The 40,407-nt window shown below is 58.5% G+C and carries 36 protein-coding genes and 1 pseudogene (1 of these 37 running past the window's edge); 3 read left to right on the forward strand and 34 right to left on the reverse strand.

Annotated features, from left to right (window positions below; all coding sequences use genetic code 11):
- Together GGD62_RS30245 and GGD62_RS30250 are read right to left on the reverse strand one after the other, a co-directional pair.
- A protein-coding gene (locus GGD62_RS30245; RefSeq protein WP_409333973.1) for a NifU family protein crosses the window boundary here: on the reverse strand, window positions 1–46 show its 5' portion. 305 nt of this gene lie to the left of the window's left edge; only the first 46 of its 351 coding nucleotides appear in the window; the start codon lies at window positions 44–46; the stop codon falls past the left edge of the window.
- The gene (locus GGD62_RS30250; protein ID WP_183711799.1) at window positions 22–345 is read right to left on the reverse strand and encodes an iron-sulfur cluster assembly accessory protein; all 324 of its coding nucleotides are present in this window, start codon (window positions 343–345) and stop codon (window positions 22–24) included. The genes GGD62_RS30245 and GGD62_RS30250 overlap by 25 nt, the downstream gene beginning before the upstream one ends.
- Before the next feature lie 272 nt (window positions 346–617).
- Here GGD62_RS30250 and GGD62_RS30255 point away from each other — a divergent pair, with 272 nt between their 5' ends.
- A complete protein-coding gene (locus GGD62_RS30255; RefSeq protein WP_183257933.1) occupies window positions 618–1,208 on the forward strand; it encodes a hypothetical protein in 591 nt (196 codons plus the stop codon).
- A gap of 9 nt (window positions 1,209–1,217) precedes the next feature.
- Here the strand turns inward: GGD62_RS30255 and GGD62_RS30260 are convergent, their stop codons facing one another.
- The 32 genes and pseudogenes from GGD62_RS30260 to GGD62_RS30415 form a co-directional block, all read right to left on the reverse strand.
- A complete protein-coding gene (locus tag GGD62_RS30260; protein WP_183711801.1) occupies window positions 1,218–1,613 on the reverse strand; it encodes a Rieske 2Fe-2S domain-containing protein in 396 nt (131 codons plus the stop codon).
- A gap of 495 nt (window positions 1,614–2,108) precedes the next feature.
- Window positions 2,109–2,732 (reverse strand): host specificity protein, encoded by a 624-nt coding sequence (locus tag GGD62_RS30265; protein WP_246800354.1) that lies wholly within the window; start codon window positions 2,730–2,732, stop codon window positions 2,109–2,111.
- A 1,086-nt stretch (window positions 2,733–3,818) separates the two neighbouring features.
- Window positions 3,819–4,118: a ferredoxin III, nif-specific gene (gene fdxB, locus GGD62_RS30270; RefSeq protein ID WP_183257935.1), complete on the reverse strand. Its 300-nt coding sequence runs from the start codon at window positions 4,116–4,118 to the stop codon at window positions 3,819–3,821.
- Between the two features lie 11 nt (window positions 4,119–4,129).
- The gene (locus GGD62_RS30275) at window positions 4,130–4,330 is read right to left on the reverse strand and encodes a CCE_0567 family metalloprotein (protein WP_179733173.1); all 201 of its coding nucleotides are present in this window, start codon (window positions 4,328–4,330) and stop codon (window positions 4,130–4,132) included.
- Window positions 4,327–4,803, reverse strand: coding sequence for a NifX-associated nitrogen fixation protein (locus tag GGD62_RS30280; RefSeq protein WP_183711803.1), 477 nt, complete (start codon window positions 4,801–4,803; stop codon window positions 4,327–4,329). The genes GGD62_RS30275 and GGD62_RS30280 overlap by 4 nt, the downstream gene beginning before the upstream one ends.
- Before the next feature lie 6 nt (window positions 4,804–4,809).
- Entirely contained in the window at window positions 4,810–5,205 is a 396-nt protein-coding gene (gene nifX / locus GGD62_RS30285) for a nitrogen fixation protein NifX (protein ID WP_183257937.1), read from the reverse strand.
- A complete protein-coding gene (gene nifN, locus GGD62_RS30290) occupies window positions 5,202–6,611 on the reverse strand; it encodes a nitrogenase iron-molybdenum cofactor biosynthesis protein NifN (protein ID WP_183257938.1) in 1,410 nt (469 codons plus the stop codon). The genes nifX and nifN overlap by 4 nt, the downstream gene beginning before the upstream one ends.
- A 9-nt stretch (window positions 6,612–6,620) precedes the next feature.
- Entirely contained in the window at window positions 6,621–8,267 is a 1,647-nt protein-coding gene (gene nifE / locus GGD62_RS30295; RefSeq protein ID WP_183257939.1) for a nitrogenase iron-molybdenum cofactor biosynthesis protein NifE, read from the reverse strand.
- A gap of 97 nt (window positions 8,268–8,364) precedes the next feature.
- A complete protein-coding gene (nifK, locus tag GGD62_RS30300; RefSeq protein ID WP_104461849.1) occupies window positions 8,365–9,921 on the reverse strand; it encodes a nitrogenase molybdenum-iron protein subunit beta in 1,557 nt (518 codons plus the stop codon).
- 66 nt (window positions 9,922–9,987) lie between these two features.
- Entirely contained in the window at window positions 9,988–11,490 is a 1,503-nt protein-coding gene (gene nifD / locus GGD62_RS30305; RefSeq protein WP_183711852.1) for a nitrogenase molybdenum-iron protein alpha chain, read from the reverse strand.
- Between the two features lie 447 nt (window positions 11,491–11,937).
- Window positions 11,938–13,185 carry a cysteine desulfurase gene (locus GGD62_RS30310; RefSeq protein ID WP_183711805.1) on the reverse strand — a complete coding sequence of 416 codons (1,248 nt, stop codon included), beginning with the start codon at window positions 13,183–13,185 and terminating at the stop codon, window positions 11,938–11,940.
- Entirely contained in the window at window positions 13,182–14,504 is a 1,323-nt protein-coding gene (gene sufD / locus GGD62_RS30315) for a Fe-S cluster assembly protein SufD (RefSeq protein WP_183711807.1), read from the reverse strand. The genes GGD62_RS30310 and sufD overlap by 4 nt, the downstream gene beginning before the upstream one ends.
- Before the next feature lie 19 nt (window positions 14,505–14,523).
- On the reverse strand, window positions 14,524–15,276 hold the full coding sequence (gene sufC / locus GGD62_RS30320; RefSeq protein ID WP_183711809.1) for a Fe-S cluster assembly ATPase SufC: 753 nt from the start codon (window positions 15,274–15,276) through the stop codon (window positions 14,524–14,526).
- 64 nt (window positions 15,277–15,340) lie between these two features.
- The gene (gene sufB / locus GGD62_RS30325; protein ID WP_183711811.1) at window positions 15,341–16,837 is read right to left on the reverse strand and encodes a Fe-S cluster assembly protein SufB; all 1,497 of its coding nucleotides are present in this window, start codon (window positions 16,835–16,837) and stop codon (window positions 15,341–15,343) included.
- Between the two features lie 194 nt (window positions 16,838–17,031).
- Complete coding sequence (locus GGD62_RS30330) at window positions 17,032–17,226, reverse strand: 4Fe-4S binding protein (protein ID WP_091956552.1); 195 nt, start codon at window positions 17,224–17,226, stop codon at window positions 17,032–17,034.
- Window positions 17,227–17,977: 751 nt separating this feature from the next.
- The gene (gene ald, locus GGD62_RS30335) at window positions 17,978–19,090 is read right to left on the reverse strand and encodes an alanine dehydrogenase (RefSeq protein ID WP_183711813.1); all 1,113 of its coding nucleotides are present in this window, start codon (window positions 19,088–19,090) and stop codon (window positions 17,978–17,980) included.
- 386 nt (window positions 19,091–19,476) lie between these two features.
- The gene (gene hypE, locus GGD62_RS30340) at window positions 19,477–20,523 is read right to left on the reverse strand and encodes a hydrogenase expression/formation protein HypE (protein WP_183711815.1); all 1,047 of its coding nucleotides are present in this window, start codon (window positions 20,521–20,523) and stop codon (window positions 19,477–19,479) included.
- Window positions 20,520–21,662 (reverse strand): hydrogenase formation protein HypD, encoded by a 1,143-nt coding sequence (gene hypD / locus GGD62_RS30345; RefSeq protein WP_183711817.1) that lies wholly within the window; start codon window positions 21,660–21,662, stop codon window positions 20,520–20,522. Before hypD ends, hypE begins: the two co-directional genes overlap by 4 nt.
- On the reverse strand, window positions 21,659–21,835 hold the full coding sequence (locus GGD62_RS30350; protein WP_312014118.1) for a HypC/HybG/HupF family hydrogenase formation chaperone: 177 nt from the start codon (window positions 21,833–21,835) through the stop codon (window positions 21,659–21,661). The genes hypD and GGD62_RS30350 overlap by 4 nt, the downstream gene beginning before the upstream one ends.
- Window positions 21,836–21,893: 58 nt before the next feature.
- Window positions 21,894–24,149, reverse strand: coding sequence for a carbamoyltransferase HypF (gene hypF, locus GGD62_RS30355; RefSeq protein WP_183711819.1), 2,256 nt, complete (start codon window positions 24,147–24,149; stop codon window positions 21,894–21,896).
- Window positions 24,146–25,105, reverse strand: coding sequence for a hydrogenase nickel incorporation protein HypB (gene hypB, locus GGD62_RS30360; RefSeq protein ID WP_246800355.1), 960 nt, complete (start codon window positions 25,103–25,105; stop codon window positions 24,146–24,148). The genes hypF and hypB overlap by 4 nt, the downstream gene beginning before the upstream one ends.
- Window positions 25,105–25,446, reverse strand: a complete 342-nt coding sequence (gene hypA, locus GGD62_RS30365; RefSeq protein ID WP_183257947.1) for a hydrogenase maturation nickel metallochaperone HypA — start codon at window positions 25,444–25,446, stop codon at window positions 25,105–25,107. Before hypA ends, hypB begins: the two co-directional genes overlap by 1 nt.
- The gene (locus GGD62_RS30370; RefSeq protein ID WP_183711821.1) at window positions 25,439–26,533 is read right to left on the reverse strand and encodes a nickel-dependent hydrogenase large subunit; all 1,095 of its coding nucleotides are present in this window, start codon (window positions 26,531–26,533) and stop codon (window positions 25,439–25,441) included. The genes hypA and GGD62_RS30370 overlap by 8 nt, the downstream gene beginning before the upstream one ends.
- Window positions 26,534–26,633: 100 nt before the next feature.
- Window positions 26,634–27,497 (reverse strand): hydrogenase expression/formation protein, encoded by an 864-nt coding sequence (locus GGD62_RS30375; RefSeq protein ID WP_183711823.1) that lies wholly within the window; start codon window positions 27,495–27,497, stop codon window positions 26,634–26,636.
- Window positions 27,494–27,940, reverse strand: coding sequence for a hypothetical protein (locus tag GGD62_RS30380; RefSeq protein WP_183711825.1), 447 nt, complete (start codon window positions 27,938–27,940; stop codon window positions 27,494–27,496). The genes GGD62_RS30375 and GGD62_RS30380 overlap by 4 nt, the downstream gene beginning before the upstream one ends.
- 189 nt (window positions 27,941–28,129) lie before the next feature.
- Window positions 28,130–28,420, reverse strand: coding sequence for a HypC/HybG/HupF family hydrogenase formation chaperone (locus tag GGD62_RS30385; protein ID WP_104461859.1), 291 nt, complete (start codon window positions 28,418–28,420; stop codon window positions 28,130–28,132).
- Window positions 28,421–28,436: 16 nt separating this feature from the next.
- Entirely contained in the window at window positions 28,437–29,015 is a 579-nt protein-coding gene (locus GGD62_RS30390; protein WP_183711827.1) for a HyaD/HybD family hydrogenase maturation endopeptidase, read from the reverse strand.
- Window positions 29,009–29,736 (reverse strand): annotated as a pseudogene (gene cybH, locus GGD62_RS30395) (Ni/Fe-hydrogenase, b-type cytochrome subunit). The gene GGD62_RS30390 and the pseudogene cybH overlap by 7 nt, the downstream one beginning before the upstream one ends.
- A gap of 4 nt (window positions 29,737–29,740) precedes the next feature.
- Entirely contained in the window at window positions 29,741–31,531 is a 1,791-nt protein-coding gene (locus GGD62_RS30400; RefSeq protein WP_183711831.1) for a nickel-dependent hydrogenase large subunit, read from the reverse strand.
- A gap of 12 nt (window positions 31,532–31,543) precedes the next feature.
- Entirely contained in the window at window positions 31,544–32,644 is a 1,101-nt protein-coding gene (locus GGD62_RS30405) for a hydrogenase small subunit (protein WP_179733133.1), read from the reverse strand.
- Window positions 32,645–33,475: 831 nt separating this feature from the next.
- Entirely contained in the window at window positions 33,476–34,747 is a 1,272-nt protein-coding gene (locus GGD62_RS30410) for a serine hydrolase (RefSeq protein WP_183711832.1), read from the reverse strand.
- Window positions 34,748–34,825: 78 nt separating this feature from the next.
- Complete coding sequence (locus GGD62_RS30415; protein WP_183711833.1) at window positions 34,826–35,515, reverse strand: molybdenum ABC transporter permease; 690 nt, start codon at window positions 35,513–35,515, stop codon at window positions 34,826–34,828.
- 1,164 nt (window positions 35,516–36,679) lie between these two features.
- Here GGD62_RS30415 and dctA point away from each other — a divergent pair.
- Window positions 36,680–37,990 carry a C4-dicarboxylate transporter DctA gene (gene dctA, locus GGD62_RS30420; RefSeq protein WP_104461864.1) on the forward strand — a complete coding sequence of 437 codons (1,311 nt, stop codon included), beginning with the start codon at window positions 36,680–36,682 and terminating at the stop codon, window positions 37,988–37,990.
- Between the two features lie 1,100 nt (window positions 37,991–39,090).
- On the forward strand, window positions 39,091–40,407 hold a 1,317-nt coding region (locus GGD62_RS30425; protein ID WP_183711854.1), incomplete at its 3' end, for a PAS domain S-box protein.

The raw sequence follows: 40,407 nt of genomic DNA on the forward strand, positions 1-40,407 counted from the left end.
TCAGCAGCTGAACGATTTGTCTCATGAGCTGAACGATTTTCCGCATGAGCAGTTCGCGGTGGCGTTCGGGTTGTGAAAGGTGAAGCCAGAACTCTCCAGCGCCATTACGAAATCGATGGTCGTTCCCATCAGATGCTCACAGCTCTTGTTATCGACGAACACCTTCAGCCCGTCGCATTCGATCACGGTGTCGTCAGGCTTCGGTTCTTCGACCAGACCCATCTTGTATTTGAATCCATTGCAGCCGCCTGCTTCGATCATGACGCGCAGACCGCCAGTCGGTTGCGTCGAGGATGAAATCGCGCTCTTGATTGCATTCACTGCGCTATCCGTCAGGTTGATCACGGCTTTCCCTCATCAGCTTGGATATAGCTGCTAAGGGCAAGCCACGTGCCAGCGCGCAGGCGCTTGATGATGCTCACTTTTTCGGATCGCGCCTATTTGCTTTGGAACCGGTGTCGCGTTCCCGACAAGGCTCCTTGATGCGATCGCAGCCACTGAGGCATTTTCTTTCTAAGCTACGGCGAAGGCCCCTACTCATGCGACGGCAAGCAATTTGCATCGCATCTGGGACCGGCAAAGGCGTCGGTGAAGAGCTTAGATCGAGGACGAATTTAATGACTGCAATCGAGAACACCGCACTCGGCAGACTTGAGAAGGAGGGCCGCCTGCTCAATGCCGTACTCAAAGGCGGGACTACCAAGCCGGGCAGGTTCGGCTTTCGCGGCGACGTCGCACTAAAATTCCAGACTCAGGTCGCGGACGAGAAACGGCCGCCAGAATATTCGATTGAGCAGGTGTTGACGATCGCGCAGGACGGCGAACGCACTATTCCGGTGCTGGCCGGCTACCTGCATTCCTTCGCCTATCTTGCTGACGTCGCGACCGTGCTTGACGGCGCCTTAAGCCCAACCGGCAGCTACTTCATGTTCTGCAACAACATTGACTTGCTGGCGAAGTACCGAGTGAAGTTAGGTGATATTATGTTCCATATTCTACCGTGCGATGAATCCACGGTTTGGAAGGAGATGATGGACCTGGTGGGGCTCAACAAGGACGAAATCAAGAAGCTCGATCCGGGCGGCAAGCTTGATTACCTCCTCGATGCCGCAAAGGATCTCGACCTGTCCTATGAGGAGATCTCGTACGACGACGGGCTAAAGAGGATGGAGCCCGTGAAAAACCGCAACGAGAACCGGCCCGTCTGAGCGCGGTCTTCAGGTGTGGGCCGATGCAACTTCTTCGACAAGATGCACACCAACGACGCAGATATCACCATCCAGAACTGCCAACGCGATCGGCGTGAGAGCTCTACCTTGACATGGACCTTCGACGCACCGGCCGGTGCCGAGTTCGAAGGTCGAACCGTGCTTGCCGCACATCAGCCGGATACCGTATGGGTCGAGGAATTCGTTCCGCTCCCAGTCCAAATTGACGCCGTTGTGTGGGCATTTATTGGCGTAGCCAAGCACCTTTTTGCCCCAGCGCACCACAATGATGGACCACGGCCGGTGATTGCCGTGATCATCGACGACCATGAGGTGGAATCCCATGGCCTGGCGGCTCGGAATGTCGTTAAAGCTGCAGATCGAGTAGATGGGATTTGGCTTCATTTATCGCCCATTTATTGCAAGACGCTTTTTATTGTCGCTTTGCAATCAACCTGCAAGAACCGTACAAGTGCCGGGCTGATAGTGTCTGTGGTGATCCAACGCGCAAGCCAGCCGTTGCTGGCTCACCCAATTACCCGACGCATAATTCAGACCAATCAGTTCGACAATTTTGGGCCTTGCTGCCGTTTCCATGAAGGCCGTGCCGCTGCAGCTTTCGGGTCCAAGCCCTCTGCACTATTTGCCGGATAGCTGCCTGCGGTGGCTGGTCATTGCTGCTCGTTGATGGCTACTCCGTAGGGAGCCCCCGTTACGCCCCCTCGGATCGCGCATCCCACCGCAGCTTCGTAAGCGCCTTCGGAGAAAGGTTGAACGGACGTTTCAGCCGGCGGGGGCGACGCAGCGAGCGTGCGCCCCCTTTAAAGCAAGACCGTTGAGCCCGGGATAGAACGGTCAAATGTCCGTCATTTCAGGCCCGCTGCTGCTATTGCAGCCAATTTACTCCATGTGCATCCCACTAAGAGCGCGCTCCAAGTAAAATGAAGGGTCATCGTCCGACGAATCCGTTTCGTAGCTTCTCTGAGGACCGACATCACTGCCCCCATCTTTGGAAAGATACTTCGTAGGCTTGCCTACCCGCTGCCACTCGTCGTTCTCGTTCTTCGCCCACACATCGGGGCGCTGGTGAGGATCAAGCACCCAGTGGTTACGACCCACCTGAACAAAACCCATGTCCGCTAGACGAGGTTCCATGCCCGCTAGGGCCGGCCGCGACAAGATCAGCGGATGGTCCCCGTCCTCTCGCAGTTGATGTTCTAGCAAGATATCGCCAGCGTTCTCGACAAGCGGATGAGTCACCCTAAGATCTACGACGGATGTGATATCGTTGCGCCCAAACTGCTGCTGAAAATGGTCTCCTTTAATCCGAGCCGGGCCTCCTGCCCTTAGAAGCCCGACAACTTCGTCGCCCAACCGGTAGCTGTAAAATCGTGCCGGCTTATTTGGATCGTCGTAGGTGTTGGCGTAACTTCCAGCAACCGTCGCTGCGCGCTCAGCCTTCTGGGAGACGAAGTCCGAGTACTCTTCTGGGTTCTCGGCAATGTGCCTGATATCACTGCGCAAGAATCTCTCAGCTCCGCGCAAGAAGGAATCTCGGTCGATCTCTCTAATGGGCGCTTTGGAAACGAGAGAGTATGACGCCGCTGGTTCGGATGACGACCCACCTCGCTCCATTCTTGCAACTGTTTCCGCAAACCGGGGACTATCTCCCGCTTCTGATGAATCGTCAGTTTGGTTACCGGTTGTGAACTGGCTGGATGAGCCAACGCTTCTGCCATACATGAGAGCGCTCTCCTATCGGCAAAGTTGCACGCAATTGAGCTCGTGCCGTGCAAGCTCTGCCGGCTAGGATAGAATTCCTAGCTGACCACAACCTGACCAAAGCAACTCGGCGCGCTTCGGCGCGACTACCCGACGCACTCTGCGCGTGAGTTACAGATAGTCGCTGCGACAAGCCGCGATCCTGTGGGTAGAATCGGACGTAAGATCGCCTGCTGCCGATCCGTCAAAAAGACCGACGTCTAATGATAATGACTCGCAGGTTCCTATCAGCAGATGGGTACGCGGCCCGACCAGGTACCCGCCAACGACAGTTAGAGACCTGCGTGCCAAGTGCTTCGTGTCCTGGTTTGCGATGTGCTATCGATGTCCACCTGCTCAATTGCAACCACCGTGTGCTGGGCAGCGAAATGTCCTCCGCAACCGGGCGTGCGCAAAAAGACCAACTAAGGTGTTCCCGGCACATCACGTTCTCTATAGAATCGATTATCTAGGCAGACATCATTATCCCCGATCGGCAGTGCGGCGGGCAAGTAAGCTTCTCCTGATCGCAAGCAGACATGCACAGCATCCCCTCCGATCAAATCGCCCCACGTGGTGGCCTGTGCTCTTCGGACTTCATCATGACGGGCACATCGATCTACTTAGCGCCGCGGGAGGCACGGCTCGCCTTTGACGAATAGGCGGACCTTGGAGACGAGCGGTTTGTGAGCAACGGCGATTGCATCGGCATAACCTAGCCGTCGCCCAACCACCACCGGGCAATGCTTGCGCCTTAGCTCGCGCGATCTAGCCATTCAATGTTTGATTGAGATCCTTCTGGCGCGCCGTCCCAACCATGAGTGCCGCGACAGGACGAGGTGTGCTCGCTCACGCCGCTTCAGAAACGGCCGAAGTGTGAGTCTGGCAGTTGGCCGGACAAACCCTGGCGCATGCACCACACCCGATGCAGGCGCCTTGATCATTCAGAACCATAGTCTTCTTCTCGATCTCATCGTCCTCGTCATCATCGAGCGCGACAAGTTCGCCCTCGTCGCTGATTCCTTTCAACGTCATGACATCTCGACCGCACACCTTGAAACAGCGACCACAGCCGATGCACTTCTTGGCATCGATCGAGCTCAGGTATTGTGGCGTCCAGTCGCGGCCGTCGCGCGTTGCAAATGACATGCATGGCTCCTTTAACTATTTTCGAGCGTCTTCAAGTCACGACTCTTGCGCTCGAATTCAGCATAGGCATCGTGCGCCTTTCGCGCCACCACCATGATCGATGTCCAATTGATGGGTAACTCTTCCGAAAGGTCGTGCAGATCCATCTTGGCCTGTATCGCCTTGGCGGATACTTTCTTTAGTTCGGCCTTCAGTGTTTCACGATCGCTCATGAGTATCCCCAATAGTTCGCCACGTCCGGAAATTTCCGAATGAGGTCGATTCCGTCACTGACATATTTGTCGCCCTCCTGCGCAAGCTTTACGAAATTATCGAATCCGAAGCGATGCACGTCGCGCAGCTGCTTGTTCACGGCGATCAGCCGGCCTGAGATGAGCACCATGCGGCCGAAGCCTTCATGATGCAGATCCAGAATCGGCTGGATCATCCCGCCGGTCTCCCTCTCGATCGAGAGCGCGACAGCATCGAAGAACAGCTTAAGCCGCCACAGTGTATCGGGATCGGGATCAGCGATAATCGGCAATGCGCGCCTTTTCTGCTTGTTCAGGATATACGGTCCGAGCAGTTCAAGATCGCTCTTCGCCTCCCAAGCTCCGTTGGTATCCTGAGCACGCCAAATCTTGATCAACTCCTTGAGGAACGGCGCGTCGACGGCGCTGTCCTGCTGCTCTATTTTTGCGGTCATATCACCTCATTCGTCGAACTCGAACGTACGCGCTCGGTCCTTTGCCATGGCCTTGCGTAGCCAGGGAGGTGGCGTGCCCTTCAGTACGCGCTCGAGTTTTTCGAGCAACACCAGAATGCTTTCTGGCTTGTTCACCTTGATAGGATGGATCTTGTTGGCCACCACTCGCGCAGCCCCGGCACCACCAATGGCGGCGACGTAAAGGATTGCGCAATCCTTGATCGCCTCGATCTTCGGCACCAACTTGTCGTCGTTGCCGTCTTCCTTAAGATCGCCCTCAAACTCAATCGCTTTGAGAAATACGTGCCCTCCAGGCGTGACATCGTAGATTGCGATATTCTTTGCCCAACCAAAATGGGCATCGACTCGACTCAAGTCCTGAGTGGCAAACGCGACCTTCATCCAATCGCCCCCCCAGCCGCGCCGGTGGAGCTGCGATAGCCTGAGCAACGTGGCGGTCCGGACGCAGTCCGCCATCTATCGGGCGTAGGCTGATCGTTTTCCTCACGGTGCGCGATCACAAGGTTGGCGATTTCGAAGATCAGATTCCGGGTACCACGATAGCCCACGGATAGTTGGTGTCCCGCACCAAGTCGATCGAACATAGGAAAACCCGTACGATAGAACGGCAATTTCAGCCGAGCCGCCGCTTGCCTGCCATGCGAATGCGTGATCAAGAGGTCGCAATGGTGTGTTTTGGCAAGCCCTTCCAGATCCTCGAGATCGCCAATGAGTACCTCCTTGGTCTTGATCCGCTCGATCACCTCCGACTGGGTGGTCGTCACGGCCGCTGTCACCTGCGCGCCCATGTCGTGCAGCATGCTGGACAGATCGAACAGAAGGTCTGGCTCAGCGCCGATAGCAACTTTGCGACCGCCAATATGGAAGTGCGCGTCCAGCATTGCATCGGCGAGCTGACCGCGCTGGCGCCGATATTTCAAAGGTATGGGGCGGCCGCTGATCTCGCTCAAGAACGTCAAGAATTCGTCGTTCGGACAGAGACCACACATCCGCTCGAAGACACGAAAAGGCACGCCGGTCTTGCCCTGCATGACCTCTGCCGCACGCTGCATCTGCGCCCCGATTGCAATCGTCCATCCGGCGCGGCCCATGCTCGCGATTTCGTCGACGCCGATGCCGCCGATGGTCGTGGGCGTAAACTCATCGGGGATATGCCCATCGAGCGATCCCGCCAGGTCAGGGAGGAAGGACGGGCACAAGCCGAAATCCTCCACTATGACACGGAGTTCATCAAGGTCGCCGGGCGTGAGGTGACATCCCGGCAGAACATTCACTTTCGACGGGTCCCGCAGGCCATTGGCGCTGGGCCCTTCCACCAGCACCTCCACAATGCGCGCCACAGCCTTCTCCCAGCCGTCCTGGAAGGCGCCCTTGAAATCAGGTGTCGAGACATACACCAGTGGCAACTTTGCGAGTTGCGGATGCTTGCTCCGGATTAGCTTGAGGTAGGCATCCACATCGTCGCCGTTGGTCTCGGTGACACCAGTTGAGCAGATCCCGATGATCTTTGGCTTGGTACGGTTGGAGATGTTCAGTATCGCCTGCTCGAGATTATCATAACCGCCAAGTACGGTCGCGACCTCGCTCATCGCGGTGGTCTGCAGCGGAACTGCCTCTTTGAAATGCCGGACGAAAAGCGTGAGCCCGAAGGACGTGCATCCCTGGGAGCCGTGCAGAAGCGGCATCGCCCCACGCAGCCCCATGAAGGCTAATGCGCCGCCGATCGGCTGACTCATCTTCAGCGGGTTGACAGCGCAGGCTTTCGTCGGCGCCGTGACGATGGCCATGACGCCTCCCTACTCTGCGGCCTGTCGCATGGCAGACGGCTCGGACACCAAGATTCCTTCGATGCGACTCTGGCAGCAGCCACCGACCGCATTGGTATGCTCTCTCACCGCTGCGACGCTCCTCAGGCCGTGCGCGTATATTGCATCCTCAATCGTGCCCAGATCGACCGTGTTACACACGCAGATCTTCCTCGCGCGGCGCGCGGTTTCGGCAAGCGCCGGATCGCAGGCGATCGCCGCCACCGGCGATTGCATCTGCTCCAGCGCCTTGGCCAATGCCTGCCATGGTGCCGGTCGACGTAGCTGCTCCCACATCGGACTGGAGAGCGACTTATCGATTTCCTCCACCAGCTTGACCATTCCGACATAGCCCATATAGGCGTGGCAACGCTCCTGGTTGATATCGAGCCAGGGCATCGCCGCTTTCAGCGCGACGAACTGCGACTTGCCGCCCGATAGCATGATGTCCGCTTTTGCGTCCTTCAACATCTTATACATTTCGCGCGGCGTCATGTCCTCAATCATGTGGGCATCCTGCCCCATCAGCTCCTTGATGCGCTCCTTGTCTTTCCTGGTTGATTTCTTGATGCTGGTTCCGACTAACTCAAGCCCGGCTTCCTGGAGTGCCGCAACGACCGACCATGACTTGACGCCGCCGGTAATCAACAAGGCCTTCTTGCCTTCAAATCGGGGCTTGTACGGCTTGATCGCAGCCCAGGCCCACGCTTCCTCGCGCGCGATCACCGCTTCGGTGCGTCCGAGCAGATCTGTCGGCGCGCCGCGTTCAACCAATAAGCGGGCAAGCTGACGCAGTGATTCGCTCGAATCTTGAATACCGTAGAACGACCCCTCGAAGAACGGGATCCCGTAGCGCTGCTCCATCTTGCGTGCGACGTTCATCATGGACTTTGAGCACACCAACATCGCCGCCCGCGCGCGATGAGATGAAGCGACTTCGCAATACTTGCCATCGCCGGAGATACAGGAAAGAATCCGTACTCCAAGCTCGTCCAGCAATGGCTTCACTTGCCAGAGCTCTCCCGAAAGGTTGTATTCCCCGATCAGGTTGATATCGTACGGGGTGGTGTGGTCCGGCTCTTGCGTCCCGATCACATAATCGAGCAACGCCTCGCCGGCGAGCTTGTTACCGAGGTTCTTCGAGCCGACGAAGCCCGGGGAATTGATCGGGATCACCGGCTTTGCGAACCTTTGAGATGCTGCCTTACAGACTGCGTGGATGTCGTCGCCGATCATCGCCGGGATGCAGGTTTGATAGACGAAGATGGCGGGCGGGTCGCACTTGTCGATGATCTCCTTGATCGCTTTGTAGAGCCGCTTCTCGCCTCCGAATACAATATCGGTTTCGCTCAAATCGGTTGTGAACGCGGTGCGCCACAGATTCGAGCCTGACGACGCCGCGCCGCGATTGTCCCAGGAATTACCTTCGCACGCGATCGGACCATGCACCAAGTGAGCGACATCGGTGAACGGCTGCAGCGCAACCTTCGCGCCATCGAAAGCACAGCCCCCGGCAGCGCTACCCGGCTGCAGTTGTTTTGTGCAGCCCCTCTTGCGTTCAGCCTCCGGCTTACTGCCGTTCTTGGCGCAGCCCGGCTCGTCGAAAACATTCTGGACCGTGGCCGCTAGTGAACTCATCCCTTTTTCCTCTCAGCGCAAATTAATTGCATGGTCAACCGTCGTGTGCTTGTGCCATCCTCGGGTGCTCGGGCGATGGCACGCGCACGGTCGCTCATCAACGAATGATGTCGAAGCTGTAATCAGTTTTGCCAAGAACGTTTGTCTTCTTGTCGATCTCATCGAAGATCTTGTCCAGGATCTTCACCAGCACATTCAGGCCACCCTGATAGCCCCATAGAGGGGAGCGGTGATGGTGATGCCGATCAAAAACCGGAAAGCCGATGCGGATCAGTGGCGTTCCTGTATCGCGCTCCAGATACTTGCCATAGGTGTTGCCAATCAGAAAATCGACTGGCTCGGTGAACAGGAGTGAGCGCATGTGCCAGAGGTCTCGGCCGGGATAGGCTTGGCACCCTTGCCCAAATGGCGAGCTTGCAAGCAGCACCTGCATTTTTTCGTGCCAGGCCTTGTTGCCGTTGGTGGACAGCACATGTGTCGGTTCGGCGCCGAGTTCGAGCAGAAACGCAGCCAACCCATAGCAAAGATCCGGATCGCCATAGATCGCGAACTTCTTGCCATGGATATGCGCACTGGAGTCAGCGATGGCGTCGACTAGGCGGCCACGTTCTCGCGCGAGTTGCTCGGGAATCTCCTTGCCGCTGATGCGTGACAGCGCCACGATAAAGTCATCCGTTGCGGATAAGCCCACCGGGTAGTTGAAGGAGACGACCTCCTGCCCATGCCCAGCCACGAATGGCAGCGTTTTTTCGGTGCACCACTGCTGCATGGAGATTGTCGCCTTGGCGTGAACCGCGTTGGCCGCATCTTCCAGCGTCGTGCCGCCGTCATACATCCGGAATTCGCCGTCGGTCGGAGTATCGAAGACTTCAGAATTATCCGCGAGAATCGTGTGCTGGATGCCCATCAACGCCAAGATGCGCTTGATCTCGCGAAGGTTTCCGACGGTATAGCCATCGAACCCACCGATGATGTTGATCGCCCCGTTCTGCTTGCGCTTCAGCTTCGGCGCTGTTCCGGCTTTACCGTCCCAAAAATGCTCCAGAATGCCCTTGAGCGCATTGTCATAACCGGTGACGTGGCTGCCGACGAACGCCGGGGTATGGGCGAATGGCACATCGAAGTTCGCCGGAACCGAGCCTTTTTCTTTCGACGTCTTGATGAAGGCGTTGAGGTCATCGCCGATCACCTCGGCCATGCAGGTCGTAGAGACCGCAATCATCTTGGGCTTGTACATGTTATAGCTGTTCGCGAGCCCGTCGATCATGTTGTTCAGCCCGCCGAATACGGCAGCGTCCTCCGTCATCGACGAAGAGACGCAGGAAGAAGGCTCCTTGAAGTGCCGCGACAGATGGCTGCGGTAATAAGCCACGCAGCCTTGCGAGCCGTGGACGAAGGGCAGCGTGCCCTCAAAGCCAACAGAGGCGAACACGGCGCCAAGCGGCTGGCAGGCCTTCGCCGGATTTACCGCTAGCGCCTCCCGCGCAAAGTTCTTTTCCCGATATTCGGCCGTTTTCGTCCATTCCTTGATACGTTCGACCTCGGCAGGATCGCGAGGATTCTCGAATATCTTCTTCTTGGCCAGCATCTGCTGGTATTCTGGACCGCGGAAAAGTTCGAGATGATCGAGCACGTGTTCGGCACTCTGCGCCATTGTTGAAATCCTTCACTATCGAGATTGGTATCGCCCCGGCTTTCCCAGAGAGCGAGATGAGTTGCTTTATTCTGCAGCCAGAAGTTTGGCCCTTGAAGCTTCCTTCCAGGGGGCCCTCGTTTTCTTCCAGATCGGCGAGTTGACGGCCATGTCCATGTCGCGCGCAAAGATCGCAAAGCCGTCATAGCCGTGATATGGACCCGAATAGTCCCAGGAGTGCATCTGCCGGAACGGCACACCCATCTTTTGGAAAACGTATTTTTCCTTGATGCCCGAGCCGACAAGGTCAGGCTGGAGCTGCTCGACGAAGCGCTCGAACTCATAGCCATTGACGTCATCGTAGATGAGCGTGCTGTCCTTTACGTAGTGCTGAGCTGTGCGCTGATAGTCGTCGTTGTGACCGAACTCGTATCCAGTGCCAATGACTTCCATCCCGAGGTCCTCGTATGCGCCAATCACATGACGGGGACGGAGCCCGCCGACGTACAGCATCACCGTCTTGCCCTCCAGGCGCGGGCGATATTTCGCAATCACGGCGTTCACCAGCGGTTTGTACTTTTCAATCACCCGCTCGGCGCCTTCCTTGATCTTGTCGTCGAAATAGCCCGCAATCTTGCGCAGCGACTCTGCGATCTTGGAAGGTCCGAAGAAGTTGTACTCGCACCAGGGGATACCGAACTTCTCTTCCATGTGGCGTGAGATGTAGTTCATGGAACGGTAGCAATGCAGAATGTTGAGCTTTGCTTTCGGCGTTGCCTCGAGCTCAGCCAGTGAACCGTCGCCGGACCACTGCGCGATCACCCGCAGGCCCATCTCCTCTAGTAGAATTCGTGATGACCAGGCGTCGCCGCCGATATTGTAGTCTCCGATGATCGCCACATCGTACGGCGTCGGCTCAAACTTCGGTTTACCATCGGACTCGAGCTGATCGAAAATCCAATCGCGCACCGCGTCGTTGGCAATGTGATGGCCTAGTGACTGCGACACGCCCCGAAAGCCCTCACAACGGACCGGCACGATGGTCTTGCCGCCATATTCCTTGGACTTCGCTCTCGACACGGCCTCGATGTCGTCACCGATCAATCCGATCGGGCATTCCGATTGAATCGTGATGCCGTTGTTGAGCGGAAACAGCTCCTGGATTTCGTCAAGAATTTTGACCAGCTTTTTGTCGCCACCGAATACGATATCCTTTTCCTGGAAGTCGGAGGTGAACTGCAGGGTCACGAAGCTATCGATGCCCGTCGTGCCAACGTAATAATTGCGTCGCGAGCCCCACGAATACTGACCGCAGCCTACCGGGCCATGGCTGATATGGACCATGTCCTTGATCGGTCCCCAGACCACCCCCTTTGACCCTGCATAAGCGCAGCCTCTGATCGTCATCACGCCAGGTATGGATTTGATGTTGGACTTCACCCCGCAATCTGACTTGCCGGCTTGGTGAACGTTGAGGTGCTTGGCACGCCGTTTCGCGGTTTTCTCCGGATAGACCTTCAGCACCTCCTCGATCAGCTCTTTGTTGCGAGCCCTGATTTCTGCGATGCTCTGGGTCGTGGCGAGACTCATCTGATGTCCTTCAAAGGTTAGCTGTTGCGAGGGCGGCGTCTTGAGCAAGACTTTTGCAACCAGCATGCCAGCGCCTCGCGAGCACCAAAAACACAGCAATCAAAATCGCTTAGCGCACCTGGTGCGGTGACAGGGGGTGTTGTTACGAACCCGACATCAGGCTTTGAGCAGAGAACGCTTGGTTTGGCCCTGTTCGAAATGGAACAAGGGCTGGCTACCTGTAAAATCGACCGCCCAATTCTCGAGGGCGTCCGATCGCAGTACTCTGCGCTCGCCGAAGGCGGCCGTACAGGAAGGCCGGCTCGCCGACAAAGGCTTGCCAATGCTATTTATGCTTGCTGAGATCTACAGGTGCTTACCTGCTGTGATGTCGATGAGGTGCATGACCTCATCCTCCAGACCTCAATTCGAGCTATCTCGCCACCTGGACGTCGTAGGCCCGCCGAATTACGAGAACAGCTGCCGCGCCTTGATAAGCGCCCGCACGAGCACATCAATTTCTTCATGTGTATTGTAAAGTCCAAGGGACGCACGGCACGTCGCCAGCATGCCAAATCGCTTGAGCAGCGGCATCGCACAGTGGGCCCCCGCCCGCATAGCTACACCGGCGCGGTCGACGACGGTGGCAATATCATGCGCATGCGCACCCTCCATATCAAAGGAAATGATCGGACCCTTCTCGGCCGGGCTTCCGATCAAGCGCACGAAGTTGATGTCCGCCAGCTTCTCCTGCGCGTAAGCGAGCAGTACGCTCTCGTGCCTGCGGATCTGCACCTTGCCTATCGAATTGATGTAATCGATAGCCGCCCCTAAACCGATGGCTTCGACGATCGGCGGCGTACCCGCTTCGAACCGGTGTGGCGGATCACCATAAATGACGCCGGAACGCGAGACCTCGCGGATCATCTCCCCGCCGCCATTGAAGGGCGGCATCGATCCTAGATGCTCAGACTTGCCGTAAAGCACACCGATGCCAGTCGGACCATAGAGTTTGTGGCCCGTCATGACGTAGAAATCGCAATCAATATCGCAGACGTCCGCGCCCAGATGGACGCAAGCTTGCGAGCCGTCGACCAGCACCGGGATACCACGAGCATGCGCGATCCTCACCACGTCTTTCGCCGGCAACACCGTGCCGAGCACGTTCGACATTTGTGTGATTGCAACCATCTTGGTGCGCGGGGTCAGCAGTCGCTCAAGATCATCGAGTAAGAAGTTTCCGTCATCATCCACTGGCGCCCATTTGATCACTGCACCGAATCGTTCCCTGAGAAGGTGCCATGGCACAATGTTGGAGTGGTGTTCCATAATCGAGAGAACGGTCTCATCACCCGGGGTAATGCGCTCCCGGCCAAAAGTCTGGGCGACCAGATTGATTGCCTCCGTGGCGCTCCGAGTGAAGATGATCTCTTCGTTTAAACGCGCGTTCACGAACCGCGCCACTTTGGTACGGGCACCTTCATACGCCTCGGTCGCCGCGTTAGCGAGGTAGTGCAAGCCGCGATGAACGTTGGCGTATTCGCTGGAGTAAACCTGCATCATACGGTCAAGCACCGCGTTGGGCTTTTGCGCGGATGCAGCGTTATCGAGGTAAACAAGCGGCTTGCCGTACACCGTCATGGCGAGCGCGGGAAAGTCCGTACGCAGACGGTTGACCTCGTAACTACCATTGCTCACGGCGGGATGTGCGCTCATCGCCCCGCCTGCAGCCAGTGTTCAGCTTGCCATGTCACAAAATCGCGCAGTTTCTCGGAAGTGATCTCCTCAATCGATTCGCCAAAAAACGCTTTGATCAGCAACATCTGCGCGTCCTTCTCGGATAGCCCCCGAGCGCGCAGATAGAATACGAGAGTGTCGTCCAGCGCGCCCGATGTCGCTCCGTGGCCGCAGGTCACGTCGTCAGCCAAGATTTCAAGTTCGGGCTTATTGTCGGCCTCGGCCTGGTCGGATAGAAGCAACGCTCGCGTCGTCAGGGTGGCGTTCGTCTTCCGGGCGGCGGGACGAATGACGATCCGGCCCTGAAACACCGAGCGGCCGCAATCGTCGACGACCGCGCGGAACTTCTCCCGACTGGTGCAATGTGGCACGGCGTGGTCGACCACGATCGTTGTGTCGGCGTGCAGCTTGTCCCTGATGAGATTAACCCCATTCGCCGAGACCTTGGTTCCTTCGCCGGCCAGCGTGATGAATCCCTGATAGCGGCTGATGGAGCCGCTGCAGGTCATGCTGAAGAGGTCGAGCTTAGCCCTGGCGCCCACTGCGATGATCGCCGACGAGATGTTTACGGCGTCAGAGGCATCGGCTGCCACGCGGATATGCGAAAGGCTCGCCTCGTCACCAACCAGGACGATTATCGCATCATTGGCTTGATAGCCGCTCGCGCCTTCAGCCGGGACGAAACTTTCCACGATGGCCGCATGCGCTCCTTTACCAAGCTGTAGATACGAGCGTGTAAAGGTGGACACCGACACTCCGGTTGCGACGTGAACGATTTGAATTGGACGCTTCACCGCCTTGCCGTCGGCGACCGTAATCACCAGGCCATCTGTCGCCATTGCGGCGTTGAGTGAGATAGCGGAGTCGCTCGTCGTGGACAGCACCAGACCTGCCATGTCGCCAGGCGTCGAATTCTCCAGAACCTCTCGCAGCGACCGCACAACAACTTCATTTTCCAACCTGCCGAGATCGGATAGCTCCGGCGCGAATATGCCATCCACCAAAACCAGTTTGACCGCCTGCTCGGCAGACACTTGCTCGGCCGACACCCTTGCACGCACCAGCGCCTCCGCATCCGGTTGCCGAGCGAGTGGCAGCACCTCGCCGATCAGGGCGCTCAGATCTGTGTATTTCCAGTCCTCCATGCCCCGATGCGGAAGGCCGGTACGCTCGTAGACCTCGAATGCGCTCGCCCGGATTTTGGGGACAAGGCCTGCACCAGGCAGCCGTCCACGCGCCGCAGCGAAAACATTGCCGATTGCGCGTTCGGCGTCGGCTTTGTGCAAAACCTGCTTCATCGGGGAATTCCTAGAGCCGTCAGGCCGCGTCTTCGAATTGTGCGTAGCCAGAAGCCTCGAGCTCCAGCGCGAGTTCCTTGCCGCCACTCTTCGTGATCCGCCCTTTCGACATCACGTGCACAACGTCTGGCACGATATGGTCGAGCAGCCGCCGATAGTGCGTGATTATGATCATCGCTCGTTCTAGCGAACGCAAGGCGTTGATGCCGCTGGCGACGATACGCAGCGCGTCGATGTCGAGGCCGGAATCGATCTCGTCAAGGATGCACAGACTCGGCTCGACCAACGCCATCTGCAAAATTTCGTTGCGCTTCTTCTCGCCGCCGGAGAAGCCGACATTGATGCCGCGCTTGAGCATGTCTTGGGGAATGTTGAGCGAACGGGCCACCTCGCGGACTCTTTTCAGAAATTCGGGGATAGAGAATTCCTGTTGGTCGCGCGCCTTGCGCTGGGCGTTCAGTGCCGCCCGGAGGAAGTTCATGGTGGTCACGCCGGGGATCTCGACCGGATACTGGAATGCCAGGAACACGCCCTTGGCGGCGCGTTCATTTGGCTCCATCCGCAACAGGTTCTCGCCCCTGAACAGGATTTGTCCGCCGGTAATCTCATAACCGGGCTTGCCGGCGATAACATGCGAGAGCGTCGACTTGCCGGACCCGTTCGGCCCCATGATCGCGTGCACCTCACCCGCATCGACATTAAGATCGAGGCCGCGAATAACTTCGCGGTCTTCGACACCAACATGCAAATCTCGGATTTCGAGTAGCGCCATTCTGATCTGATCCCTGAAATGTCATCTGGCGAGCTGCATTCGAGGGGGCTCGCGGGAGGTTTGGTTATCCGACAGATCCGTCGAGCGAGATCGAGATTAGCTTCTGCGCCTCCACTGTGAACTCCATCGGCAGTTTTTGCAGAACTTGCTTGACGAAGCCGTTGACGACGAGGCCGACTGCCTCCTCCTGCGAAAGACCGCGCTGGATGCAGTAGAACAGCACGTCCTCGGAGATCTTTGAGGTGGTCGCCTCGTGCTCGAACGTCGCGGACGAGTTCTTTGCCTCGATGTACGGCACGGTGTGCGCGCCGCATTTATCGCCGATCAACAGGGAATCGCAGGCGGTGAAGTTGCGCGCGCCGGTCGCTTTCCGGTGCGCGGTGACGAGACCGCGGTAGGTGTTCTGCGATTTGCCGGCGGCGATACCCTTCGAGATGATGCGGCTCGACGTGTTCTTGCCGAGATGGATCATCTTGGTGCCGCTATCGACCTGCTGGAAGCCGTTTGAGATCGCGATCGAGTAGAATTCGCCGCGCGAATTGTCGCCGCGGAGAATGCAGCTCGGATACTTCCAGGTGATCGCCGAACCCGTTTCGACCTGGGTCCAGGAGATCTTCGAACGGCTGCCGCGGCAGTCGCCACGCTTGGTGACGAAATTGTAGATGCCGCCCTTGCCTTCCGAATTGCCCGGATACCAGTTCTGTACCGTCGAATATTTGATCTCGGCGTCGTCATGCGCGACGAGCTCGACCACGGCGGCATGCAGCTGATTCTCGTCGCGCTGCGGCGCGGTGCAGCCTTCGAGATAGGAGACGTAGGAGCCCTTGTCGGCGATGATCAGCGTGCGCTCGAACTGGCCAGTGTTGCGCTCGTTGATGCGGAAATAGGTCGACAGCTCCATCGGGCAGCGCACGCCCGGCGGCACGTAGACGAACGAGCCGTCGGAGAACACCGCCGAGTTTAGCGTCGCATAGAAATTGTCCGAGGTCGGAACCACCGATCCCAGATATTTCTGCACCAGCTCGGGATGCTCGCGGATCGCTTCCGAGATCGGCATGAAGATCACGCCGGCCTTCTTCAGCTCCGCCTTGAAGGTGGTCGCAACCGAGACCGAGTCGAAGACAGCATCGACCGCGATCTTGCGGCGCGCGGGATCTTCCTCGCCCGGCTTGGGTTCCACACCTTCGAGCATGGCGACTTCCCGCAAGGGGATGCCGAGCTTCTCGTAGGTTTTCAGGATCTCCGGATCGATTTCGTCCAGCGAGGTGACCGTCTTCTTCGGCTTCGGCGCCGCATAGTAATAGAGGTCCTGGAAGTCAATCTTGGGATAATCGACGCGTGCCCAGGTCGGCTCGGTCATGGTCAACCAGCGCCGATAGGCCTCGAGCCGCCACTGGAGCATCCAGTCGGGTTCGTTCTTCTTCTGCGAAATGAATTTTACGATCTCTTCCGACAGACCCTTCGGGGCCTTCTCGGTGTCGATCAGGGTCTCAAACCCATAACGATACTGGTCGACGTCGATGCGCTTCACGCGCTCGACCGTCTCTTGTACGGCTACCATTGCCCGCTCCACTCGCGCAACGACAACTCCCGCTGGCGAGGATTCCGCCACAATCTATCTGAGCGGATCGCACAAATTGCCGCCGACTCGGGGTCAGCGAGTGAGAGAAATAGAAGACGGATCCAAAAGGCGGCGGCGGTCGATCGCGTTTTGATCATGTCTCGTGCCGGAGCCCCTCTCATCGGCTACTCCACCTACGCCGGCACGCAGGTATCGGGCACCGGACAAACGACGGCGCATTGCGGCGCGTCAAAGTGCCCCTCACATTGAGTACACTGGGTCGGATTGATCACATATATGTCGTTCTTCAGGTTGATCGCGGCATTTGGACATTCGAACTCGCATGCACCGCAGACGGTGCACTGGGATGCGATTATCTTGTAGGCCATCACTGCGATTCCATGAGCGAAAGTTGCGGGACAGTTTCTTGCTTTCAAGTCTTGTGCCAGACAGTTTAACTTGATTTTGTCTGGGCTATTTTCGAGAACGCAAGTCGCCGTCTCGACACGGTGTCGCAAATCCTACACCGCGCATGACAATAGCTTGAGCTCGATGCCGTGGTTTGCGCATGGTTGATCTCACGGCAGTCAGTGATCAGGTGAACCGCGTTCGCCAGCCTCAGGGAACGATCTCCGATCCTTGCTAAAGCCGCTGTGCCGCGGCGATGGATGCGCCGCGCGACTTCAAAAATTTCTCCGCCGGTGTGTCAGGTCGACCCCGAGCCGCATCTTGGTGGTTCCACTCACCGGGACAGCGGCGGCTTCGGCGACAGTACCACGGTAAACAACCCGCGCAGTCATCACCGGCCCGGTTGGCGTCTCCACAGCTAGTCAGAATCGCGGCGATCGGGCCAGACAAAGTCGCTTCGGTGGTCGCGGGTCCCCAGCGGACCCGCAGGACGCATTCCCGATTGCGTTGGATTACCTGGCAAAACCGGCATTCATATGCGCTGTATGGACCGAAAGTACATTGTCTCGCATCGTGCGGGGACTGAAGCCAGGCCTTCGTCTGGTGATCCTCCGCTTCGCTCCACGTTCGAAATAAATGCCGGCGCCGGTCAGCAGATCGATGGAGCCGAAAAAAAGCCACCCCGAAGGGTGGCTTAAGTCAGGGAGGAAACGCCCATGAGGGCCTCTGGGATCAGGCCGCAGCCTGTTCGATCGGTGAGAAGGGCAGCCCGAGGCTTTCGGCGACCGCTTCGTAAGTTAGCCGGCCCCGATGGACGTTGAGGCCTGCGCGCAAATGCGGATTGTCGAGCACGGCGGAAAAGCCCTTGTCGGCCAGAGCCAAACCAAACGGCAGCGTCGCGTTGTTCAGTGCCTGGCTCGAGGTCAGCGGCACGGCACCGGGCATATTGGCCACGCAATAATGAATGATGCCATCCACTTCGTAAGTAGGATCAGCGTGAGTGGTTGGGTGCGATGTCTCAAAGCAGCCGCCCTGATCGATAGCGACGTCGACGAGCACCGCCCTCTTGCGCATCGAGCTCAGCATGCTCCGGCGGACCAGCTTCGGCGCGCTCGCACCTGGAACGAGCACCGCACCAATCACCACATCCGCCGCAAATACCTCTTCCTCCACAGAGCCGATAGTCGAAAACCTGGTGCGAGCGCGTCCTTCGAATAGCTCGTCCAGCTCGCGGAGCCGGAGTATCGAACGGTCGATGATGGTCACCTCTGCGCCCAGACCAACCGCCATGCGTGCCGCGTGCGTACCAACGACGCCACCTCCGATCACCACGATTCTGGCAGGCTGAACACCGGGCACCCCACCGATCAACAGCCCTCGTCCGCCTGCACTCCGCTTCAGGGCGCCGCCCGCCGCTTCGATCGCAAGCCTACCCGCGACCTCGCTCATCGGCGCCAGCAGCGGAAGACCACCATGCGGATCAGTTACGGTCTCGTAGGCGATCGCAGTGCATCCAGATTTCAGGAGGCCCTTGGCCTGATCCGGGTCGGGGGCCAGATGCAGATAAGTGAACAGGATCTGATCTTCCCGCAGCTGACACCATTCGGACGGCTGAGGTTCCTTAACCTTTACGATCATCTCGCTCGATGCGAATACCTCGGCTGCGGAAGTTAGAATCGTTCCGCCAACATTGCGATAATCGTCATCGGTTGCACCAATACCAGCGCCGGCATTTGTCTCGATCATCACGCGGTGGCCCGCTACCACGTATTCGCGGACAGCTCCCGGGGTAAGGCCCACGCGATATTCGTGCGCCTTGATTTCCTTGGGGACTCCGACCTTCATTTTGAAAACTCCCTGCCTGGAGGGCCTTTCTAATCGGAAGCGAGCAGCGATATTGCGACGCAGCCGTCGAAATGGCGCAGAAATTCAACGATATTTGACAAGCTTCGCAGGATTTCAAACCCACGGGTGCCGAGCGATCGTGTGACCATGCTCGTTGAGCTTAACCGTCGGAACTGCGCGATGGCGATGAATTGTCTCGAATTGCGTTCTCGGTCCGTGGAAAAGCTAACAACCGAAATTCAGCACGCCTAAAGGGCGAAATCGCAGTCTGGCGGTTGGGCAGATTGCCCATAGAAGGGATCTCTTTTAGAGCTAATGGGTGATGGCTCATGACGATTGATCATAAACTTGGTTTGCAAAAACTGGATGATGCGCAGCGTGTTAAGTTAACAGATCCGAGGCAATTGTTCGCCCCACAACCAGTCGACGACTCGTCGACCGCCGAAACTGGTCGCCATCTGCACAAATTTCCGATTGTCAGCCACTGCTTCGCCGATATCAGCTGCGTCGGACCCGAGCGGGTGCGCCTTCATGGCTGCAAGCACGGCATCGGCCAAATCAGGCGCGATGATCGCAACGAGCTTGCCTTCGTTGGCGACATGGATCGGATCGAGTCCAAGGAGTTCGCAGGTAGCCGCAACCGCCGGCTTCACCGGAATGGATGCTTCCTGCAGACGGAACCCGAGCTCGGATTGATGCGCAATCTCGTTCAGGGTCGCGGCAAGCCCACCGCGCGTGGGGTCGCGCATCACCCGGATGCCGCTACCGCCGGCGGCAACCATGACCTCTACGAGGTTATGCAACGCTGCGGAATCCGAGACGACCTCGGTTTGAAAAACGACGTTCTGGCGTTTTGACATGATCGCCACCCCATGATCGCCGACGCTACCGGAGACCAGCACACGGTCCCCGACCCTAGCCTTGTCGGCGGAGAGATCGAGCCCATCGGCCACAATCCCGATCCCTGTCGTAGAGATGAACAGACCATCCGCCTTGCCGCGTTCGACGACCTTGGTGTCTCCGGCAATGATGTAAACGCCGGCACTGCGCGCTGCCGCGCCCATGGAATCCGAGATCGTCTTCAGATCAGAAAACGGGAAGCCCTCCTCGATGATAAAACTGGCCGACAGATAGAGGGGACGCGCGCCGGACATGGCGACATCATTGATCGTGCCGTGCACAGCCAGTGACCCGATATTGCCGCCGGGAAAGAACAGCGGCGAGACCACATAGCCGTCGGTCGTCATCACCATCCTGCCTGCCGCAACGTCAAAGGCCGACTGATCATTGCAGCGGGCGAGCCATTCATTACCAAAGGCTTGGTGAAAAAGGCCGGAGATCAGCTGTGCCATGGCACGGCCCCCGGATCCGTGGGAAAGATCAACGCGTCCGTTCTCGACGTCGAGCTTGCGTTGGTAACCCTTTACACTCATGACGTCCGCCTCAACGGTTCATCGCGAACTCGGCCATAGGTCCAATAGGCCGCACAAGCGCCTTCCGATGATACCATGCAGGACCCTATGGGAGTTTCTGGCGTGCAGACGGTTCCAAACAGCTTACACTCGACCGGCCGCTTGGCGCCACGCAGGATGGCGCAGCACTCGCACGCCGGATTGTCTGCGACACGCAGATCGTGGATCGCAAAACGCGACTCAGCGTCGAAGTGCGCGTAAGCCCGTTTCAGCTTCAGTCCGCTGTTGGGTACGAGTCCGAGCCCACGCCATTCAAACTGCTCGCGCAGGTCGAATATCTGCGATACCTCGTCCTTGGCGCGCCGATTGCCTTCACGCGTCACCGCCCGACTGTATTGGTTCTCCACCTCGTAGCGGTTTTCGTTCACCTGCCGCACCAGCATCAGAATCGCCTGCATCACATCGAGCGGTTCAAATCCCGCGATCACGATCGGCTTGCCAAATTGTTCTGCCAGGGGCTCGTAAGGCTGCGTACCGATAATGGTGCTAACATGTGCAGGCCCGATGAAGCCGTCAATTGGAACCCCGCCGGTGTCGCGAATTTTGGGGTTCTCGAGAATGCTCTGCATCGCAGAGGGTGTAAGCACGTGGTTGCAGAACACACTGAGGCCCTTCAGCCGGTTCTTCTCAGCAATTCGGATCATCACCGCGGTCGGGGGCGTCGTGGTCTCAAATCCGATGGCAAAGAAGACCACCTCGCGGCTCGGCGCCTGTTCGGCGAGCCGGATAGCGTCGAGGGTCGAGTAGACCATCCGAATGTCGGCGCCGAGCGCTTTAGCTCGCAACAGGGACTGTCCTTGCGACCCAGGCGCGCGCATCAGGTCACCGTAGACGCACAGAGTGACCTCCGGTCGATCGACAAGCCGGACCGCCATGTCGATTCGACTGGCGGGCAGAACGCAGACGGGACAACCGGGCCCATGGATCATGCGGACGTTCGCGGGCAGCAGATCCTCCAGGCCATAACGGGAGATCGCATGAGTGTGCCCGCCGCAGAATTCCATGAACCGATAAGCTCTTTGCGAACTAACCTCGGCGCCAATCGCACGCGCAATTCCCTGCGCGATGGCCTTGTCGCGAAACTCGTCGGCATATTTCATGATCGGCGTTCCCCTGCGCTGCCTAGCTCCTGCAGCAGCTCCAGCGTGCGCTTGGCTTCCATCGGATCGATCTTGGCCAGCGCATAGCCGACATGGACAAGGACGCAATCGCCGACCTCGAGCTCGTCGACGAGAGCGATCGATATCTCCAGGCTGATGCCATCGATGGACACTATGGCCACGTCGTTGGGAAGAATTTTCGCAATCTTTGCCGGAACTGAAAGACACATATCAGGCTGTTCCTACCCTGGCGGACGAGTGTTGAGCTATCTGCAGGGCGGCAATCCAGGCCTGGCCAAGGCTCAAACCGCCATCATTGGGCGGCACCCGCCGTGGCAGGAGCGGGGTAAGGCCGGCAGCGCTGCAACCGCGCGGGATTTCGTCCGCCAGCACCGCGTTCAGGAAGCAGCCGCCGCTCAGAACGACCGTATCAACGCCCGTTGTCCGCGCGGACCGCGTGACCCAGTCGACGCAGGCGGCGGCGAAGGTGCCCTGAAACAGCCCGGCTCCGCCCACCGCGTCAATGTCATTTGCAATCAAGCGCGCAAACAGAGGACGAAGCGAGAGCTCGCCGCCATCGATCGTCCAGCCGGCTTCGAGAATCGCGGTCCGCCGCGCTAGCGCCTCGAGCTTCATCGCCGCTTCGCCCTCATAGCTCTGCAAACTCGCAATCCCCAGCAGCGCCGCTGCCGCGTCGAACAACCGGCCCGCACTGGTCGTGGTGGCCCCGCCCGGCTGTTCGAGCAAGGCCGACACACATCCAGCCTGCCGTTGCGCCGCAAAGCGCGGCCCGATTTCGTTACCCCGGCCGAGCTCATGTAATACTGCGCTGGCCATGCGCCACGGCTCGCGGGCTGCACGATCTCCACCAGGCATTTGCAGGGGCGCTAAGTGCCCGATGCGTCGGCACCTCGTCCCTTCGCACAACAATAGCTCGCCACCCCAATTACCGCCCTCGGAGCCAAGGCCATGGCCATCGAGCACCAGGGCAAGCGCAGGTCCCGTATGGCCATGCTCGGCGATCACTGCGGCAGCGTGTGCGTGGTGATGCTGGACAGCGACCAGCGCGCGGCCATTTGCTTCCGCAAACCGGGTAGAAGCCATATCGGGATGCAGATCGTGGGCGATGGCGACAGGCTCCACATCGAGGCTCGATGTGAGGTGTCGGACCGTCTCCTCGAACGCACGGATGCCTTCGGCCGTATCCAGATCGCCAATATGCTGAGAGACGAACGCTTGGTTGTCCCGCGTGATGGTGACGGTCGATTTCAGTGCGCCGCCGACGGCGAGTACGGGCGGCACAGACATCACAAGCCTGATCGGTTCGGGAACATAGCCACGGGCACGACGAATGAATTGCGGCCGGCCAGCCACGACCGACACCACGGAGTCATCAGCACGCGTCACTATATCGCGATCATGGGTCACGATAAGGTCGGAGATCCCCTTGAGCCGCCCCAGCGCCTGCGCGTTGTCGATCAGGAGCGGTTCGCCGCAACGATTGGCACTGGTGGCGACGATAACCGGGCCGGTCCGCTCACATGCTACTGCCGAGCGAAGCGCATGAAGGATGAGGTGATGCAGCGGCGCTACTGGCAGCATAACACCCACGCGCGATAAGCCAGGAGCTATGGCGGGCGCTAAATTGTTGCGCGAAGGCAGAAGGACGATGGGGCGTGCTACGGATTCGAGCAGCGCAAGCTCTGGCGCGTTCGCCTCCGCGATGTCGCTGACGCGCTCTATGGAATCTACCATAACCGCGAACGGCTTCTGAAGGCGCTGCTTTCTCCTGCGCAAACGCTGCACCGCGTCCTGGTTACGCGCATCGCAAAGAAGCTGGTATCCCCCGAGCCCCTTGATCGCCACGATTTGTCCCCCCGCGATTGCCGCGACGATGGTGCTGATCCCATGGCTGAGCCGAGGCCCGCATGTCGGACACGCGATCGCCTCCGCATGAAACCTGCGGCTCGCCGGATCGGCATATTCGGCCGCGCAGGCTGCGCACAGCCTAAAAGCCCTCATCACGGTGTTGCGCCGGTCGTACGGCAGCCGTTTGGCGATGGTGTAGCGTGGGCCGCAATGGCAGCAACTGATGAAGGGGTAAAGGTAATGCCGATTTTCTGGATCGAACAGCTCGCTGAGGCATTGCTGGCAGGCAGCAGCATCAGCGACGATCTGCGTTGACAATTTGCCGCCTTCGCTCGTGCCGATCGAAAAGCCTTTCGCCGCGAGCGCCGCAGTCTCCCGAACGCAGATATCGTCGATGCGTGCCAATGGAGGCGCCTCGAGCGGCAACGTGGCGACAAACTCCAACGCACGTTGGCCCTCGACCTCGATCGTAACGCCTTCGGGGCCATTGATGACAAATCCCGCCAATCCGTAGCGCATGGCGAGTCCATAGACGTAAGGACGAAAGCCGACCCCTTGCACGGCCCCACTCACGCGCACGCGCAGCCGCGTTTGGTCGCAGGTGGTTGGAGCGCTCATCTCCTTATGTCCTCTAGGGCGCGCCTCTGATGCCCCGCCTGTCTATCGATCCAGGCGTAGAGCGCATCAAAACCCTCACCCGTACGAGCCGAAACTACAAGCACGTCGATCTTTGGATTGACTCGTCTAGCGTATTCGATCGTCTTGCCCAAATCGAACTCAAGCAGCGGGCCCAGATCAATCTTGTTGATCACCATAAGCGAAGAAGCGGCAAACATGTCAGGATATTTGAGCGGCTTGTCTTCACCTTCGGTAATCGACAGCACTACGATCTTGCAGGCCTCGCCAAGATCGAAGGCTGCGGGACAGATCAGATTACCGACGTTCTCGATGAAGAGAATACCACCCGTGAGCAGCGGCAAGCGGCGATAAGCCTCGCCAATCATCGCAGCGTCGAGATGGCAACCCTTGCCGGTGTTGACTTGAATGGCTGGCACGCCGGCGGCCCGAATGCGTTCGGCATCGTTCGAGGTCTGCTGGTCGCCTTCGATGACCCCGACCGGCCGACTACGCTTGAGCTCAGACACCCCGCGGACGAGCAGCGTCGTTTTACCTGCACCGGGACTGGACAAAAGATTAAATACAAGCAGGTCATCGGCGACGAAGAGCGCGCGGTTGTCCGCCGCAATCCCATTATTCTTGCCAAGAATATCGCGCCCAATCTGGATGACCCGCTTTCTGCCTATGCCCGCGACCTCCAAGCCAGCCGGCCCGGCGCCGCCGCTCAGAAGCGTCTGCCCACCGTGAGTCTGGTGATGGGCAGAGCGACGATGGCGACTATGACTATCGCCAGCATGGTTTGAACGCTGCGGGCCTTGGTCCTCATGCTGATGGGCACAATAGCGATCGCAATCGTTCTGCACATGGGCATCGGATCGCTCATGGCTCTTCGCATCATGCGCCTTGGCGCGTTTGCTCGGCGGTGGCTCTTTGGTGCAGCCGCAAACGGTACACATCAATCGATCTCCAGCTCTTTCACGCGCATCTGTTCGCCCGCGGTTACCTGCAACTGATAGCTGCCGCAGCAAGGACAGCATTCACCACGTCGCGCAATCTCGACGCTCTTTGAACAGCTCATGCACCAGGCAACGCCTGGCAGTTCGACGATATTAAGGACTGCACCCTCGGCAACTGTCCGCCTCGCAATGACCGCAAAGCAGAACCTGATCGCTTCAGGCGCGGCATGACTCAGCGCTCCCATCTCTAGACAGACGCTCCGCACCCGCGAAAGCGATCGGTGACGTACCTCCTCCTCGACGATTTGAATGATGCCAAGACAAATCGCCATTTCATGCATCGCCAACTTCGCGAAAATTGAGTGTGAACCCGACGCACGGATCGAGCGATGCAATCACGGCATCGACTGCATCCCGACGTCGCCTATCCGTCAGCACCGCGCCCTGCAGGCTGCGGACAAGCGGTCCGCGCGGGTGGAAATTCCACTCCGTCGGCGCAAGGAATTCGAAGAGCGATATCCGGCCCTGAGGATCAAGCTCAACCGCGTGGTACAGACGCCCTCTGGCGCATTCGACCGCGGCCGCCGCACGGCCGGGCCCTAACTTATATCTTTCGATAATCCCATGCTCCGCCGAGTCAATCTGAGCACCGGCCTTGAGCCAGGCACATAACCGGAGGGCTTCGGCAATTCTGGCCCTCAGCCGCTCGGCCGCACCGGAGGGGCTCGGCGAGAGCCGATCACGCGTCATTTGGCGCGCCCATGGGCCCGTCTCGGGCACCTGGCCGTCAATATCTGGACAATAGCAAAATGTCGTGCCATCCACGAGCAGCCGTTTAATGATGTTGAGGTCGTCAGCAACGGACAGGAACGAGTGCTCCGCCGGAATTGACTTCAGGCCGATCTCATCAAGCCTTGCAATGCGAAGCGCCAATGGGCTACCGGACCTCACTGCGCCCCCCTCATTCGACATGCCGAGCGCGTTCAGCGCAGCCACGATCCGCACTGTTGCCTCGCATTGAGCTGAGCTCCAGGCTGGCTGTGCGCTACCGACAAGCGCTGACATTCCCCGCATAAGAGAGCGGATTGCCGCCGCACTGGCGATGTCTTGCGCAAGATGTCCGACAAACACGCCCCGTAGCAACTCCGCGATGCGCTCGATAACGATAAGCGCAATACGATGCTGTTTTGTCGTACGGGTGATCACTTCGTCGCGCGCCGTCTCGACCGCGGACAGCAGTGCAGTTTGCTGCGCAGCGGCACACAACGCGAAGAGCCGCGGCAGCACCTTGAGCAGCAACGAGGCCTGTTTGCCAGCGAACAACCGCTCCAGCGGCGGCCGGACTCGTGGCAGGATCTCGATCGCGGCGACTACGTCGGCAGCTACCGATACGGTTACATCGATTTTGTTCTGGGCAGCGAGGCTCATGCGCACCGCTCCGCCAGCATCCTGCGCGAGTTATGCCGGCGATCGCTGCGCCCGCGCCGTCTACGGGGTCCCACCCGACGCCGAACGTTCTGCAAGCTCTTCATGTGAAGTACGCCTTAATAATTTCCTGCATGCGCTCAGCAGAGTCCTGGAAATCCTCGTCGGCAGCCAACGCAACAATCGGAACGCCGCCGACCTCCAGCGTATCAAGGATGATATTGCCCGTAGAACTGAAGAACTGCACCGACCAGACGTTCCTGATCCCGGTCGCCTGCACTCGGCACGTGCTGTAGCCACGGAAGATGAGTTGGACCGGGCCATTGCCCACGCTTTTCTGAAGGAATGCCAGGTCGATAACGCTCATCGGCAGCAAGGTGAGATTGATGACATGCGCGCGCATGCCAAAGCACCAGGCGCGCGCCCGCTCGCGTATCTCGGCGAGCACCGGTCGCACGTTCATCGCGCCGTCCGGCGCCGCGCCGATCGCAAGATCGGCGGACGTCAGGTCAGTTGCGGCGCGCCGGACGATCTGCGGGATCGCTCCGACCTCAAGATATTCGTGCGCCGGCTCGCTCCCGATGCGCACGCGCCAGATTCCCGCAAGCACCGACTCCCGGACTTGCGCCAAGGAGCCATCTGGCAGCGCAACCACGCCGGCGACCTCGCCTTCTCCGAGCACTTCGCCTATCAGCTTGCGCTCGGGATCGGTGAGATTCGCGAGTCCGTACAGTTGTGTCCGAGCGCTGCTTCTCTGGCTGCCAACGGCAGCAGCGGTATTCGATAACAGCGCCATGGCATTCGGATAGTTCCTTGCAAGCTCGTCGCCTTCGCGCCAAGCGCGCTTGGCGAGCGCAGTCGCACTCGTCAACCCGCTATAGAATACATCGAGACGTCCAGAGCCCGTGGCAAGGTTACTCGCTGCCCCGTCGGCGCCGTCGGATACAACGCGGATCGCTGTTTTCATGATGCGATATTCCGTTGGCTGTATCGAGATGCAGTGCACGTGCCGACACAAGCGCAGCCGGCGTGTGGCCGAACCATCGGTACCGAGATGCGATTGATCGTGACCAAACGGACCGGTCTCCTGCCGATCAGGCTGAGTGTATCGTGCCGATGGCACAGGATCGGCGTCGACGGGCCTCGCAGCCCGAGCCACTCAACCAGTACGCCACCTACGCCGCGCTCAGGCACTGTACCTTTCATGCGCCGCCGAAACGCCTTGACGATCTCACGAAGTAAGAATGCGACGTGGATGATCTGGAGCGAATATAGGGGATCGACCGCCGGCAGCGGCATCACGGCCGCCCTCAAGGGAGCGTGCGCGATCGGGCGCGCATCGACGCTGACGCCCTCCACGTCGGACAGAGCGGGCCGCGCCAGACCATGCTGCGTCGGCTGCAACTTCATCACACGCCTTCCTGATCATGTTCGGTTCTGCTAGCAGGGCATTAGCAAGGCGCATGCCAATCACCGCCTGGCCGCGACTCGCGCTCGAACCAACGGGCTCGAAAAGCATGACACTTCGATGCAAGGTTACGTCCGACTGCGATACGATTTGTGAGCAAGCCTGGTCGGCGCAACCGGCGAGCGGAACTGCTAGCGTAGGTGCTCCGGCAATTGCGGCTCATGACCGATCAAATCCGCAAAGAAGCGATCGCAGTCCTGGCCGTTGAGGCTTGCCTCAAGCCCGGCAAGTGCTTCCGAGATCAGCCTTGCTTCATTTTCGTCCAAAAGCCGCACCGCGCTGTCGATATGAACGAGCACCTTGGCGCCGGCCGAGGCGTCGGAGAGCAGCATGACCGAGACGCGGCGCTGTTCATTGCCATACTCGCACAGCGCCGTGATGCCGTCGGTCTCGACAATCGTCATTGGCAAGCCAAGGCACATGGTCAATCGCAGGCCGCTAGATCGGCTGCGCCCCCATCTCATAGTTTGCATGGTCGATATTGTTCGCCAACAGCCGTTCTGAAGCAGGCAGCGGCGCGGTCCGCGGCTTTGCCGGCGAGTCCCATTGCGCCAGGAGTTTGCAAGCCAGCTCAATCGCGGGCGCAATCTGAAGGCGTACCGGGGCGGTCAGCGGACCGCCCCAATGCTCCAGGTCCAGCGGCTGACAACCGATGAGAGCGAGCTCTCGCGGGCGGCGGCCAAGCAGGTCGGCCGCACTCAAGACCTCCTGAAAGCCGGTCTGATGCAGGCTCATCTTCTTGGCGGCGGTAAATTTTGGCACTTCCTCATCTCGCACAAGCTTCAACTGCCCGGGCAGCAATCCATAGTCGATGGCATCGAACACGATCAGGCAATCGGCCTGCTCAAGAAAACTGACGAGGTAGAGACCCTGTGTGCCGCCATCGAGGACGGTTACGTTGTCATCGATGGCGTAGCGGCGATGAAACTCCTCGACCACCCGCACGCCGAATCCCTCATCGGCCCACAGGATATTGCCGATGCCGAGCACCAGGATCCTTTTCTTATGATTCAGCATTCGCTTGCCAGCCAATCGCGGAGCCCGCGCTGACCCGATATCACAGAAGAGATGCTCCGGCGCGACATGAGTCTTCCCGGACCACCGCGTAGATGTGGACCAGCGCGAAGGTCACGATCACCCACAGGCCGAGATGATGCCAAGTATGGACGTCCTGACTGTTCGGCCAAATTGATAATACCCAGCCGAACAGCTTGTGCTGCCAGCTGTCAGTACCAGTACCTTGCCCATAAAGTGCAAAGCCTGTGACGACCATGAACGTGATCGTCTGCGTAAACATGAAGAACATCGCGAGCTGAGCAAGACGGTTGTGCCCGACGCGCCTCTCGGGCTCAACTGTAAGGAACGCATACAAGCGAATCTCGTGGTACACCTCGCGCCAAAAGCACCTGCGCCAGAGCGGCACCCAAAAGATCTGCATGGCATGCGCGTTTCCGATTAACGCCCAGTAGATCCGCAGAAGAAAGCCGATACTGAGCACATATCCCGCCGAGAAATGAGCAAAGCGGATATAGCCGAACAGGAAATTGCCGCTTTCCTCTCCCGACATCGCCGGTGTCCCGGATCCAATGACATAGCCGGTTAAACTCAGCATCAGAATGGCCGCCGCATTAACCCAATGCCACAGTCGCACCGGCGCGTAAGCGATACCAGCGCCGATGCTCCGTTCAGTGGGTTCCGCATCGACGGCGGCAAGGAGCTTTCGAGCTCTGTCCAGCATGTCGTTAACGAACCCTGATTGAGGCCATTTCCTGGCCGTCAGGACTCATCACGTGGGTCGAGCAAGCCAAGCACGGATCAAAGGAATGGATCGTGCGCAAGATCTCCAGGGGCCGCTGCGGATCGGCCATCGGGGTACCGATCAGGGAGGCTTCAAAAGCGCCAATATTGCCCTTGTGATCGCGAGGAGATCCGTTCCACGTCGTCGGCACGACACATTGATAATTGTCGATCTTGGCGCCCTTGATCTTGATCCAGTGCCCAAGTGCACCGCGCGGGGCCTCACTGAACCCGAAGCCCTTGGCCTCCTTGTGCCAGCTTTCCGGCTTCCACCTACTGACATCGGCAGTTGCCGTATTGCCTGCCTTGATGTGGATTACCAGCTTATCTTGGAAATAACGCATCTGATGCGCCGCCCACTGGCATTCGAGCGCCCGAGCTGCAGTACGGCCAAGCGTCGAGAACAGCGCAGTCAGGGGAAGATTGAGCCCGTTGAGCAGTCTCTCGGCCGGCTCCTTGAACTCGGCTTTGCCTTGTGCATAACCGATGATGTATCGCGCCAATGGCCCGACCTCCACGGCGTGGCCGCGCCAGCGCGGCGCTTTGATCCAGGAATACTTGCCGCCTTCGTCGAGTTCCTTGATATCTGTCTTGTTGCCTTTGAGTTTTGGCCCAAGTTCAAAACGCGGCTCGGTGATACCGTCCCAGGGATGCAGTCCACAGCAATCGCTTGGGTATTTATACCATGAATGCGTGACGAATTCCTGGATCTGCTCGGGATCACCATGGTCGATCGGCAGTATCTCCTTGAGATTGCCACCGAGAATGACCCCACGCGGCAGCTTCAAACTTTTGGCGGAACAGTCATTTGCGATTTCGGGGATGTCGCCATAGGACATCACGCTCTTGCTCGAAAGTCCGCCGCCATGAAGCCAGTCCTTATAGAACGAGCAGATCGCGGCAATGTCGGGCAGGTAGACCTGCTCGACAAATTCGATCGAACGGTCGATGATCGAGGACACGATGTTCAGACTCTCCATATTGATCGCACCCACCGCACCAGTTCCCTCGATGTTGATCGCACAGGGCACGCCGCCGACCAGCCAGTTCGGATGCGGGTTCTTACCACCATAGATAGCTTGGATCTTGACGATCTCCTTCTGGAAGTCCAGCGCTTCCAGATAATGCGCTACAGCCATCAGGTTCGCTTCCGGTGGCAGCTTGTAGGCCGGATGCCCCCAATAGCCATTCTTGAACGGACCGAGTTGTCCTGATCCGAAGAATTTAGTGAGCCGGATCTGCAAATCCTTAAAATAGCCAGGGGACGACAGCGGCCAGGGCGAGATAGACTGCGCGAGCGCAGAGGTCGACTTGGGATCGGCCTTGAGCGCGGAGACCACGTCGACCCAATCCAGCGCGTGCAGGTGATAGAAATGTACGAGGTGATCATGCACGAGCAGGCACAGCTGCATGATGTTGCGGATCGAATTGGCATTCTCCGGAATGGCAATTCCTAGTGCATTTTCAACCGCGCGCACGGAGGTGAGCGCATGCGTGCCGGTGCAGACCCCGCAAATCCGCTCGGTGAACGCCCAGGCGTCGCGCGGATCGCGCCCGCGCAAGATGACTTCGATGCCACGCCACATCGTCCCGCTTGAGACCGCATTGCGGATCACATTGCCGGAATCGAGATTGGCTTCGACACGCAGGTGGCCTTCGACCCGCGTCAGCGGATCGATGACGATTCGCCTGCCTGAACGATCGAGATTGAACCCGTTCGGTGTCTGGACGGCCACCGTCGCCCCTCCTCAACTCGGTTTGCTTTCTTGGGCTGGGCGATCCGGCTTGTGGGTCAACCGCTTCACGGCGGTGACCGCCGCATGGGCAGCGACGGTTAGCCCAACTACGCCGGCAGCGGCCATGCCGATCTGGTCGGCGTTCTCCTCGATGCCGAATTGCCTGATGGTTGTGAGTCGGTCGTAAAATGACCCCTTATCCCAGAAGCCGTCTTCCGAGCAACCGAAGCAGCCGTGGCCGGATTGAATCGGAAATGAAACGCCGCCGTTCCACCGCAGGGCCGAACAGGCATTGTAGGTGGTTGGCCCCTTGCAGCCCATCTTGTACAGGCAATAGCCCTTGCGTGCGTACTTATCGTCCCACTCTTCGACGAATTGACCAGCGTCGAAATGGGAACGCCGATAGCACTTGTCGTGAATGCGCTCGGAATAGAACATACTTGGACGCCCTTGGCTATCGAGCTCCGGAAGCTTTCCGAACGTGGTGATGAAAGTCACAAGGCCGCTCATGACCTCTGCGATAGGCGGGCACCCGGGCACCTTGATGATCAGCTTGTTGGTGATCACCTTATCGATCGGTACCGCGCCAGTCGGATTGGGCTTGGCCGATTGCACGCATCCCCATGACGCACACGTGCCCCACGCGATGATCGCCATGGACTCTTCCGCCATGGACCTTAGCTTTTCGACGAACGGCTTGCCGCCGTCAATGCAGAACATGCCACCCTCGTTCAGCGGTGGATTGCCTTCGACGGCGAGCACATACATACCTTTGTACTTGGCGCGAGTTTCCTCCAGGATGGCTTCGGCCTGATGTCCTGCCGCCGCCATGATCGTATCGTCATAGTCGAGCGAAATCATCGACAGCAGCGCGTCCTTGATCAAGGGATGGGCCGAGCGGATAAAGCTTTCCGAGCAGCAGGTACACTCGAGCCCGTGCAGCCAGATGACGGGCACACGCGGTTTGGTCTCCAGGGCGTTGGCAATACTGCTTGCGGCGAGTGGACCAAGCCCCAAGCTCGCGGCAGTCAAACTACAGAATTTGTGGAAACTACGACGCGTCATACCCTGACGTCTGATCACGCTGTAGAACGTTTCCGTTGCACCACCCATGACGCCTTCCACGTGAGTTGTCGTCGGCCGTAACGAATTACTGACATTCAGCAAGAAACAAGCCACCGAAGCGAAACACCTAACAGATACCAAGCAAGCGCTTCGGAGTTGCGGACTGGCGAAACGAGCCAACGAGCCACAAGCTGCGCCATTGATCTGTCATGCTAATGGTGTCCGGTTTTGGACGTTCATGTGAGCACTTCGACAGAGCAGCACGATGGTTCACCACTGCATGGCGGCTACGTCATGCTCGCTCTTGCACGACCGCGACACTCACGTGTCATGCCGGTTGTTGAATAGAATTGGTGCAGTTGACGGGCACCGGACTGCCCTCCAGTCTTAATCAGAATTGCAGATTGCTGTCCAATGGGGCGTTAAAGCCGGTCATAGTCGCAACTGCGCAAGCAGCCCGCACGAAAGCGGCTGTCGAGCGACGAAGAGAAGCCGCAATGTGAGCCGGGATGCGCGCACTGCCTTCGCTTTCTAGGTCTGGTCAATCCGATCTACCTTTGATTCAAAGCGCCTCTCTCTACGGCATCGCTGCAAGATCGTGGGCGAGAGCCTGGACGTTCACAGCCATCACAGGAGCGTTCATCGCGCAAGCCGACCGATAGCCATGTGCGATCGTCTTGGCGCATCGCGACACCAAACCCGCTTCCAAGAGTTTCTTCGCGATAGCGGAGGCGATCTCGATGTTGAAGCACTAGCGCGATCCGCGCCAACGCGGCTAGCAGGTAGCGGGCCCGACTTTCAGTCGACATCGATCCGTAGTAGCAGCACTGTCTGTCGACTACCCAAAACGGTTGGCCTAGCCTTTCGGCGGAAAGCGGACTATCGAATTATTGCAGCATAGACGATATATTGGACCTGTTCGCGGTAATACTTCCGGATTTCTCCGGGCGCTGCCGTTCCGACCACCACGACGAGACGCTCCTTTGGGTCGCAGAAAAATTGTGTGCCGTAGGCGCCAGTCCAGCTAAACTCACCTGGATTGCCCGGAACCGCCGAGAGACCCTCGTTTACGCGTACAGCTACTCCGAGCCCGAAGCCGAAGCCGGCACGGTGCGCCTCCACGTTGGCGACCTTATTTTTGATCTCTGCCCCGAGGTGGTCGGAAATCATGTGGCGCACCGTCTTAGGACCGAGAATGCGCTGCCCATCGAGCTCCCCACCGTTGAGCAGCATTTGTCCGAAACGCACGTAGTCACCGACTGTCGCAAATGCGCAGGCTCCCCCACAGTCAAACTTCGTCGGACTTTCGAGGAGCTCGATATCCTGTGGCTTTCCCGTCAGCGGGTCGCCTGGAAATGGATGCGCGAGGCGCTCGCGTTGCGATTCCGACAAATGGAAAGTGGCATCCTGCATTTCGATGGGCTTCCACAGATTGCTGGCAAGATAGTCGCCCAATCGCTGTTGGCTGACCTGTTCCAGGACAGCTCCCAGCACATCGGTCGAGAAGCCGTATTCGAATTCCGTCCCCGGTTGGTGCGCTAGCGGCAGCTTGGTGATGGCTTCGATGAACTCCTGCTTATCGCCCCTCAGTGGCGGAGCGGCGAAATGGGGATAGAGACGCGAAACTTGGTCTGAGCTGTCGAGGGGCACACCATAGGTGAGCCCGGATGTGTGGCGATATAGATCGTGGATGTAGATCGGAGAACTCTGCGCTTGAAATTCTAATGAACCGTCATGCTGTGGCACTCCCACCTTCATGTTTGCGAATTCCGGGTAGTAATCCGTGAGCCTGGCCTGTAGAGGCAGCCGACCCTGCTCCATGAGTATAAGCCCGGCAACGGCCACCATCGGCTTGGTCATAGACGCAAGCGCGAACATCGCGTCGAGCCGCATCGACTTTCCTTTTGCAGGATCGAGTTGCCCGTACGCCTTGTAGTGAATCAGCTTGCCGTCTCTGGCGATTGCAATCACTGCACCCGGCACACGTTGACTCGCGATTTCGCGAGCGAAGAACTCGTCTAGCCTAGCGAGGCGATGCTGAGAAACGCCGACGTCATCGGCCGTCGCTTCGGGCAGAGGCGCGGAGTGCACTGAGTGCACTGAATTGAAGCCAATTACAGCAGCCGCCGCGGTCATAACAAGCTTGTTCATTGTAGCCTCGCAAGGATTGATGGATCCGGCTTGCAATACTGCTGCTCGGTCGAGATCGGATATGTCCGGCCGGCAAGCCTAAGACGGTTCGGTGCCTCTCCTGGCACAGTGTCTGTCGATGAGGGATAAGGTGAAGATGGCCGCAAAGGCGAACATCACCATACCGCCGGCAAGCACACTCGCCTCGCGCCAGCGCGATGCTTGGACGTAGTCTACGACGTAGGCTGACAACACCTTGGTGCGCCCAGGAATGTTACCGCCGATCATCATCACGACGCCGAATGTGCCGATCGTATGACAAAAGCCAACGATGGCGGCCTTAACAAACTCCAATCGCGCCAGTGGCCCTCTGATGGTAATGAAGGCATACAGCGACGAAACGCGCCCCGTAGTTTCCAACGAGCGATCCCCTATCCCGACAAAGGCGTTACGGATCGGCTGCACCACCAAGGGCAGTGCCGAGAGGACCGATCCGATCACGATTCCTGCGAAGGTAAAAGCGAGCGTGCGCTCGCCCCACAAAGAGGCGAGAACGCCACCCGGTCCGTTGGGGCCGAGCAACACGAGTACGCAAAAACCGAGAGCCGTCGGCGGTAGCACTAGCGGCAGGGCGATCAGCGTCGCCACCGCCTCACTCAAAAGAGTCTTTGAGCGCGCTTGCCACCAAGCGAGGGGCACACCAATCACGAGGAGGATCACGGTCGTTACGCTGGCGAGCTCAATCGTGAGCGCAACGGATTGCGCAATCTCTGCCGAAAAGACATCCATGTGCGTCAGCCCAAAAGTGAAAGCGGATCGTCTTATGGGCCCAGTAACCGCCTGCACGTCCGGCTCGCGCAGGTATGTGGCGCGGATCGCCCTCTAGTCGCGCAGCACTTCGTGGCGGCCGCCACATTCACGCGCGTCGTTTCTACGAGCAAGAGCAGCATCGCAAGTTTCATCGGCAACTCCTGTGACAGGGCCGCTTCCATCCATCTGACGGCGGCACCTCCTCGTTCGAAATCAGCAATTCCTGTGCCGCGGGCGAACTGTGGAGCGCTCTATGCGCAACGTGGGAGCAATTCGCATAGACGTCGACGTCGCTGTGGCGTGGACCTAACGCTATGTCAGATTTCTGGCAGCTTTGTTGCCGAGCAGACAGCGACAGCCGCGCAACGATACGGCAGAATTTGATGCCGCCAGAGATGCCTATTTGGTTCTGTCGGTAGCTCAAACGCCGCACTCGCCGCGCCGGTAATGGAACGGATCGCAGGAAGCCTGCCCTTTGGCAGCTCGCGAACGATCTAGCTGAGTAATCATCTTAACGCTGCTTCTGCGACGCGGCAAAAGGCGCGAGGGGCCGAGAGCGAAGGTATCCTGCCTAATGCGAATCGCTAGCACAGGCCTGGAGATAAATGCCCCGTGCACGAACGAGCCTTGCCGCTCGCGACAACGCAGTGCATCGATTCAAGATTATTGGCGCGCAATCGAGCTCCTAAACAGGCTTCCATCGCGTGGATGAGTGCTATCCAAACTATCAATTTTACCAATGTCATCTACTCTTGCATCCATCTCGGCAGTCGGCGCATATCGATCACGCTCGGGCTTCCATCCCGAGACGGGACTCCGCTAATGCGCCCAGCCGATCAAGATACGCGTCTCGTTGCAACTTTTTGTTCGACCTTGCGAACGCGAGCCGAGCACTCAAGCCGATGCCGCCAGGAGACAGACGGTTTGTCCGAGACTGCCCAATCGGGCGCACTTTGGGCATCTGGTGCATATCTTGCTTAACGAGAAGGGATAACGCAACTAAACGCCTGCCTTTGGAACGACGCGCCCGCTCTCGGAACCGTCCTTCAATCGGACACGGCTAAAATGATGAGTCTCGTATGACGCCGTCGTCTCTCAACGACGCGGCGGCTCACATTCGAGTATATTCGGGAAGGAAGCGTCATGACCACCATGGCAACAGCGGCGCCCGCACGCGCGTCGCAAGCTTGGTATAAGATTCTCTACGTGCAGGTGCTGATCGCGATCTTGCTTGGCGCCGTGGTCGGTTGCCTATGGCCGTCTGTCGCGACCAATGACTGGGTCAAGGCGCTCGGTGACGGGTTTATCAAGCTCATCAAGATGGTGATCGCGCCGATTATTTTCTGCACCGTCACATCTGGTATTGCGCATATTCAGGATGCGAAGAAAGTCGGGCGCGTCGGCGTCAAGGCGCTGGTCTATTTCGAGATCGTCTCCAGCTTTGCCTTGGTGTTGGGCCTTCTTATGGGCAATCTGGTCCAAATCGGTCATGGTCTTGCGGTCAAGCCGGATGCTGCGGCGGTCGCCAATTACGTCAAGCAGGCGGAAGCCTCGAAGACCGTCGATTTCTTTCTCAACATCATTCCCGATACCGTGGTCGGCGCCTTCGCCCGCGGCGATGTTCTGCAGGTTCTCCTGTTCGCGATCCTATTCGGCTTTTCGCTGATGGCGTTGGGAAGCCGTGGGGAGCGGCTGCGAGGCATGATTGACGACGTCGCGCACGCGGTGTTCGGCGTGATCGCTATCATTATGAAGGCGGCCCCGATCGGCGCCTTCGGCGCCATGGCCTTCACTATCGGCAAGTTCGGGCCGGCAGCACTCGGCAATTTGATCGGTCTAATCGCGCTGTTTTACGCGACGGCGGCGTTGTTTGTCGTGGTCGTGCTCGGTTTGATCGCGCGCCTCATCGGCTTTTCAATCTTCAAGTTCATTGTCTATATCAAGGACGAGATTCTGATCGTGCTCGGCACATCGTCCTCTGAAAGCGCGCTGCCTCAATTAATGGAGAAGCTCGAGCGGCTGGGCTGCTCCAAGCCCGTGGTCGGCCTGGTGGTGCCAACTGGCTACTCCTTCAACCTCGATGGCACCAATATCTATATGACACTTGCGACATTGTTCATTGCCCAGGCACTTGGGGTCGATCTCACCTTTGGCCAGCAGCTCACGATCCTGCTCGTGGCAATGCTAACGTCGAAGGGAGCAAGCGGCGTCACCGGCGCGGGCTTCATCACGCTCGCTGCGACGTTGTCGGTGGTCAACCCAGCGCTGGTGCCGGGCATGGCAATCGTATTTTCGATCGATAAGTTCATGAGCGAGGTGCGTGCCCTTACTAACATCACCGGCAATGGCATCGCCGCCGTGTTCGTATCCTGGTGGGAGGACGAGCTCGAGCACGCGACGCTGCAAGCTCGGCTCAACCAGCCCAACGTTTCCACCACTATCGACACACGATGAGATAGGTTCCGGATCCTAACCGCCGCCATTCGAAGACGCGTCGATGCAAGCGAAGCCACATTTCTCATAGTTGAATCGACATAGCCGACTTGACACGGAGCCGGACCTTTCACGCGCGATCTCCAGTGCGCAGCCCTTGCACCGCGCCGCCCCCCGGCAGCCGCTCTGAAAAGATGCCAGCCGAGCAAAAGAGTCGGGGCTTTTCTAACAGTCATTTTCAAGCGCGTCTTTCGCCGTCAAGCTCCCGGCCATCTGAACGCTTCTCCGACATCTTGCCGTGCCAGATAACAGGACTGCGACAGAACGTGTCCGGTTGACGGACCCAGCTGTTGCTCCGCCTACAATTGCCCGTGTGCGCGGTCGCTGCGCTTGCCTCGTCCGACCAACGAGTAGCGAACTTGCTGACGCAACTCATCATCCCTTGTTACGGTCCGCGCTGCCGCATTAGATCATGATGGGTGTGATCAGCACGGATTAGATGGCACCTCGACAGAGCCGTGGCGGCGGCGTCGCTGCGCGCGCTCGATTCGGCCAACCACTCGGAGACAAGTCCTCCGCACCTAGGCATGATTGCCCTAGGGCATACAAAGCAGTCGCGTAACTTCGCCTTCGTATCTCGGCATATGACCATTGCTCTTTCTTCCGCATGACCGATCGTACCGGCGAGATGAGTGGTCCGGCAGCTTGTCTTTCTGGAGAAGCACCTGATACGCAACGTTGCATCACGCAGCTTCTTTCCGGTTGGGCGAGGCGCGCCTGATTGTTCCGGCACAGCGTCTTGACTGAACTGCAGCCGCTGTCCTCGTGCGGCTGGCGTGGAGTTGTCCTCGGCTGCAGCCTCGAGCGCCTGCCCGGGGATATCGGCAGCGGAGGAAAGCAGACATCTGAGGGTCGATTGCAGGCGTGTCAGCGGCCATATTGAAAGGTTTAGGGCAACTATACGTACGTCTGTGATGCAATTTTTCTCGGCGCGTGCTCAGTTCAGAAACAAGCAATTGATCTCGGAAGCGCTCGCCAGCGGGTGCTGGTGCCGAGTATTGCCCTATTTTTGCCTAAAATGTTATAGCTCTCCCGCCGGAGAACAGGCCGACGGTGTCAAAATGCGTAGCCCGATCAACAGCTTAGAACGTTCAGCCCTTCAGTTTACCTTCGGCAGCATAATGCTGGCCGTGGTAACACTGGCCTGCTTGTACCTTCACGCGCATTTCGCCGTGACGGCCTTCGCATATTTGTTAGTGGTATTGCTGTTTTCCCTGATAGGCAGCTTCATCGCGTCGTCCGCGCTTTGCATCGTAGCCATCGCTGCTCTCGCTTACTACTTTGCGCCGCCGGCATTCAGCCTGCGAATCGATGACCCCCAAGACCTGCCGGTGGTTGTTGCATTCTTTATTGCCTCGATTGTCGGAGCGCACCTGATCGCAAAGCTCCGCCAGGAAAGAGAGGCTGCGCGTGTGGTTGCGGCCAAGCTTCAGCGGAGCGCGGCCGATTTGGAGGATCGCGAAAAACGGTGGGGCGCCATCTTCGAGCACAATCCGGCCATGTACTTCATGGTCGATGAAGCCGGCACTGTGCTCAACGTGAATACATTGGGCGCGACACAACTTGGCTATGCTCGTGCTGAGTTGATCGGTCAATCTGTGCTGGACGTATTTCTTGAGGAGGATCGCGCGTTCGTTTGCGAATGCGTTCGGGCATGCCTTGAGGATGTCGGACAAACGCGCACGTGGGACGTCCAGAAAGTCAAGAAGGACGGCTCGGTGTTGTGGGTACGTGAAAGCGCTAAAGCCATGCTCTGGGCCGACGAGCAGCCCATTGTCCTTATCGCCTGCGAAGATATCACGGAGCGAAGGCGGACCGAACTTGCCCTGCAGCGGAGCGAAGCACATCTGGCCCAGGCGCAGGAGTTGAGTCACACAGGCAGCTTCAGCTGGAACGCCACTACGGGCGAGGCCTTCTGGTCAAAGGAAACATTTCGAATTTTCCAATTAGACCCTCAGACAGCGCCACCGGGGCCGCAGCTCGTCGTTGAGCGCACGCATCCAGATGATAGGGCTTCGGTTAGAGAAATTATCGATCGCGCGATGCGAGACCCGAGCGATTTCGAGCACGAATACCGGCTTCTGCTACCGGACGGCTCGGTAAAGCACATTCATGCGCATGCACGAGCGACGAGGACAGCCTCTGGTGACATCGAGTTTGTTGGGGCAGCTACGGATATTACGGCGGCGAGGCGAGCAGAACAGCAACTGCGCCGCAGCGAGGCCTATCTGGCCGAAGCCCAGCATCTCAGTCACACGGGCAGCTGGTCCTGGGACGTCTACGGTCTAGATTTCGTGTATCGCTCCGCCGAGGTCGATCGTCTGTTTGGCTTTAGCCCACAAGAGCCGGTATCGATCGAGACCATTCGATCGCGCATC

Origin of the sequence: Bradyrhizobium sp. ERR14, from assembly GCF_014198235.1 — a bacterium.
Lineage (GTDB): Bacteria > Pseudomonadota > Alphaproteobacteria > Rhizobiales > Xanthobacteraceae > Bradyrhizobium.

Bases quoted from the DNA above. Each gene is read 5' to 3' on its own strand.
- GGD62_RS30375 (WP_183711823.1), bottom strand. From the start codon at position 27,497: ATGAAAACAGCGATCCGCGTTGTATCCGACGGCGCCGACGGGGCAGCG.
- nifD (WP_183711852.1), bottom strand. From the start codon at position 11,490: ATGAGTCTCGCCACGACCCAGAGCATCGCAGAAATCAGGGCTCGCAAC.
- nifK (WP_104461849.1), bottom strand. From the start codon at position 9,921: ATGGCGCAGAGTGCCGAACACGTGCTCGATCATCTCGAACTTTTCCGC.
- dctA (WP_104461864.1), top strand. From the start codon at position 36,680: ATGACCACCATGGCAACAGCGGCGCCCGCACGCGCGTCGCAAGCTTGG.
- GGD62_RS30310 (WP_183711805.1), bottom strand. From the start codon at position 13,185: ATGAGCGCACATCCCGCCGTGAGCAATGGTAGTTACGAGGTCAACCGT.
- nifX (WP_183257937.1), bottom strand. From the start codon at position 5,205: ATGAAGGTCGCGTTTGCCACTCAGGACTTGAGTCGAGTCGATGCCCAT.
- sufD (WP_183711807.1), bottom strand. From the start codon at position 14,504: ATGAAGCAGGTTTTGCACAAAGCCGACGCCGAACGCGCAATCGGCAAT.
- GGD62_RS30380 (WP_183711825.1), bottom strand. From the start codon at position 27,940: ATGAAGTTGCAGCCGACGCAGCATGGTCTGGCGCGGCCCGCTCTGTCC.
- GGD62_RS30275 (WP_179733173.1), bottom strand. From the start codon at position 4,330: ATGAGCGATCGTGAAACACTGAAGGCCGAACTAAAGAAAGTATCCGCC.
- GGD62_RS30260 (WP_183711801.1), bottom strand. From the start codon at position 1,613: ATGAAGCCAAATCCCATCTACTCGATCTGCAGCTTTAACGACATTCCG.
- fdxB (WP_183257935.1), bottom strand. From the start codon at position 4,118: ATGTCATTTGCAACGCGCGACGGCCGCGACTGGACGCCACAATACCTG.
- sufB (WP_183711811.1), bottom strand. From the start codon at position 16,837: ATGGTAGCCGTACAAGAGACGGTCGAGCGCGTGAAGCGCATCGACGTC.
- GGD62_RS30330 (WP_091956552.1), bottom strand. From the start codon at position 17,226: ATGGCCTACAAGATAATCGCATCCCAGTGCACCGTCTGCGGTGCATGC.
- GGD62_RS30280 (WP_183711803.1), bottom strand. From the start codon at position 4,803: ATGACCGCAAAAATAGAGCAGCAGGACAGCGCCGTCGACGCGCCGTTC.
- GGD62_RS30385 (WP_104461859.1), bottom strand. From the start codon at position 28,420: ATGTGCCTTGGCTTGCCAATGACGATTGTCGAGACCGACGGCATCACG.
- hypA (WP_183257947.1), bottom strand. From the start codon at position 25,446: ATGCATGAAATGGCGATTTGTCTTGGCATCATTCAAATCGTCGAGGAG.
- nifE (WP_183257939.1), bottom strand. From the start codon at position 8,267: ATGAGTTCACTAGCGGCCACGGTCCAGAATGTTTTCGACGAGCCGGGC.
- GGD62_RS30415 (WP_183711833.1), bottom strand. From the start codon at position 35,515: ATGGATGTCTTTTCGGCAGAGATTGCGCAATCCGTTGCGCTCACGATT.
- GGD62_RS30405 (WP_179733133.1), bottom strand. From the start codon at position 32,644: ATGGGTGGTGCAACGGAAACGTTCTACAGCGTGATCAGACGTCAGGGT.
- nifN (WP_183257938.1), bottom strand. From the start codon at position 6,611: ATGGCCATCGTCACGGCGCCGACGAAAGCCTGCGCTGTCAACCCGCTG.
- hypD (WP_183711817.1), bottom strand. From the start codon at position 21,662: ATGAAATATGCCGACGAGTTTCGCGACAAGGCCATCGCGCAGGGAATT.
- GGD62_RS30255 (WP_183257933.1), top strand. From the start codon at position 618: ATGACTGCAATCGAGAACACCGCACTCGGCAGACTTGAGAAGGAGGGC.
- GGD62_RS30410 (WP_183711832.1), bottom strand. From the start codon at position 34,747: ATGAACAAGCTTGTTATGACCGCGGCGGCTGCTGTAATTGGCTTCAAT.
- hypB (WP_246800355.1), bottom strand. From the start codon at position 25,105: ATGTGTACCGTTTGCGGCTGCACCAAAGAGCCACCGCCGAGCAAACGC.
- hypF (WP_183711819.1), bottom strand. From the start codon at position 24,149: ATGAGCGCTCCAACCACCTGCGACCAAACGCGGCTGCGCGTGCGCGTG.
- ald (WP_183711813.1), bottom strand. From the start codon at position 19,090: ATGAAGGTCGGAGTCCCCAAGGAAATCAAGGCGCACGAATATCGCGTG.
- GGD62_RS30390 (WP_183711827.1), bottom strand. From the start codon at position 29,015: ATGCTGAATCATAAGAAAAGGATCCTGGTGCTCGGCATCGGCAATATC.
- GGD62_RS30370 (WP_183711821.1), bottom strand. From the start codon at position 26,533: ATGAGCCTCGCTGCCCAGAACAAAATCGATGTAACCGTATCGGTAGCT.
- sufC (WP_183711809.1), bottom strand. From the start codon at position 15,276: ATGGCGCTACTCGAAATCCGAGATTTGCATGTTGGTGTCGAAGACCGC.
- hypE (WP_183711815.1), bottom strand. From the start codon at position 20,523: ATGAGTGTAAAGGGTTACCAACGCAAGCTCGACGTCGAGAACGGACGC.